The sequence below is a fragment of the Flavobacterium beibuense genome, from assembly GCF_004151245.1.
Lineage (GTDB): Bacteria > Bacteroidota > Bacteroidia > Flavobacteriales > Flavobacteriaceae > Flavobacterium > Flavobacterium beibuense_A.
On record NZ_JUIW01000004.1, the window covers coordinates 230,687 to 288,357 of the forward strand.

Here is a 57,671-nt window from a genome sequence, read left to right on the forward strand (position 1 = left end):
TGTTTTTGCTTCCTCATGCTTGCTTGTAAGTCCGGCATCAAGATACAGGTTCTTATAAAAATATTTATAGGTAGCAATCCACAATCCAACTACTATAAATACCGGAATAACAAAAGCATATCCTGTTGTATACAGTGCATGAAAAACAGGCCCCGTATAATCGGTTAAATCAAATATGCCGAAGTACTGAAGGCCTCCAAATGCCAGTATCAATCCTATAAAGATGGCAAACAGGCCGTCTTTATTGTTAAGCAATAAATTAAGGAAATTATTACTGTATATAATAGCCAGCATACTTATGTGCCAAAACACAACATGAAGAGGATCATAACCTTCAACCAGAAGTTTTATTGAAAAAGGCACAAAGAAGAAAGCATGCATTATATTGAAGAAAGAAACCATGGTTTTTCCCAATGCAAAATTCACGATAGTGCTTCGCTTTACTGGAAGCGGTAATAATGGCCTTATGTTTATTACAGGTATTTTTTGGAAAAAAAGCCTTATAACCAAATCAAAAACAATATAGTAAATAAGGTATTTACTTATAAGCTCTAAAGGATCTGAAGCCAAGCCGCTATCTTTAATCATATTAAAGCTAAAAAAGCCAAGTGCAAGAAATACAAGTGTAAAATATATTGCCCCAATAGCCATAAATACTTTTATAGCTACGTTTCCGGCAAAGGACTTAGACCTTAAGAATGCTTTCCATTCCAGGCTCAGTAATTTTCTAAACATCATTATGTTATTTTGGTTTGTTATTTATATGTAGTAAAACTAACCGAAATGTTACACTTTTTAATTATGCTTTAATACAGCATACTCCGGATAGGTATCATTAAGGAGCTTTTCTGCCTTAGAAATAATTACATAAAGTATGATATACTCATAAAGCGCAAACAATACTATTGCTGTTGCCATAATCCATTGTGCTGTTACAGTATATTCATCTTTAAATAAAGACTGAATAAAATTATAGGGTATAAAAACAATAAACGAGATACCTCCGCAACGGAAAATAGTTTCTTCAAGCATCCAGCGGCGGCCTGTTTTCTTTACTTTTTTATTATACTGCCTGTTAAGCACAAAAAAACGTACAATACTAAACAACAGTATTGCTAAAGCCAAAACACCTCCTGTTATCGGGTGTATATACTGCATTGCTTTTACCAGAAAGAGTATTAGTGCCAGGGTAAGCATTATTTTAGGCAGTTTGAAAAACTCCTTAAAATATCCCCATAAAATCTTATTGTATTTTTTTTGAAGCGCCAGTTGTCTTTTTTCAACTATACCTGTAAAACCAAATATGCCAAACTTCTTAAACTCGGCTTTTAATACATCATCAAAAGAAAGTTGTGGCTGTTCTCCCCACTTTTCTTCTATGGCATTTGCCAAGTGGTCTACCAGTTCAACCTGCAGGTCATAGTAGTATACAAAATGTTTTTTTGTAAAGTCATACAGTTTCTCAACCTCTTCATCAGAAATTTTTTTTATCTCATCATCCTTCATATCTCAGTTTGTATTTTTTCATCAATTGCCTTGACGTAATTAGTGTCATAATAACAATAGACACTATAACACATTTATAAAAAATAAAATAAAAATTATTTTCTGGCTGTTTAGGAGTTTTAAAGATATGCATCCCCGAATATATTCCACAATACATTATAAAACTCACCGCCTCCATTAACTTATGAGTACCCGACCAAAGTTTCTCCTTTTTTACCAGTTTATGATAAATATGAAATCCTGTTATTCCCAGTATTAAAACAAGATATATTAAATTAAAAACATAAGTGATTTTTTCAAAATTCATATGATTAAACACTAAAAAATGATAGTCCAAATAAAGTTCCTGTAATAAGCAAACCCTTAACGCTTAGTAAATTATCAAACAGTAGTTTAAAGGCTTTGTTTCTGGCAATTCTTGAAAATTTATTGTTAGACTCCAAAAGCTCTTTTTTATGTAAAACCATATAGCCCTTAAACTCATCATAAAAATCTCCTTCCTTTTCTTCAAGAGCTGTCGCAACATGGTCAGTCATTTCATAACGTATATCCAAATACTCCACACCAGAGGTTTTTAGATAATTATCTATAAATTTTATTTCTGAATCAGTTAGTTTCATAATTAAAATTGTACTTCGGGATTAATTTTTGAATTAACCAGACTTTGCATATTCTTTATAAATTCCTCGAGTTCTGCCAGGCGGTTAACGGTCTCTTTCTGGCCGTTTTCGGTAAGCTTGTAATACTTGCGTAACCTGTTGCCTGCTTTCTCCACTTCCACATCAAGAAAACCTTCTCCTTCAAGCTTATGCAATGCCGGATATAATGCACCTTCGGTTATATTCAGCTCGCCATTAGTGAGTGCCTTTACCTTTTGGGTAATTTCATAGCCGTACATCCTGCCGTTTTCTTCCAGCAGTTTCATAATTATAGTCGTAAGGCTGCCCTTATATAGTTGGGAGTTTTTCATTGTGCAGATTTATAGCGCAAATATAATACATAAATATCTTATGCATAAAATTTTTATGTATGTTTATTTTAAAGCTATTGCTTTATTTCCTTTACAGGATTCCTTATTTTTGCAGGTAAAATACAAAGTATGTCAACATTTCACTCACTTACAATAAAAGACATAAGGAGAGAAACTCCTAACGCGGTTTCAATTGCATTTGAAATTCCTGCTAATCTAAAAGACGAATACAAATTTATTGCAGGCCAGTATATTAACATCAAAACACACTATAACGGCGAAGAAGTAAGAAAAGCATATTCAATTTGCTCTTCTCCAAACGGAAATGAGCTGAGAGTAGCCATTAAAGCGGTTAAAAATGGTGGTTTTTCTGTTTTTGCAAACGAAAAACTATCTGTTGGGGATACAATGGAAGTAGGCGTGCCTGAAGGCAAATTTACTTTTGAACCCAAAAGCGACCGCCAACGTAACTATGCTGCTTTTGCAGCGGGTAGTGGTATTACTCCTATACTTTCCATTATCCATTCGGTATTGGAAAATGAGCCTGAAAGTACGTTTGTACTGGTGTACGGTAACAAAACTCCCGATGAAACCATTTTCCACGACTACTTACACGAGCTAGAGCAAAAACATGTGGGCCGTTTCTTTATCCAGTTTGTTTACAGCCAGGCAAGAGCAGAGGATTCCCTTTTTGGAAGAATAGACCGTGCTGCCGTAAACTTTGTAGTGAAGAACAAGCATAAGGAAAAGGAGTTTGCTAAGTTTTACCTGTGCGGACCGGAAGAGATGATTAAAACGGTAAGCGAAGTGCTTAAAGAAAATAATGTTCCTGAAAAGAGCATTAAGTTTGAGCTTTTCTCTACCCCTATTGCAGAAAAGAAAATTGACGATAATCTTGACGGACAAACTAAAATAACTATCCTTGTTGATGATGAGGAAACCACATTTGTTATGTCTCAAAAGATGACCATTCTTGATGCTGCACTTAAACAGGGTATAGATGCTCCTTACTCTTGTCAGGGCGGTATATGCAGCAGCTGTATGGGAAGAATTACTAATGGTACTGCCGAAATGAAAAAGAATGCTATTCTTACCGATGGCGAAATAGCGGAAGGATTAACACTTACCTGCCAGGCACACCCAACATCTTCTGAAATTTATATTGATTTTGACGACGTTTAATCGTCTCATTATAGAAACAAAAAAGGATGCTAAAAGCATCCTTTTTTTATTTATTAAGTATTTCGTTTATTCTCTTTACCACGCCTTCAGGTGCTATAGTTCTCATAACGTCTTCATATCCTTCAACCTTTTTATTCCCGTAAATTGAAGTAGGAAGTAACGGATATTTTTCCCTGTCGGATACCAACAGATTTTCCTCAGGTTGATTAAACGGTGCAAAACCAGCATAAGGATGTGTGGCCCCCCAAAGTGTAACCGTATTTACTCCTAACATGGCAGCCATGTGGGCATTACCACTATCCATACTTAACATCACATCAAGGTTGCTTATAAGCTGTAATTCCTGTGTTAGCTTTAGTTTTCCTGCCACTACCACAACATTGCTAATAGTATTAGCAAACCGGTTAAGCACTTCGATTTCTTTGGTCCCTCCTCCAAAAAGGAATATCTTATTGGCTTTATTTTGAGCTAACAGGTTAATAACCTCCTGCATTAAATCTTCAGGATATACTTTCCCTTCATGCTGTGCAAAAGGAGCAATACCTATCCATTTTTCCGTTTTAGCACCTGTAACAGCTAATACATCCTGTGTAAGGCTCTGCTTTTCCGGAAATACAGGAACACTCATGTCAATAGTAAAACCCAGTTGACGAAATGTTTCGGCATGCCTTTGTACTATAGGGGTAAGCGGTTTAAATATTTTATTTTCCGCACGGGTAAGCGCTTTTTTCTCTTTGCGTGCCTTATCTGTAGTTGCTGTCTTTTTGCCGGAAAGGGCAAATAGCCTGGTTACTATTTTAGAGCGCAGTACATTATGCAAATCGGCTACGGCATCTATATCCAGTTTTTTAAGTTCTCGGTACAGTTTAAACAGTCCGCCAAAGCCTTTGTGTTTTCCGTTTACATCGGCCTCATAAAAAGAAATATTAGGGATGCCCTCAAAAAAAGGCTTAAAAAAGCCTCTTGAAAGTACGGTTAGCTTTACCTCAGGGTGTTGTAAAGCTAAGGCTCTCAGCACTGGTACAGTCATAGCGACATCACCCATTGCAGAGAGCCTTATTACAAGTATATGCTTTATACCCGCCATGTGCAGGTTTTATTTTTTGTTTTGGTATAAAACAGGATTTAATTCTTCGTCGTTGTACATTTTCATCTGTTTGTACACCTTCATGAATTTGTCACCGTTTTCAATATCAGTTAAAAGATCATCTATAGAAGTAGATAAGTCTTTTTTCTGCTCTAAAAGTACGTTTAGTTTTTCCTGACATTTAGCCCTGTGCTCAGGAGATGCTCCTTCACGGGTAGCCTCTTCCTGCATGTGGTAAATTTTAAGGGCAAGGATAGAAAGCCTGTCTATAGCCCAAGCCGGACTCTCAGAGTTTATTTTTGCATTTTCCTTAGGCGTAACATCCTGATATTTCTGTAAAAAATAGCTGTCTATATATTCCACCATATCAGTTCTTTCCTGGTTAGAAGCATCAATTCTTCTTTTTAGGGCAAGTGCCTCAACAGGATCAATTTCAGGATTACGGATAATATCTTCAAAGTGCCACTGTACTGTATCAATCCAGTTTTTGGCATATAGTAAATGTTCTATTTTATCCTTGCTGAAAGGATTATTTATCGGCTGATCTACATTATCAAACTGATGGTAATCGTTGATACTCTGTTCAAAAACCGGGAATGCTATTTTAGAAAACATAGGGTTAAATTTTATTTTACAAATATAGTTTTAATACTTTTAACCTGCTAATACTAATTGAAAAGCCATGCATATTCATAATTTATCAGAAAATAACAGTGTGCTTAACCATTTTCTGGCACAAATTCGTGATGTAAATATCCAGAAGGATAACATGCGTTTCAGGAAAAACATTGAACGGATAGGGGAGATAATGGCTTTTGAAATAAGCAAAACTTTGGAATATATCCCTATGGAAATTACTACACCTTTAAGTACAAAGAGCACTTCACTTATTAAAAACGGTATAGTAGTTTGCTCAATATTACGGGCCGGGCTTACCCTGCATAACGGATTGCTTAATTTTTTTGATGCTGCAGAGAGTGGCTTTATTTCGGCATATCGCTATCACCCTAACAATGATGATTACTTTATTATACAAACAAAGTATCAGGCTGTACCGGACTTAAATGGAAAAACCCTGATATTGGCCGACCCTATGCTGGCGACCGGCCTATCGCTTGAAGCCGTGTTTAAAAACCTTATGGTAAACCAAACTCCTAAAGAAATTCATATCGCTGTAGTTATTGCTGCTCCCGAAGGGATTGAACATCTAAAAACTACACTTCCCGATAATTGCCATTTATGGATTGCCGATACTGACGAACGCCTTAACGAACACAAATATATTGTTCCCGGACTTGGAGATGCCGGAGACCTGGCTTACGGTAACCGATTATAATTGTGAGAAAAACAGGAACATTGTAATTATCACTATTAATGCCATTATACTTTCCTTTACCCACTTAACTTTTTGACTTTCCATAAAGTTTGCTCCCATAATTGCAAGCGGTGCAAAAGTAAAGGCAAGGAAACTGTTGTTCTTATCGGCAGAAAGTACATAAATACCCACACCTATAAGAAAAGAGAATACTACCTTTTTATAAGACGAATGCAGGTTAAGGGGTTTTGACGACAGCATACCTATCTGCGCCACCGCAAATAAAATTGCAATGGATGAAAATACTGCCAGTGCAATATTTTGATATACATTTTCAAAATAAGTAAAGTCAAAACTAATTCTCATTTCGGCATACAGGTCATAAAACAATTCGTTACCAAAAAGTAAAACGACCATGGCATACATAGAGACCATAGCAAAAAAGGCGATAAAAGGTATGATCCAATTGCGATAATCTCTCGAAACGTGGAAAATAATGGATATAAATACCAGTATAATATAAATAATACACCAAAAATGAAATAGTGCCGCAGCAAATATCCAGAAAGAGGCATCAAATATTTTTTCCTTTGGAGTAATAAGTGATTGTAACGAAATCAGTCGCCTTAAAGCAAGCAATAAAAAGAAGTTTGATATAATGATTTTAGTGTTTACCAATATAGTAGGAAACAACACTAAAAACATCATAAACAGGAACATAGCATACGTATTGTCCTTACTTAGGGTATTTCTTCGCGTAATAAAATTTACAAGGAAAACCGAAAAAGCCAATAGCAGAAAAAGACCTACTTTTTCGAATATCATATAGTAATATTCTGTCCAGTAAGTGTCCTTAAAAAGGTATGCGAAATAGAAAAAAACTAACAGCACACCAATTAAAGCATAATTTATCGGCCTCGATTTATTAAAAACACTTGCCAGCATGTGAATATTTTATACTTTTGTGATTGTAAATATAATACTTGTTTAAAAATGAGAGCATTTTTTGAAGGAATAGATTACCTATTTGTACACATACTATTTGCACCACTTGACTTTTTTAGAGCTCTAGAGCTTAAGAACTGGTGGACAGCTAATATAATTACATGGATTTTTATCATTATATGCTGCGCGGCAACCTGGTACTGGATTAAGCAATTGAAAGTTTTCAAAGCTAATAACGACGATAACCAGGATACCACAGCACACTCTTTCTTATCCTAGATCGAAACCGATATCTTTTCTAAAATACATCTTATCAAAATTTAGCTTGTCTATGTTTTGATAAGATTTTTTTATGGCCTCTTTGTAATCTACACCATATGAGGTTACAGCCAGTACACGGCCACCATTTGTTACCACAGATCCGTTATCATCTTTAGTCCCGGCATGGAAAACAATAGAACCCTCTACTTTATCAAGGCCTGTTATTACTTTACCTTTTTCATAATCCTCAGGATATCCTCCCGAAACCATCATAATAGTTGCTGCACTTCTTTCGTCTATTTCAAAAGCAGTTTGTGCCAGCGTACCATTAGATAATGCTTTAAAGGCCTCAACAAGGTCTGACTTGATTCTTGGTATAACAACCTCTGTTTCCGGGTCGCCCATCCTTACATTATACTCAATAACAAACGGATCGTTACCTACTTTTATAAGACCGATAAATACAAATCCTTTGTATTCTATATTGTCGTTTTTAAGTCCCTGTATTGTGGGTTTAACGATTCTAGTTTCTATTTTCTCTAAAAACCCGGCATCAGCAAAAGGAACCGGAGAAACTGCTCCCATACCGCCCGTATTAAGACCTGTATCGCCTTCTCCAATACGTTTGTAGTCTTTAGCCATAGGTAATAGCTTATAGCTCTCTCCATCGGTTAAAACAAAGCAGCTAAGCTCTATGCCGTCTAAAAATTCTTCAATTACAACTTTAGTACTCGCCTGCCCGAATTTAGCATCAACAAGCATATTTCTAAGCTCCTGTTGTGCTTCGGCAAGATCGTTTAATATAAGCACCCCTTTACCGGCTGCAAGTCCGTCTGCTTTTAATACATAAGGAGCCTTTAGCGTAGTAAGGAATTCACATCCCTGCTCAACGGTCTCTTTTGTAAAGCTCTCATAAGCAGCTGTAGGTATATTATTCTTAACTAAGAATTTTTTAGCAAACTCTTTACTTCCCTCTAGTTCGGCACCATGCTTAGAAGGTCCTATAACCGGAATATTTTTTAAAGCCTCGTCGTTCTTAAAATAATCATATATTCCTTTTACCAACGGGTCTTCGGGACCAACTACTACCATCCCTATGCTTTCCTGCTGCACTAATTTTTTTACAGCTTCAAAATCAGTTGGGCTTATGTTTACATTGTTTGCAATAGCCGATGTTCCTGCGTTACCAGGTGCAACAAATAATTTAGAACACTGCGGGCTTTGCAGCATTTTCCAGGCCAGTGCGTGCTCTCTTCCTCCAGATCCCAGTAATAAAATATTCATATGAATTGATAATTATTGCGGTAAATGCTAATAGGCTTTTTCCTCGCCCTTAAAGATATTTACCACCGTTTGTACTATAATTTTTAAATCCAGTAAAAGTGACCAGTTCTCAATATAAAAAACATCATACTTAATTCTGTTTATCATATCTTCATCGGTACTTATCTCTCCCCTGTATCCCTTAACCTGTGCAAGTCCGGTAATACCCGGCTTTACATACAGTCTTACAAGATATTTTTTAATGCTTTTACTATACAGGTTATTTTGTGCCCATAAATGAGGCCTTGGCCCCACAACACTCATTTCGCCCTTAAGTACATTAAGGAATTGTGGCATTTCGTCAAGACTTGTTTTTCTTATAAAACGACCTATCCTTGTTACCCTTGGGTCATTCTTAATAACCGATTCTTCTGTTGTTTTGTTAAGTCGCATGGACCTGAACTTATAACAAAAAAATTCCTTTTCATCTATACCCGGCCTTCCCTGCTTAAAAAATACAGGCCCCGGCGATTCCAGTTTTATCAGTATAGCCAGTAATGGTGTTAACCACGACAATACAAACACAAATACAAACACGGAGAAAACTATATCAAACAATCTTTTAAAAATCTTTGCCACAGGTTCATGTAACGGTGTCTTTCTTAAGGAAAGTACCGGGAAAAACTCATAGTAATCTATTTTAAGATTCTTTGCAAATATCTCCTTTGTGTCGGGTATAAATTTTAATGTCTTATCATTAATGTCGGCAAACTCAACCAGCCTTTTTAACTGCAGGTTCGTTATTTCAGTAAGCGAACAGTATATCTCGTCAATATTATTATCCAGCGTAAAAGCCTCAATTTCCGAAATCTTTCCTGTTATGTTTTCGTTTTGCTTCTTATCGGAAAAAAAGCCCTTGAACTTGTATCCATATTCCGTTTTATCCTCAAAAAGGGTTTTAAGCCTTAAGGCATCAGGAGTGTATCCCACAATTACAGCATTCCTGTAATTGCTGCCTGTCATTATTCTGTACTTCCTAAGGTAGTAAAACAAAAGGAATTTAAACAGGGTAATAAGTGAAAAAGCCGTTACAAGATATTTTGCTATTGCCTGCCCGCTAAATATTGCCTGCTTAGAGAATGGAAAGAAAGCAATTACCACCAAAAGAAATATAATGCCCTGCCTAACCAGCTTTGCTATTATTTCGGTAGGTTTTGTAAAACGGTAAACCTCATAAAATCCAAAAAAATAGGATATTACTGCCCACGCCCCTATTTGATATAAGCCAAAATAAAATTCGTTAATACCCAGTTCCCAAAAAAAACAAGGAAACAGTAATGTTAGTACCAATACGTCAAAAAATATGCTTATTGGCCTTAGGTATTTAGAATATCTTCCCTTTCCGGACATAATTGTTTTTTAGTAGATATATCCTGAAAAATCTTTGTGTTCTTCTTTTAATAATTCTTCGTGGCTAAGCGACTTAAAGTAGTCGTAGGTTATTTTCATACCTTCTGCACGTCCTACTTTAGGTTCCCATCCTAAAAGTTCTTTTGCCTTTGTAATATCAGGTTGCCTTTGTAACGGGTCGTTTACAGGCAATGGTTTGTATATAATTTTTTGGGTAGTGCCTGTAAGCTTTATAATTTCTTCGGCAAAGTCTTTAATAGTAATCTCATCGGGATTACCAATATTAACAGGATAAGTATAGTCAGAATGCAATAGCCTGAAAATACCTTCTACCTGATCGTCTACATAACAAAACGACCTGGTTTGCATACCGTCACCAAAAACAGTAAGGTCTTCACCCCTTAACGCCTGGCCTATAAAGGCAGGTATTACCCTTCCGTCATTAAGTCTCATTCTTGGGCCATAGGTATTAAATATCCTTACGATTCTTGTTTCCACACCATGAAAAGTGTGGTAAGCCATAGTTATAGATTCCTGAAAACGTTTTGCTTCATCATAAACTCCCCTTGGACCAATAGTATTTACGTTTCCGTAGTAATCTTCATTTTGAGGATGTACCAATGGGTCTCCGTATACTTCTGAAGTAGAAGCTATAAGTATCCTTGCTTTTTTTACCCTTGCCAAACCTAACAGGTTATGTGTACCTAACGAACCCACCTTAAGTGTTTGAATAGGAATCTTTAAATAATCTATAGGGCTTGCAGGAGAAGCAAAATGTAATATATAGTCCAGATTGCCCGGAATGTTTACAAACTTAGTTACATCATGATGATAAAACTCAAAATTAGGAAGCTTGAAAAGATGCTCTATGTTTTTAAGGTCGCCCGTAATCAGGTTATCCATACCTATTACAAAATAGCCTTCCTTAATAAACCTGTCGCAAAGATGAGATCCTAAAAAACCTGCAGCTCCCGTAATAAGTATTTTTTTCATCTTTTCTCTTTTTCTATAACGCTGGAATACAATTCTTTATTAAAAAGGCAATACAGTACTGTAAAGAAAACAACACCCCTTTGCCTCCATAAAAAAGATTCGGTCAAAAATAAGGCTATCATTAGAATTGCGAAAGCAATATGAACAAAATCTTTATTGCTTAAACCGTTTTTAAGGTTAAGCAACATCATGGCAATTAAAATTAAAAAACCAAACAGACCTAAATCGGCAAAAACCTCAACATACTGATTGTGAAAATTAAGTCCGTTATATCCCCTGTGGGTTTCGTTTCCTTTAAAAACATTATGTTCATCACCCTTTTCTTTCACTTTAACCAATGATGCATTAAGACCGTAACCCTGAAAGAAAACAGGATCTTCCTGCATCATTTCGGTAAAAATTCTAATTTGATAAACCCTGAAAGAAGTTCCGTTAAAATAGTCGTTTTGTGAAAAGGTTTCGTTGTTCCATGCCTGAGCTATGGTAACAGCCCTTGTTCCCATATCCTGAACTGCCTGCTCTGTATCCGGTTTAAGCTCTACCTCAACCCTTTCTTTTATTTTACCGAAATACCCTGCTATTACTATAGCTACTGCAAATACTGCTGCAAATATCCATTTAGTCTTTTTAGAAGCCGGAGACCAAAACAGGAAATAGAGGATAATCAGAAAAATATCTGTAAGGAGTATGTTTTTAGAAGACAACAGAAAAATGAAACCGAAAAGAAATACCAGTGACAGGTAATCGAATTTTCGTTTTGCTCTTTTGGCTACAAAATAAAACAGTGCAACCGACATGAAAACCGATACATAAATGGCATTTACATCTTTTGTTACCAGTTCATGATAAAAGAAAACATTAGTATCTCCCGTTTCAAAATATTTTATAAATGCCCTAACAATATAAAAAAGGGCATATGTAAACATTCCCCAACTGTAATATTTAAGTATGTCTTTCTGTTGTTTAGGCCAAAGCCTTATTACAAAAAAAACAACAGGAATAATAAGCAGCGGAATCTCTTTAGAAAGTGCCTTTAATGTACTTTTAAAATCTATAGACCAAAGAAGGGAAGCCACCATAAGCAAAAACAGGGCTACAGGCGTTAATAAGGCTATATTAAAACTAAAATCCTCTTTTTTTGCCGTAAACAAAGCATAAAGGGTAAAAAGTATAACTGCTATACTGCTAAATGCATAGTTTAACGGAATGGTAAGCAATACTGCTACTGCTAAAAAAACCAGCGTTTTAGGGTTTGTTACAGGCCTCTTACTTTTTGGCAAGGCATTTTTCGAAGAATTGAAGATAGTCTCCATTAATTTTTTCCCAGTTAAAGTCTTCTATAATTGCTTTATAATTATTCTCTACGAGCTGCAAATTATCACTTTTTTTTAAGGTATTGAGAATATTTGCGACTTCTTCAGGATTTGAGAAATAATAGGCATTGTTTTTAAGAACTCCTTTATTAAAATCGTTATTATGAGCAACAATAAACGCTTTTGATGCCATTGCCTCCAATAAAGAAGGGTTGGTACCTCCTACCGAATGTCCGTGGAAATAAATATTAGAAAAATATCTTAGGTTGTCCAGGTGTTCAATATTATAAATGCCTCCCATAAAACGAATGTGCGTGTATGCCCCAAATTTATTTTTAAGATAAGCGCCATATTTGGTTTCATGATTTCCTATTACAAGAATAGGGGTTTTATCTCCGCTTTTAACAACACCCTCAAGCACCATGTCAAGATTGTTTTCCGGTTCAAAACGGGCCATTACCATATTGTAATTCCCTTTCTCAACAAAGTAATCTTTTATAAGGTCTTCATTTGGGTTTTCAAACGGGTAAGCACCATAGGCAATATATTCTGATTCTTTACCGTATCGTTTTTTAAGTGATTTTTGTATTCCAAGTGAGTCGGCAATAAGATAATCACTGCTTATTGCTGCCAGCCTTTCGGCAAACTTTAAGAACTGTCTTACCGGAGCCGAATATTTAGAGCGTTTCCATTCTAAACCATCCATATTACTTATAATGAGTGGCTTTTTTGGTAAAAGGAAAAACCATATCGAACTACTGGTATAACCCAACTGAAGTATAATGTCAAATTTCCTCTTTCGGGAATCCATTATACAATTATAGTCATATATAAACTGGCCGAAAGTACCCATCTTATATTCCGGATCGTATTGATGGATAATATGAGCCCCTTTGAAAAATTTTTCCTGATAAGGGTGATTATGCGAATTATATACATACACTTCATGCCCCTTATCAGCCAGATAAGCCGAAAAGTATTCTGCAAACTGTTCAAAACCACCGTAGTAATTGGGAACCCCTCTTGTACCTAATATGGCTATTTTCATTGTGTGTTTTTAGGTGTGCAAATATAGGCCTTTTTAAAAACTTATGTTAAAAGGTAATAATGTCGCAACTACCTCTCGAGTATACTGGATATATTCGCAATATATTTTTCAGGAGAAAATTCTGCCATTGCCCTTTCATATCCCTTTTCTCCAAATTCTTTTCTAAGATCTGCATTATTAATAAGCTTGAGTAAAGCATCAGCAAAATCGCCTTCGTTTGATGGCTCTATAAGATAGCCTGTTTCATTGTTTACCACTATCTCGATCACTCCGCCATGATTAGAGGCTACAACCGGCTTTTTTGCCAGCATTGCTTCTAAGGCTACCAACCCGAAAGACTCTGCCTCTGTAGATGGCATAACAGCAATATCAGTAGCATCCCAAACCTGTTTAAGGCTTTTAGTAAACGGTAAAACAGTTACTTTGTTTTCCAATCCTTCCGTTTGCACTATTTCATATACCTCATCCTCATAAAACTCCTGTCCCGGCACCGGAGAGCCAACCAAAAGTAGTTTTGCTTTGGTTTTTTGCAGGTAATTAGTAAATGTGTTTAAAAGCCATTTGTGTCCTTTAAGCCTGCTTATCCTGCCTACGAGGGTAATGATAATATCTTCCTGGGAAAACCCGAAATCTTCTTTTGTTGCAGCTTCCCGCTGTGATTTTGATACAGCAGGGCCGTTATGCACCACAACCGTTTTTTTACTTAAAGACGGCTGCCTTTTTATAAGATTGTTTTCCGTTGCCTGCGAATTACATATCACAACATCTGCTCTTTTGGCAAGTAGCTTTGGATAAGCTTCAGCAAATATTTTAGGGTGTACAATTATTTCATGCACATGCCAAACATGTTTTATTTTTCTTTTCCGGGCATACATCATTCCTAACAATACCGCAAGAGTATTAGAATAAACAATATCAAATTTATATTGCTCGTTAAGCTTATCAAGAATCGCTATCCCTTTTTTTATGTCCTTTGAAAAACTTAACAGGTTTTTTGGGGTAAACATATTTCTGTAAACCTTAACTACCGGAGCAACAACTACCTTTATCCCTTGTTTTTCAAGCTCAGTTTTAAGCGGGCCTTCCTGTGGCAATACCACTACCGGAAAGAATTTAGATTTATCCAGTCCGGTAACAGTGAGGTACAGCATTCTGTCTGACCCATACATTTCTGCAGCCTGATGTATTACAAGGATATTTTTCATTGCATGCGGTTTGTTACAGCCCTGGCTATATTTTCTCTGTATCGCACTAAAAAACCAAAGATTACGGCCTTAGTATCTACTATAAAATAAAAGCCTAAAAACACCCAGTAAGAAACAAACAGATAAACACCTGTACCTACTATTATAAGATTGATATTAGTTATTACAGAATTATCAAAAGGCTTATTTTTAAAAAGCAGTAATATAGAAACAAGCAATAAAATTACCCCTGCTAATCCTGATTTTAAGAAAACAGTCGTAAAGCCATTATGTAAAAACGGAATAAATCGCATAAAACTGGTTTGCAGCCACATTTTTGTTCGTAAATCAGTCTTTGACCCTAATCCTTTACCAAAAGCAATAGTAGCAGGCCCTTCATCTGTTACCTGCTTATAAGTCATTATTGTTTCATAAGAGCGGTAGTTATCATTAAGATCTTTCCAGTTATATTTATTAACATGAGTTTTAAATGCTTCCTTAGGCGCATTTTTAATCTTATAGAAAAATGCTTCAGCGCCTCTGGTCCTGCTTGGATTAGAATAATATATAGCCGTATACCCACCCCCTAAAATAATTACAGATAAAGCAAGTATTGTAAGTGATCGCCTGTCTGCAACAAAATATCCTTTCATTGCCACATATAGAATAGCAAACTGAATAAAGTTACTTCTAGCCAGATAAAGCGCCGTAGAAAATATTAGTAAAGGCAAAAACAGTTTTACTTTTTTATATGATATTTCAAGACCTAACTGTTTTCTGAAAATTAATATTATAATCGCATAAACCTCAAAATCACTAAAATAACCGGTATGCATACGTAAAGTAGGCATATCTCTTATATGTAAAAAAGTAAAAGCATAGGCAATGTTTAACATATGAAAAACAGCTAATACAATACCTGTTCTTAATATAATAATAAACGGATTATCAAAATATTCTTTACAGAGTTGATATCCTATTAATAAACCTAAAATAGGTTTGAGCATATAGGCTATATCTTTTGCAAAATCAAAAGGTTTGGGAAAATCGAAAAGACAAACTATAAAAGCTATAAGTAATATTGCCGAAAAACATGCCAGTTGTTTCACAATGGTTAAGCTATATTTTTTTCGCAACGTGATTAGAACAACAACACTCCAAGTAAAAAATGTAGCTTCATATATATTAAAGTATGGCACTAAAATACAGGCCATAAATAATAGTTCGTATACTCTTTGTTTTTTTATCCTAAAACCCATCTATGGTTAACCGGCTAATATCTTTTATTAATAATTAAAGTACATACTGATCAAAAATACAATAGTTTTTCTAATCTGACTGAAGCAACTTTTTTTTGATGATTTTTAAAAACAAAATTGCTGTTATAAGTTCTGTAAAAACAAAAACCATTAAAACACCCTGTAACTTTAAAAAGGGCAGTGTAATTACAATTGCTGCAAGAGTAAACATAGCCATAAGCATGGTTACATTTGTGTATTGCTTATTAAAATTCCAACCTAATACCAGTTGCTTTAATGGTATTGATATGGCAAATGCTACCGGTACTAAAGCACCCCATTTTAAAAGGGCAGAAATTTCTGTTAATGACTGTGGTTTAAAATAAGCCACAACATAATCAGAAAAAACAAACAACACAGCCATAAGCAAAGTTATAAACACAAAGTTGCTTATATTAAACTGTTTCCAGAAACGTAATCCCTGCTTTGTTTGTGTTTCTAAAAGGTAACATACTTTTGGAAAAACATAGCTGAAAAATAGTAGTATATACGTCCTGAATACAAATATTATTCTCTCTACTACAGCATAAATACCTGCCGCAGCATCTCCCATAAAGATTTTTATAAGAATAACAGGTGCATACATTTGCTGAGATAATACGGCTTGTGAAGCAAAGAACCTGAAATGATCTTTTAAATGGTTTTTTACATCATTAAACGATGTTTTGTAAGGACTGATATAAAAATATTTTCCTAACCATAAAAAAGCACATGTGTTAGCTATTATCATTCCTAAGCCCCACCATAAATTAGCATAAATGTAATCGGCCGGCTTTTTAATAACGTAAAACACTCCGGCTACATAAATAAGTTTAGAAACAATATTTAGAAATGTAATCTGTTTAAAATATTCTAGTCCCTGGAATACCCATGTAGGGTTTATAAACTGACCGATAAGTATAGGTAAAGCTAAGAGATACAATTCTTTTTCTTCTCTAAAATAAGGAACCAACAGGTATATTGTAATAGTTAAAAAAAGTACTACCAATAACAATACTACTTTTGTTATATAAACAGTACTTACTATTTTTTCAAGATTTTCTTTATTTTCCCTGTTTATGGCAACCTCTTTAACCCCTATTATATCACTACCGTAATCAATAATAACAATTAATAAAAAACAAATAGCAAGTGAAGTACTTATCTTACCAAAACCATCTTCTCCACAAGTATATATAAGATAAGGAGCTACTAACAATGGTGTTACAAGGTTAAAACCCTGACCAATACCATAAACCAAAAGATTGGTTATAGATTTTTCTCTAAGCACTTTAAGTACTCTCATTTTACTCCTTTTTTTCTATCTGAACCGAATATATTATAAGATTTCTGTCTTTTCCGTCTGCAAAAGTATCATTATCAAAAATAAACTGAGCTTTAGTTTTGGTGTCTGCCTTTATTTCAAAAGGCAGTTTTTTTTCATTGGTGTTTTCATCACCACCCAAATAGTAATCCCCTATTTTTTCATCTCCCATTTTTACCTGTAGGTGTGCGTGCTCTCCGTTTATAGGTTCTTTAGGCAGGCTGTTTGCTTTTATAACAAGATTATACTGTCCTTTCTGCAGTTTAACTTTTCCTGATGTAAGGCTACCGTTTTCAAAAATATAAAGGTTCCCCTTATCATCAATATTTTTTGGGATAAACCTGTCGGAAGACAATCGTAGAGGAAATTCCGGGCTTTTTTTTGACTTATAATGCCTTGCCCACGCATCATACATTTGTATATTTTTACTTAGTGTGAAATTTTCATTCAAAAATGCCTCTTGTTCCGTAGTAAGGTTATACATATTGAAATTGCCATCAAGAAACCAGAAAGATTCAATTTCTATTTTTCCGTTTTTCATGGCCTCAATATAATCGCCAAGCTTCATTTCCAAAACCGGTTCACCAGTTGATTTAAAAAAATAACTCATAAGCCACCCCCAGGAAGATACCACTTTATCTCCCTGTTGGTTATTGTTTTGTATTTCTATAGTAAGTTCCCTGTATTGCGATTTATAGACCTTGTTATAATAGTCCTTCACTATAAAGATATCTGTTAAAGAAAGTATTGTTATAATCAGTATTATAATCCCTTTACCTATACTGTTGCGAATAAAGCTCACAGCAAGGGCAAATAATACTATTAATGCAGGTAATAAATGTATATAATATCTTGAAAGAATCATCGGTTCATCAAGATAAGATTTGATAATAGTAATGGGAATGGAGAAAAATATCCAACAGAACAGAAACAGAGAGGAAAAAATAATTTTATCAGATAAAAGGTTTTCTGCTGTAGCTATTTTCTGCTTTTGTGTAAATAGGGTCACAAAATAAAAAATGGCCAATAAAAGAAACGGAAACCAAAGCAACTCTGTATTGCCTGTAAATCCTCTTACAATTTCAGAAAAGCCATTAGGCCCTGGCAGTGTAAGCCAGCCTGAATGGTATTGGGTCATTTTAAGGAAAATTTCATATGTGGGTAATATTACTATAAGAGTTACAATTCCAGATAATACTGAGAATTTAAAAAAAGATCCCTTTTCCTTTTTAGGAATAAGAACTAACATAAAAAGTATAAGTAACGCCTGCCCTACCACAGTAATAAGAGAGACAAAATGGGCATTAACCATAAGTCCTGTAAAGATACCGTACCAAATAGCATTTTTAGAGGATGGTTCCCTTAGAAAAAGAAGAAGCCTGTAAAATGAAAGTACACAAAAAAGTACCAACAAAGCATATGGTCTGGCTTCCTGCGAATAACTGATATGGTATAGGTTAATAGTTAATAATAGTGCCGCAATAAGCCCGGTATTTTTATTATATAATGACTTCCCTAAAAGATATATAGCATATATTGTGGCAATCCCGGTTAGGACAGAAAAAATTCTTGCAGTTAGGGCAGAATATCCAAACAGGATGTGAAAAATTCTTACTATAAAGAAATACAAATGCCCCATACCTTCCCTTGCAAGAATAACCTCATGAAATTCTTTAAGAGACAGAGAAGGGTCCGACTCAATCATTGTATGTATCTCATCTAACCATATACTTTGAAAGTCAGCATGAAAAATGCGTAAGAATGATGCCAGAAGCAATATGCCCAGCAGTATATAATTTTGTTTTATAAAAGTTACTGTTTTTTTCATAGCTATTCAGTAATGTGCCTTATAACATGAGAAGAATCAAGTTCAAAAAAAAGCGGAAGGCGCAACAGTCTGTCAGAATATTTCTTGGTTTGTATCAAATCCCTTCCATCGTGGCTGTCTTTATAAAAAGGGCTTTCATGAAGGCTTATATAATGAAAAACAGATAATATATCCTTTGCCTTAAGTTTATTTATAATATCTGTACGCTGCTTGAGACTATTGCATACAATATAGAACATATGAGCATTATTGGTAGCATAAAATGGTATATTAGGAAGTTGTATGGCGTTTTGTCCTGCCCATTCTCTAAGCCCTCCATAGTAATGTTCCCACAACTGTTTCCTTTTTTCCTGTATGGTTTCAAGATTTTCCAACTGAGCCCATAAAAAAGCCGCTATAATTTCTGAAGGCAGGAAAGAACTACCCACATCAACCCAACCATACTTATCTACCTCTCCCCTAAAAAAAGCCGAACGGTTTGTTCCTTTTTCCCATATTATTTCCGCGCGGTCTGCAAACTGTAAATCATTTATAGCCAACATACCGCCTTCTCCTGAAATAATATTTTTAGTTTCATGAAAAGAAAACGCTGCCATATGTCCAATTGTACCTAAGGCTTTCTTAACGCCGTCTGTGCCTGTATAATAGCTATCTATCGCCTGTGCGGCATCTTCAATAACGAAGAGGCTGTACTTTTTTGCAATATCCATTATTTTATCCATATTACAGGCCATCCCCGCATAATGAACTGGTACTATAGCTTTTGTTCTCGGTGTTATAAGATCTTCAATCTTATCTGCGTCGATATTGGGATTGTCTTCACATGAATCTGTAAAAACAATTTTTGCACCGCGAAGTACAAATGCATTTGCAGTGCTTACAAAAGTATATGATGGCATTATAACCTCATCGCCTTCCTTAATATTTATAAGTATAGCTGCCATTTCCAAAGCATCTGTACAAGATGTGGTTAACAGGCACTTTTTAAATCCATAGCGCTTTTCAAAAAAAGAGTGGCACATTTGGGTATACTTACCATTACCCGATATTTTTCCCGTATTGACAGCGTCATATATATAATCTGTCTCTTTCCCTGTTAAATATGGTTTATTAAATGGTATCATCTTTCCAAAAATGTGAAATATAGCTGGTTTCTGTAATTACGTACCCATTCTTTTCATAAAATTCACAAGCACCATTATTAGCAAGCTGGGTAGGAATAGTTAATTCGTTTATATTAGTTTCTATTAGTTCTTTTTCCACATACTCAAGTAAACCACGGCCTATGCCTTTACCCTGATATCCAGGCAAAATACCTATAAGACCTATTACTGCCTTATGTTCCAGTACTTTATAGGTTACCATTCCTCTTAATTCTCCTCCTTCTGTATCGATAAGGATATTATTGGCAAACTTACCCGTTACAGAATTATCAACCCACGCAGTATAAAGTTTTTTAAAGCTTTCCTCTCCAAATTTTACATCCAGTTTAAAACGGCTGTATTTACCACTTTCAAAAGCTACAGGATATAAATCTTCTTTACTGAAACCTGAACCCGCAAAAGGCAATATTGTATTTCTAACCTTCCGGGCATTCTGTAACTTTTTTGTGAAAACAACCCTTGTCTCATCATGGCTTTTTTCAAAGCCTTCTAATGGCTTTAATATTGGTTTGCTACTCTTTGCATATACAACCTCAAATCCTTCATTAGCATCAGGAGGGGTATCTGTTTGCCACTCCCCTATTCTTTTACCAAAAAAATCTGAATCCCAGGCGAGCTTATTTATCATACTATCTCATCAATTATATAAACCGGCCTGCTTTTTACCTGGTCAAAAACTTTACCCAAATAAATACCACAAACTCCAATAGTAGTTATAATTACACCTGACAAAAACCAAATTGAAACAATGATGGAGGTAAATCCAAGAACCTCTATTCTTCCGGAAAAGGCCTCATAAAGATAATAGGCGCCCACTAAAAAAGAAAGTAGTGATATGGAAAGCCCAAATTTTACAAAAAGCTTGAGCGGTTTGTTTGAAAAAGAAATAATGGTATTAAAAGCCAGACTTAAAAGTTTAGAAAAACTATATGTTGTTTTTCCTTCAAAACGATTGGCATGCTCTACGGGTATTGAAACAGAATTAAAACCGGAAAACTGTACAAAAAGTGGAAAAAACTTAATATAATCCTGAACCTTGAGTACTGAATCAATAACTTTTTTATTGTAGATACCAAAGTTAGCAACCTCATTATCATAATTCATATCCGTAAGGTAACTATATACTTTAGAAAAAAGTTTTGATGACAGCTTTTTAAGAAACGTGTCTTTCCTTATATAGCGTTTTGCCAATACGGTTTCATATCCTTCCATGGCTTTATTATATAACCGAACTATTTCTTTAGGCTGATCCTGCAAATCGCAGTCCATAACCACAATCCATTCTCCCTGTGTGTTAGCCAGGCCTGCCATTATAGCCGGGTGCTGACCGAAATTCCTGCTAAGTCTTATACACTTTACATCAGGGTCATGAGAGAATTTTTTCATTACTTCCCATGAATTATCAGGACTTCTGTCATCTACAAGTATTATTTCATAAGGCACACCTACGACCTTCATGGCCTTTCTTATTTCAGTAACCAGCTCTTCTACTATATTCTCTGCCCTGTAAACGGGACTAACTATAGATATAACGGGGTTGGTGTCCATATGCTAGAATACATATTAGTTATATACGGGAATTGCTTCTTTCCATTCCCTTATGTCGATACCAAATGTAGATTTTATTTTTTTCTTATCCAAAACACTGTATTTAGGCCTTTTAGCCGGAGTTGGATATGCTGTAGTAGGTATTGGTTTTAAATCGATAACTACTTTATTTATTTTAAAAATCTGCTTTGCAAAACCATACCAGCTTGTTTCCCCTTCATTACTGTAATGGTAAATACCGTAGGCTTTTTTACCGCTTATAATAATCTTTAAAACTGCATCTGCAAGATCAACAGCATTGGTTGGCGTACCTCTTTGGTCATCTATTACCCCTAACGAATCCCTTTCTGAAGCCAGCCTGAGCATTGTCTTCATAAAGTTATTGGCAAACTGTGAATACAGCCAGGAAGTTCTTATTATAAAATGTTCGGGAAGTATTCTTTCTATCTCTTCCTCTCCCTGTCTTTTTGTAAGGCCATACACTCCCTGCGGATTGGTAGCATCAATTTCCGTATACGGTGTTGTCTTTTCTCCGTCAAATACAAAATCGGTAGAGATATGTACAAGCGTAACTTTATTTGCAGCACAAACTTCCGCAAGATTTTTGGAGCCTGTAACATTAATGGCAAATGCATTTTCCTTATCGCTTTCTGCCTTATCAACTGCAGTATAGGCCGCTGCATTTATACAAAAATCAGGCTTTATTTTAGCAAAAACTGATTCCAGCGAAGCCTTATCCGTAACATTTGCCTCTTTACTATCGGCATAATAAAACGTAAGGTTATCATACCTGTGTGCAACATGTTTAATACACTGCCCTAACTGTCCCGATGCTCCTGTAACTAATACTACCATATTGCTCTGGCATTTTTAAAAACAGGTAATACTTTATCCTTTTCAGAAATAATAAGGCTTTCCTGTGGCAGTTTCCAGTCTATATTCAGTTCAGGATCATTAAAAAGTATTCCTCCTTCCGATTCCTTATTATAAAAATTATCACATTTATAGAAAAAAGAAGCTGTATCGCTTAAAACAATAAAGCCATGAGCAAATCCTCTTGGCACGAACAACTGATGTTTATTTTCTGCAGTAAGTAACACTGCCACGTGTTCTCCGTAAGTAGAAGATCGCGGCCTTACATCTACAGCAACATCCAGTACTTCGCCTTCAAGCACCCTTACAAGCTTTGCCTGTGCATGCTCTCCTGTCTGGTAATGCAGTCCTCTTAAAACCCCTTTTGAGGAATATGACTGATTGTCCTGTACAAAATGAACTTTTTGTCCGGTTTCCTGTTCAAAACGCTCCTCATTATAACTCTCCATAAAATAGCCCCTCTCGTCGTTAAAAACTTTAGGTTCTATTATAAAACATCCTTCCAGTTTTGTTGGTATTGCCGTCATTTAATCCAATATGCTTAATAAGTGTTTGCCGTACCCGCTCTTTAAAAGGGGTTCGGCAAGTTTTGTTAACTGTTCTTTATCTATAAAGCCCATTTTATAGGCAGCTTCTTCAATTGCCCCTATTTTTAATCCCTGGCGCTCTTCTATTACCTGTACAAACTGTCCTGCCTGCATCAGCGAATTAAATGTCCCGGTATCAAGCCACGCAGTACCCCTATCCAGTATACTTACTTTTAGCTTGCCTCTTTTAAGATATTCTTTATTCACATCGGTAATTTCAAGCTCTCCTCGGGCACTTGGCTGTATGTTTGCCGCTATCTGTACCACATCATTATCATAAAAATAAATTCCGGGTACAGCATAATGCGATTTCGGGTTTTGCGGTTTCTCTTCTATTGATAATACGTTTCCGCTTGTATCAAAATCCACCACTCCATAACGTTCAGGGTCATGTACATGATAAGCATAAATAATACCTCCGTCCGGATCATTATTTGCCTGTAACAGGTCTGAAAGGCCCGTACCGTAGAATATATTATCACCTAGTATAAGGGCTACCTTATCCTTACCTATAAATTCCTTGCCAATGATAAAAGCTTCGGCAAGACCATTAGGATGCTCCTGAACCGCATAATCAAATTTACAGCCCAATTTAGAGCCATCACCCAAAAGCTGCCTGAATAACGGTAAGTCGTGTGGTGTGGAAATAATAAGTATCTCTCTTATACCAGACCATAACAGTGTTGATAAGGGATAGTATATCATCGGCTTATCATAAATTGGCATCAATTGCTTGCTTACCGCTAAAGTAAGCGGATGCAGTCTGGTTCCCGATCCTCCGGCTAATATTATTCCTTTCATATCAGTTTATTTTGTTAGTTTTTGCAAATACCAATCTATGGTCTTTACAATACCTGTCTCAAAATTCTCATCGGCTTTCCAGCCCAGTTCATTCTCTATCTTAGAAGCATCTATGGCATAGCGAAGATCATGTCCCGGCCTGTCTTTCACAAAAGTTATAAGCTCATTGTACCTGCCCTCTTTTCTCGGGTGCATGGTGTCCAGCAAATCGCATATCTTGTTTGCTATATATAAGTTATTCCTTTCGTTCCTTCCGCCTATATTATAGGTTTCGCCAGCCCTTCCGTTTTTATAAACCAGGTCTATACCTTTACAATGATCCAGTACATATAACCAGTCTCTTACATTATCTCCTTTACCGTAAATAGGAATATTTTCTCCCGAAACGGCCTTTTTTATAATAGTAGGAATAAGTTTTTCCTGATGCTGCTTTGGTCCGTAATTATTAGAACAGTTGGTAGTTACCACATTCATTCCATAAGTATGAAAATAACTTCTTACCACCATATCGCTGGATGCTTTTGAAGCACTGTATGGGCTATTAGGCGCATAAGGTGTTTCTTCCGTAAACAATCCTTCAGCCCCTAAAGTACCATATACCTCATCGGTAGAAATATGGTGGAAACGGCAATCTTTATATTCTTCTTTATACTGGTTAGGAGCATCCATCCAGTAATTGCGGGCAGCATCCAAAAGATTGAATGTTCCTACTACATTGGTTTTAATAAATGCTTCCGGTCCCGAAATGGAATTATCCACATGCGATTCAGCAGCAAAATGTATTACACCTCTAAAGTCATATTCCTTAAAAAGTTTATTTACCAGTTCCCTGTCGCAAATATCTCCCTGTACAAATTTATAATTAGGATTGCCCTCGGCTTCCTTAAGGTTAGCCAAATCTCCGGCATAAGTAAGTTTGTCAAGGTTTACTAACAGAATATCCTTATTTTCTTCTAAAAAATATTCTACAAAGTTAGCTCCTATAAATCCGGCTCCTCCCGTTACTAATATCGCTTTATTCATTCTCTGTTATTACAATCTTTCTTTTATTTACCTGTCTTTTATAAAACGATACAAACCATGCTAAAAGCACAAATATCCCTATAAATACTACAGGATAAATCATTTTCATCTTTCCTCTTAAAAGTGTTGGCTCATTAATATTAAGCACGGCACTTCCGTCTTTAATTATCTTAGAATAGTTAACAAGGTCAACACGGTTTCTTGCCTGTTCATCTACCAGTTTCTGTTTTTCTTTTAAAACCTCATCAAGAGCTTTTTCCTCATTGAACACAACAGAATTACCCGACATTTTTTTAGAATAGCTGTTCAAAATCCCATCTATCTGTTTTAATAATGTATCGTTTGCAGCAATCTTTATTTCCATGTTCTTAGTCCATTCTTTTTGCATGGATTCTAAAAACGGATCGCTGTTTAAATATTTCATTATTCCTTCAACAGTCTGTTGGTTAGACCACTCAGAAGAATAATAGTTTATAACATGAAACTTATAGTTTTTGCTGGTAACATCTTCTTCCATTATCTTATTAATATCGCCATTATCGGCCATAAGTTTAAGAACCTGAAATTTAAGATTATCATCTTCCCTAACAAAATCATAAATATCAACAACCGGTTCTACCTCAACTTTTCTAACCTGTTTAGTACTATTAATTCCCAAATTGCTGAAAAAAGCAGAATCACCAACTCTTGAATTAAGAAAATCAGCCTGAGAGTACAGGTAATCCACACTCTTAAAGTTTGGAATAACAAAAATCTGATTTTTAAAATAAGGGCCTTTTTTATAGTCTTTATAATAACCAAGGCCGGCTCCTGCAATAAACAATATTACAAGAACAATAATGTTACGCTTTACAAACTGTACAGCATTAAAAAAAGAATCGCCGGTTTTAGTAAAATATCCTTTTACTTTTCCCGAAACATATTTAAAGTCTAATTCCTTGTCATAAGGACTGTTAGTATTTTCTGCCATAGTTAGGTGACATTAAAAATTTGTTCTAAAATCTTGATTGTTATTAAATAGGTTGGTTTTACACCCGATGTTCCAAGCCCTCCCGAAGCCAGTGTACTACCGGTTTCCAACGGATTGTCTGAAGCATAATAGGCATATCTTACCTTTACCTCAGGATTAATACTCTTTCTTATTTTTGAAGCCGACTGGATTGCTTTCTGATAATAGGCTCCTTCCATTTCAAGACCAATGACGCCCCAGGTAGACTCATTAAAAAATTTAAGCAAGTCCCTGTTTTGTAATGAGGTACCTAAAACGGTTACCATGGGTCCTGAATATACAGGTATGCCCTGTCCTTCCAGCAATTCAGGTTTTAATTCGTTTTCAAACGGATAATTATCTCCTGTCCCTTCGTTTATATGTGCCGAAGGTATCATTATATCTCCCTTGTTTCCTTCCAGGATTCCGGCCTTACCCATTATGGAAACCGATTCTATATCAAGAAAAGTTTTTATCTTATGTTCCTTAAACGGTTTTAAAAGCTCATCTATGGTTTCGTAAGCCTGTTCACCAAAAGCATAATCCATTACAATTATTACCGGTTTATCCGAAGTGGTTTGTTTAGACTTAAACGGCGTTTTGGAAAAATCTATGGCTGCCGTATCAAAAACCTGTACATCTATATTAGTGCCGGAAGCATCGGGTATAAATATCATCCCGTTTTTAAGTGCTTCTTCCTCTACCCTTTCCCTAAGCTCCCCGTTTCCGGCTTTGCTCAGTTCCTCAAAAATAAAGAAATCGCTTTTCCCCTTAAATTCCTTTCCAAGCACATAATTGGCAAAAAAAGAATTCTTTACACTGTGCATATTTGCACTTATAATATGTATAGGCCTTTCTAAAAGCCCGTTTTGCTTTAATATGGTTTTTATATTATTTGCCCATATTTCTCCGTGTATATGGTGGCCAAGCCTTTCCCTTAATATAGGGCTAAACGTTATGGTTCTTTTTGCCCCTCCCATTGCCTCATCAATAGCCAGTTTCCCTAACCAGTATACAATCTGCAGGAACCTGTCCGGCGCTTCGGCAGAACCAAAAGCATCGTAGATATCGAGTACTTCAGAGAACGTCCTTCCCAATACACCAGAAACGTGCGATATCGCTTTTTCTCGCTCTACCGGATTAAGCTTTTTAGTCTTTTGGAGTACTACCTGTTCCAGTTTGTACCAGTCATGGGTAATTTCCCCGTTATCATCTATAAGTACCCTGCTCTTTATTTTATGCGATTCTATAAAAATAAAGGTGAGGTGGGTTAATATGTCATAAATATCCGAACGCCCGCGGGTAATCTCCACATTCATCTGCTCCTCATCTATGCGGTAGCAATTTCTTCTTCGCTTAGGCGGTACTATTGCCTTAAAATGGGATTTGGAATAACCTTCGTCAGAAGTTAAATTGATAAAACGGCATTCCTCTATTCCTATAGGTAAGCGTTCTATTACATAAAGTAATCCGTTAAGCTCTGCTTTTTCCTCGGCTATAGATCCGTATATTTCGGGCCTTAACAGTAAAAGTGCTTCCCTAAGGGTATCGCCCGAAACTCCCATTGGCTTATAAAAGCCCCGGTTTAAAAGGTGACGCATGGTTATATACAAACGTTCTATGGCAGCAGATGATTCCTGTGCTTTAGATCGAGATGTATTTTTAAGTCCCTGCATACTCTTTTGTGTTTATTGGCAAATGTAGGATTTTTATTTTGACTGAAGTTTTTATGTATTTAACGAAATTATGACTGTTTTTTATGCTTTTAAGGCATCGGCTATTTTTCTGTCGTTAGATAACCTAGGTAGTTTGTTTTGCCCTCCAAGTTTACCTATAGATTTCATGTATTGCTGAAAACCATTCTTAGCCACTTTTGTAATAACTACGGTACGCAGTATATTACCCGATATTAAATCGTCATAATACACATTTTGTTTTCTCATCGCCTTGTCTACAGCAAGTCCAAAAGACTCTATATCAGTTGGTTCTTTTTCAAACTCTATAAACCACTCGTGGTACGGCAGTCCGCTTTCCGGATTTATCTGAGGGGCAACCGTAAACTCGTTTACGCTAATATCTGTCCCTTCCATTGCTTCTTTAAGTGCGCTTTCCACCTCTTTTCCAATAACATGTTCCCCAAAGGCCGATATAAAATGCTTAATCCTGCCACTTACCACTATCCTGTACGGACTTAATGAAGTAAACTGTATGGTATCTCCTATATTGTAAGCCCACAATCCGGCATTGGTAGAAATAATCATAGCATAATTAATGCCCAGCTCAACCTCGCCTATGGTGTAACGCTTAGGATGTTCGTTAAAAAACTCATCCGCTTTTATAAACTCATAAAAGATACCGGAATTAAGCAACAATAGCATTCCCTTTTTGGTTTGGGTATCCTGATAAGCAAAGAAACCTTCGGATGCAGGAAACAGTTCAATACTGTCTACTTTGCGCCCGATAAGATTTTCAAATTTGGCGCGGTAAGGTTCATAGTTAACGCCCCCATATATAAACAGGCTAAAGTTTTTAAATATCTCGCCTACCTTTTTGTTTCCTTTTTTCTCAAGCCTTTCAAAATACATTTGTACCCACGACGGTATGCCCGATATTACAGTCATATTCTCGTTGTATGTCTCCTCTACTATCGCGTCTACTTTCTGTTCCCAATCGTCTATACAATTGGTTTCCCAGCTTGGCATACGATTCCGTTGCAGATAAGCCGGTACAAAATGGGCAACAATGCCCGAAAGTCGTCCAAACTTAATACCGTGTTTTTCCTCAAGTTCGGGGCTTCCCTGCAGGAATATCATTTTACCGTCTACAAAAACGGATTTCCCTGTCTCATGGATGTAGTGTAATATGGCATCCCTTGCGGCCTGAATATGATACGGCATCGATGCTTTGGTAAGGGGAATATATTTTGCCCCCGAAGTGGTTCCTGATGTTTTGGCAAAATATAACGGCTTGCCTGGCCATACTATGTCTTCCTCTCCTTTTACAACCTTTTCTATATAAGGTTTTAAATCTTCATAATCCCTTACAGGTACATGCTTTACAAAATCTGAATGCTTTTTTATACCCTCAAAATGATGGTCTTTGCCAAACTGCGTTCCTGCGGCCTTTTCAATCAGCATTTTTAAAACCTGCTGTTGTGTTTCCACAGGGTGCTTTGCCCATTTTTGGGTATCATTGTATACCTTTTTGGCAAATAATTTAGCTGCAAACGATTTTATAGACATAGGCTGTTATTCAAAATCAATAAATTGTGTTGGGTTAATAGGATATCCGTCTTTCCATAATTCAAACTCAAAGTTTGCACCCCCGCCGTTTGTAGGTGGTGTGCCGGCAGTGGCAATAGCCTCACCCGACTTAACAACGTCACCCTGTGTTTTACTTAGTGATGCTACTCTTTTATATATAGAGATAATACCATCGTTATGTCTCACAATAATCACATTTCCTTTTGTTGGAGTCCAGTCGGCAAACAATACCGTACCTGCTGCTATCGATTTTACCGGAGTATCGTTAACCAATGTTATATCTACCGAGAAGTGTTTTTCCTTAGCATTGTAATTTTCGGTTATATGCCCTTTTGCCGGCGGAAAAAGTACCAGGTTTACCTTAGGCTGCGATTTTTCAAACAGGTTGTATTTATCTTCAAGCGCAACTTCTTCCCTTAGCTTAAGCTCTGCCTCTTTAGGGGCTAAATCTGCCACAGCATCGTTATGTTCTGCCGCGATAATGGAATCCCTGTCCAGTTTGGTATGTTCCAGGTCGCCCGTAAGTACCTTTTTAATAGAGTTTAGATAGGCCGTATTGGCATTAAGCACTTTTTGAAGCGAATCTGATTTTATAGCGTTGTCGGTAGCTTCCTTTTTCAGCTTAGCCGACGAATATCCCGGTATGTATTCTCTTAAAGGGGTAAATGCGATTATATAGGTTGTTAGGGCAATCATCACGATACTTATAACCGTTATCCCCACAAAAACATTCATAAGGTTAAGCTTTAAGGAGAATATCTCCTCAAAGGAATCTTCATTTAAAATTACAAGGCGGTTTTTTGTAAAAAGCTTTTTCTTTATTAACTGCCTTTTTCGTCTTTTGCCCGACATACTTTTTGTTTAATTTGACAAATATAATAATACGCCAGCTCTTATTATAGCTAATGTTTTGGTATTATACATCAATTTTTTTGTTAATTAACGAAAACCAATACCAAATAATTGCCGTAAATAGTTATTGTAAATTATTTTATATTTAACTTTGTCGCAAATAATCATTTTATTTATTATAATCATGAACATGTTAGCAATTTTTTTAGGAGCAGTTGGCCCATGGCAGATAGCCATTGTTGTAGTCTTAATTGTACTGCTTTTTGGCGGAAAGAAAATTCCTGAATTAATGAGAGGGCTGGGGTCTGGTATTAAGGAATTTAAAGATGCAGCAAGAGAAGACCAGCCTGCAAACTCGAGAAACGAACAGTCTCAAAAAGAAGAAAATAAATTATAATATCCCTTTTATTATAATAAAAAACCTCTAAGCGATGCTTAGAGGTTTTTTTGTTGATATCATTACATATTAGTAGTTATCCTGTCCTATCTGATCTACTTCATTGGTGTTGTTGTAGATGTACTGGATAGACTTGTCAAAAGCCATTATAGGATAGAAAATAATCGATAGAAATATAAGACCTATAGTAAAGCCTTCGTTTTTTCCAAAGCTTTTTGATAATAAATTTGTTGCCCAAATACCAAATATGAAGTTAACCCCTGGTATTATAAGAAGGAAAAACCACCACCATGGTTTTCTTATAATTTCAAGAAAAACAAGTGTTCCATAAATAGGCACAATGCTGGCCCATCCCGGTTTTCCCGCCTTTTGATAAATTTTCCATTTGCAAACTATCATAAATATTACAATAGCTAAAATAAAGAAAAAGTAAGCCCCTAAAAAGGCAAATAGTGTTGAATCGTCCATAATAATAAGGTTGTTAAAATTTGTTAAATGCTAATTTATAGATTTTTACAATATCATGGTAAGTTGTATTCTTTTTCTTGCATCATCAATCTCAAGAACCTTTACCTCAACATGCTGATGCAGCTTTACCACTTCATTCACATCGCTCACAAAGCCTTCCTTAAGCTGTGAGATATGTACCAGTCCGCTTTCTTTGATGCCTATATCCACAAAGCATCCAAAGTTGGTAATGTTGTTTACAATTCCCGGTAATATCATCCCTGTACGCAGGTCGTTTATTGTCCTTACGTTAGGGTCGAACTCAAATACCTTCGCCGATTTCCTCGGGTCAAGCCCCGGTTTTTCAAGTTCCTTTAAAATATCTTTAAGTGCCAGTACCCCTACATCTTCGGTAGCATAACTGGTAACCGAAATTTTTGCAATAGCTTCTTTATTCGAAACAAGGTCGGCTGTTTTAAGCTTCATGTCCTTCGCCATTTTCTCCACTATGCTGTAGGCCTCAGGGTGTACCGCCGAATTGTCCAGCGGGTTTTTGGCATTCGGTATCCTTACGAAAGCAGCCGCCTGCTGGTAGGCCTTATCACCCAGTCTTGGTACTTTTTTAAGCTGTTTCCTGTCTTCAAACGGACCGTTTTCACTACGGTAGTTTACAATGTTCTCGGCCAGCTTTTCGCCTATACCCGAAACATATCCTAACAGTGATTTACTGGCCGTATTGATATTAACCCCTACTGAGTTCACACAGCGCATTACCACAGTATCCAGTTCCTCTTTCAGTTTGCCTTGGTCTACATCGTGCTGGTACTGACCCACACCAATAGCCTTTGGCTCGATTTTTACCAACTCGGCAAGCGGATCGCTTAACCTGCGGCCTATGGATACGGCTCCCCTTACGGTTACATCATAATTAGGGAATTCGTCCCTGGCTATTTTTGATGCCGAATATACCGATGCTCCTGCCTCGCTTACTACAAATACCTGTATAGGCTTGTCAAAGGCGATTTTCTTGATAAAATGTTCGGTTTCGCGCGATGCGGTTCCGTTACCTATGGATATGGCATCTATTTTATATGCATTTACCATAGAACGTATTTTTTTCATGGCAATGGCAGTCTCATTTTGCGGCGGATGCGGGAAAATGGTCTCATTGTACAGCAGGTCTCCTTTTTCGTCAAGGCAAACCACCTTACAACCTGTACGGTAACCCGGGTCTAATGCTAATATCCTCTTTTCTCCCAGTGGCGGAGCCAGTAATAACTGCCCTAAGTTTCCGGCAAAAACACCAATAGCGGTAGCATCAGCCTTTGATTTAGCCTCCTGCAATACCTCGTTAGAAATGGCAGGTGCCAGCAGCCTCTTGTAACTGTCCTTAATGGCCAGCTTTAGCTGGCCCGCGGTTTCGCGGTTATTTTTTATAACCGCCTGCTCCATAAAATCAAGCGCTTCGTCGCTGTCTATCTCTACCTTAAACTTGATAACGCCTTCGTTTTCGGCCCTAAGCATTGCCAGTACCCTGTGTGAAGGGGCTTTTGCCAGGTTTTCGCTCCAGTCTAAATACTGCTCAAACTTTTTGGCTTTCTCCTCATCGGCATCCTTAACCTTTTTAGTGGTTATCTCTGCCTTGCGGCCGTACATCCTTCTCAGGTTTTTACGCACATAAAGGTTCTCGTTTATCCATTCGGCAATAATGTCGCGGGCACCCTGCAGCGCCTCGTCTTCATTTGCCACTTTATCGTTAAGGTATTTTGATGCTATAAAATCGATATCATCGCTGTTTTGAGCCATGATAATTTTTGCCAGTGGCTCCAGTCCGTTTTCGCGGGCGGTATCGGCTTTGGTCTTTTTGCGCTTTTTAAACGGAAGGTAAAAATCCTCCAGTTCTGTCATATCAAAGCTTGCATCAATTTTCTGCTTTAAATCGGGCGTTAACCCGTTTTGCTCCTCAATACTCTTTAAAATCGCTTCTTTGCGCTTTACAATGGCCTCATAAGCCTGGCTAAGCTTTGCAATCTGCTCTATAACCACCTCATCAAGGTTGCCCGTCCTGTCTTTACGGTAACGAGCAATAAAGGGAATAGTACAGTCTTCGCTTAGCAGCTGTAAGGTGTTTTCAATGCTTTTTACAGGGGCGGTAACCTGCCCCGAAATGAATTGGATGTTTGTCATTATTATAGAATAAGGACTACAAACATAGTGTTCTTATTTTATAAATTTAATGGGTGCCGGCCAGAAGTTTTTAACGGATCCTCTACTTACCCTTACCGCAGCATATACCGGATACAGGAAGTTAAAAGTACCCACACCAATCAATAAACCTACAAACAGAAACGGGTTAAACGGATAGTGCATAATCTTACAAAAAGCGAAAGCAAATATCAATAAGTAAAAACACACTGTCCAGAATATCTGGAAGTTTAATATGTTCTTACCCTGCCCTGCTACCGAAACTATCCTGTCTCTTTTGTTAAGCCATAATATAAGCGGAAGGATAATATTACCCAGCGGTATCACTACCGAACTCATTACCGAAAGGTGCATGTATACCAAATAGGTTCTGTCTTCGGTTTTACCGTAATCTACCAAGTCCTCTATATTAATTTCAAGGGCTTCGCATATCCCTTTAAGGCTGTTGCCACGGGGTTCGGTTTCTTCCTTTTCTATACGCTGTAATGTGCGTAAATTTATCTTAGCAATTTCGGCTACTTCTTCCTGAGTTAACCCTTTTTGCTTTCTTATTTCGGCAATTCTTTTTCCAATGGTTTCCATAATTTTTTGATTTAAAGTTATGGGACAAAATTATTGACCAAGGTAGGCATTTGATAGCGGTTTTACTACGGCATTTTTACGGCATTTGTGTCAAAGTACTGGAAAATAGGGGTTTTTATATTATTATATATATTTATGAATTTTGTAAGTTTATAAAAATTTATTCTTTAGTTATGCCAAATCAAACTGAATATAAAGAATACTTTGCTGATTGTTATGTATTATCTGAAAATAGATCTAAAAAATTTATCCAATTGTTTCTTGATAAATTTATACCTAATCGTAAAGAACTTTCTAATGAATACGAAATACCTCAATATTCTGATAATCCCATAATAACATTTAATAATGCAACCTGCTTAATCGATTATCTTACTGCTTATAAAAATGTAAAACATACTATATATTGGAAAAATAATGACAAATCAAAACTTAAAGGCGCTATGTGTTTTTTTACAGAAGATAATCAGGTAATTTTTGGAATATATTGCAATACTGCCTTTCCTGATAAATCCATAGAAAGTGATTATCTTAATAAATTAAAAGAATTTTGTAATAGTAATATTGGTTATTTTACTTACGAAGAACCAGCTACCGATAATGTCTCTGATTTTTTAAAAAGAGCATATTATTTTCAATCTAATCCTGAACAATAAAATCCTTAGGATCTTCCTTTTTAAACTCGGGTTGTATGTTTACGTGGTTAATACCAAATTTTTCATACAGCACATCCTCAATATGCTGTAAGAGTACATTAAACTGCGATAGTGTAATATCGTGCGTACAGTCTAAATGTGCTTCCAGGTGCAGTTCTTCTTCGTTTAGGTGCCAAACGTGTATGTGATGCAGCTTATTAACACCCTCTATTTTATGTACTTCCCTAACTATGGCTTTAATATCTATAAATTCCGGTGTGAACAGCATCAGCATTTTGGTGGACTTTAATAACAGGTCTGCCCCTACCACTACCAGATAAATGGCAATAATAAGTGTCATAACCCCGTCTACCCAATACAGTTCAAAATACTTCATCATTATCCCGCCTACCAATACGGCTACCGATGCCATCATGTCTGTTAATAAGTGCAGGTAAGCCGATTTCATGTTCAGATTATGGTCGGCATCCTTTTTAAGCAACAGTACCGAAAGTCCGTTTACTACGATACCTAAAACCGACAACCATATAACCAGCCCCGGCTTAATAATAACCGGTTCAAAAAAACGGGTAATTGCCTCATAAATAAGGTAAATGGCTACCAGTACAAGAGTAAGGGAGTTTATAAAAGCAGCAATAAGCTCTGATCGCTTAAGCCCGAAGGTTTGGGAAATGGTGGCTTTTTTTCGGGAGAGTTTATGGGCCACATAACTTATTACCAGCGAAAGTACATCGCTAAAATTATGCAGCGCATCAGACAATAAGGCCAGGCTGCCGGAAATTATCCCTCCCACAACCTGGGCTATTGTTATTAGTGTATTGAGCAGTATGGAAAAAAGCAGGTTTTTTCCCTCAACCTCATGTTTATGTATACGATGATGATGGTGCCCGCTCACTACAGTTTATATTTTTAACAAGGTATTTTGTTTACTCTGTTTTGGTGTCTTCCGCCTTCAAAATCAGTGTTTAAAAACGTATCTACCATTTCTATTGCCTGTTGTATGGAAGTGTAACGGGCAGGTATGCTGATAATGTTAGAATCATTGTGTTGGCGCGCCAGCGCCGCGATTTCTTTTATCCAGCATAGTGCAGCCCTAATTTTCTGGTGTTTGTTAACACTCATGGCAACACCGTTACCGCTACCACATATAATAATACCAAAATCGGCAACACCGTTTTCAACATCATTAGCAACCGGGTGTACAAAGTCTGGATAGTCTACACTGTCAAAAGTATCTGTACCGTGGTTAATAACTTCTATACCTTTGTCTTCCAGGTATTTTACAATGGCTTTTTTATAGTCAGGACCTGCGTGGTCGTTACCAATTGAAATTTTCATACGTTTCTGCTGTAATTAAATATTAAATTTACCCTGCAAAGTTACCAAGAATTAAGCATCCTTAATAGTATAGGGAATTAAATTTATCTTTCCTACCTGATTTTCAGCACCTTGACTTTCTGTAAAAATGTTAAAATTTTGAATTGTTAACAGAATATGTAAATGTACTGAAAACTAACTAGTTAAATTTTAACAGTTATTGTTCATAACTTTGAATAGAAAAAAGTAAAATTTTTGAGAACCTATTGGAAATTTTCGTAATCCAAAACCTAACATTCCTATCCAAATTTATTTCTTACTTTTTCTTTGAAAGTTATGAAAAGGTTAACAAGGGTTATTAACAGCAATTAACAGGGTAAGTTTTCAAACAAAACAATTAAAAAACACTAATTAACCATTGTTAATAACCTGTACCCCTTTTTACAAAAAACCTTTATTTTGAATTGTTTACAATTTCTTAACTTTGTTAATACCTTTGTATAAAATTGTATAACTCACTTAAAAAACAAATCGGAAGAAAGTTATACCCGTTATTAACACGCAATAATCATCATCATAAAGATTTCAAATTTTAAAAAAAGCTTTTTTTGTTTTTAATGAATGTTGAAAACCTTTATAACTTTTGATCAAACGATTTTTAAATTGGATTGATCTTCAAAGTTGCTGAGTATCTCTTTTACGGTTTCCAGATCGTTAGGATGTACTTTGAGTTTGATTCCTCCCAGTGCGTGCGAATAGAAAGGAGCGAGGCCCGTGATGGTTTCGTTTTCGAAATAAAAGCTTATACCGGCCTCTGTTAATAAGTGCTTCAGTATGGTAATTTCATGCGGGTAGCTGTATACAGCTGCTACTATAAAATTTGTCATATGTAAATGAGGTTCAGTATTATCCCTATAAATTTAGTAAGTAAAAGTTATTATTTCATTAATTGTGGTAACTATTCTGTAAGTAATTTGTAATTTTCAGCATTATTAAAATATATATGAGTAAAAAAAGAAACGGAAAACCAACCGTAAAGAAGGAAAAAGACTTTTCCAGAAAGATTTTTAAAATACTCTCTAAAGATCCCAATAAGCTATTTAACTACAAGCAGATAGCAGCTGCTCTTGAACTTAACGATACAAAAAGCAGAAACGAGATTATAAAAGAGTTAAAATACCTTGCCTCTAAAGAGAAGATTGAAGAAGTGGAAAGAGGTAAATACAGGGTTATATCTAAAGCCGATTATATTGAAGGAACCATAGATATGACCAGCAGGAAAACTGCTTATTTTGTATCTACAGAACTTGAAGATGATGTTTTTATACCTACCGGTAACCTTAATAAAGCTTTAGACGGCGATAAGGTGAAGGTTTATATCTATAACCGAAGAAGGGGGAGAAGGCCCGAAGGTGAAGTGGTTGAAATTATTGAAAGGGCAAGAACCGAATTTGTAGGCGTTATTGATATACAAAAGAACTTTGCTTTTGTAAGTACTGCCAATGCAAAAATGTACACTGATATTTTTATCCCTAAAAATAAACTGGGCAATGCTCAGGACGGGGATGTGGTACTGGTAAAGATAGAAGACTGGCCTGAAAAGGCAGACAGCCCTTTTGGAGAGGTTTTAAGGGTACTTGGACGCCCTGGTGAGCATAATACCGAGATACACGCTATTTTGGCCGAGTACGGGCTTCCTTACGACTTCCCTGTGGATGTCGAGGCCTATGCACAAAAGATAGATACATCAATTAAAGAAGAAGAGATTGTAAACAGGAGGGATATGCGTAAGGTACTTACCTTTACCATAGACCCTAAAGATGCAAAAGATTTTGATGATGCCTTATCGTTCCAAAAGCTTGAAAACGGTAATTATGAAGTAGGTATCCATATTGCGGATGTATCGTATTATCTACAAGAAGGTACTATACTGGATGAAGAAGCTTACAGCAGGGCAACCTCTGTTTACCTTGTAGACAGGGTAGTACCTATGCTTCCGGAAGTACTGTCAAACTTTGCCTGTTCGCTAAGGCCTAACGAAGAGAAATATACTTTCTCTGCCGTATTTGAACTTAATGAAAAAGCAGAAGTGGTAAACCAGTGGTTTGGTCGCACTGCTATTTATTCCGATCAGCGTTTTGCTTATGAGGAAGCACAAAGTGTTATTGAAACAAAAGGAAATACCATTCCTGCAGATGTTTCATTAACAGGGGAGGAGTACCAGATAAGCAATGATATACAGGAAGCTATATTAAAACTTGATGACCTGGCTAAGATTATGCGTAGGAAACGTATGCAGCACGGTGCCATTTCTTTTGATAAGGTTGAAGTTAAGTTCAATTTAAATGAAGAGGCAGAACCAATTGGGGTATACTTTAAAGTAGCTAAAGATGCCAACCATCTTATTGAAGAGTTTATGCTTTTGGCTAACCGTAAGGTGGCAGAATTTATAGGGAAGCAAAAACCTCAAAAGACATTTGTATACCGTATTCACGATGAACCCGATCAGGATAAGCTTATTAACCTGCAAACGGTAATCTCTAAGTTTGGTTACAGTATCAATTTCAAATCAAAAGATGCTATATCTAAATCGCTTAATAATTTATTGGCTGAAGTACAGGGAAGAAAAGAACAGAATCTTGTAGATACGTTAGCAATAAGAACTATGAGTAAGGCTAAGTATTCTACCGAAAACATAGGGCATTACGGACTTGCATTTGATTATTATTCGCATTTTACATCTCCCATAAGACGTTATCCTGATGTTATGGCACACAGATTGCTGCAACACTATCTGGATGGAGGCAAATCGGTTGATGAAGAAGCTTATGAGGAAAAATGCAACCATTCGTCTAACATGGAAAACCTGGCTGCCAATGCAGAGCGTGACAGTATTAAATACATGCAGGTTAAGTACATGCTGGATCATAAGGACGAGGAATTCTTAGGTGTGATATCAGGCGTTACCGAATGGGGTATTTATGTGGAGATAGTTTCTAACAAATGTGAAGGTATGTGCCGCATTCGTGAAATTAAAGATGATTATTACACTTTTGATGAAAAGCAATATGCTTTAGTAGGGGAGGTAACCCATAATTTATTACAGCTGGGCGACGAGGTTTATGTAAAAGTAAAGAACGCCGACCTGGTTAAAAAGCAACTTGATTTTCAGTTCCTTGGTAAGAAGGAGTAATCAATCAAAATCAATAAATTATGAAAAAATTCATTGTAGCTTTACTACTTGTTTCGGGTAGCATTTTTGCTCAGGAAACAAGAAACCTTGGAGATTTTTCTACCGTAAAGGTGTTTGACCAGATTCATGTTTTAATGGTTCAGTCTGATGAAAATAAGATTCTTATTTCAGGACATGACTCTAAAGATGTGGAAGTTGTAAATAAAAATGGTGAGGTAAAAATCCGTATGAAGTTTTCCAAACTGCTTCAGGGCGATGATATTTCAGTTACTTTATATTACAAAAATGTAGATCAGATTGAAGCCAGTGAAGGTGCTTATGTTTCTTCTCAGGATACTTTTAAAAGCATTGCTTTTGAACTTAATGTAAAAGAAGGGGCAGAGGTAAAGCTTAATCTTGATGTGCAAAAGCTTAAAAGTAAAATTAAATCGGGCGGTATAGTTACAATTACAGGTACTGCTGATAACCATGATGTTAGTATTAATTCCGGAGGTATTTTAAACTCAAAGAATTTTACCACTAAACAAACATCTGTAAAGATTACAGCAGGAGGTGAGGCAGATGTTTATGCTACTGATTTTGTAGATGCAGAAACTACTGCCGGTGGTGATATAGATGTTTATGGTAATCCAAAACAGATTAATCAAAAAAATACCGCAGGTGGCGATATTAATATCATGTAATAACTTCAATATTATAAAATACAGGATCCCGAAAGTGTAAAGCTTTCGGGATTTTTTTATTATAACTGTAACAATCAGTATATCAATACTGTCTTTAGTGGTATCAATCATAATTATTATACCATGAAAACATTATTTGTATGTGCTGCAATAGCAGTATTTCAGTTTGCGGGAGCACAAACTACTAAAAGTATAAAAGGCTTCTCTAATCTTGCTATTAGCGGAAGTATGGAAGTAACTCTTGTAAAATCTTCAGAAAATAAAGTGGTTATTACAGAGGGTGATGAAGATGATATTAAAATAAGTACTGTAGAGGGTAACCTGGCCATTAGTAATGAGTCTGATGGGGTAGAACTTACCATTTATTACAACAGTACTATTGAAGTTATTGCTATTGCAGGTGGGGCTGAAGTAAATGTAAAAGATAATATTAAATCTAAAAACCTGAACGTTAGTGTTGCCGATGGTTCAGAGGTTAACCTTAAGGCAGATGCTGATAATGTGAGTATTGCAGCAGCTTCAGGATCTGAAATTCATCTTAGTGGGAAGGCAAAAAACTTTGAGGTTCATGTAGCATCGGGTGCAGAACTTAATGCAGACAAGTTTAAAACAGAAAACAGTTCTGCAGTTGTAGCATCAGGAGCAGAGGTATCTATTTATGCTACGGAAATGGTTAATGCAACGGTTGCTTCAGGTGCGGAATTAAATGTTTATGGTAATCCTAAAAAAGTAAATGATAATACCGCTCCTGATGGTGAGTTAAATATCATCAGATAAACATTGTTTTAAGCTTTTTGATGGTTTTATTTAAAAATTTAAAGTAGTAACTTGCATCAATTAAATTTAATTGATGTTACAAGATATTTTAAGCGCCGTATCTTTAGGTTTTTTCTTGAGTGTAATGCCCGGAGCAGTTTTTTTTGTTTTGCTTGAAACGAGTGTTGTTAAAGGTTTTAGAGCCGCATTAGCGTTTGATTTAGGAGCTATATTTTCCGATATAATATTTATTCTTATTGCTTATTTCAGTAGTTATAAACTGCTTCAGAATATTAAAGATGAGCCTGCCTTATTTACTTTTGGCGGGCTCATTATGGTTACATACGGTATTATTTCTTTTATAAAGATTAATAAATCGGCTAAAAATGAGATAATAGACGACGCCTCACGTGATATTATCAAAAAGAACTACTTCAGCCTGTTTGCTAAAGGTTTCCTTCTTAATTTCATTAATATTGGTGTATTAGGGTTTTGGCTTGCCATTATCATTACCTGGGGGCCTCAGCTTGATCTGGATCCTACCAGGATATTCATTTTCTTTACTGCGGTTATATGTACTTATCTGATTATTGATATAGGTAAAATAATGCTGGCTAAGCAGTTAAGAAGCAAACTAACCATGAATAATATAAACAAGATTAAAAAAGCAATCAGTGTTATACTTATAATTTTTGGTATAGCATTACTTGTACAGGGCTGGTTTCCGGCAGAAAGAAAGATAATGGATTCTGCTATAGACAGGTTAGAAAACAACAATTAAGAAACATATATAAATAGAACTGCCTAAAAATAATTTATAACTTTTAGGCAGTTCTTTATTCGTCTTTATTTTATTCTTAAATAATTTTATTAATCACAGTAAGAATCCAGATAGTTCATTCTTTCTATATGTAAATCTATCATAGCTTGAGCGGACGGACTTGGATTATTTTCAATATACCACATTAATTGCTCATTATACGTTGCATTAATTTCAGCTTTTAATAAAGTACAAGAGTCGCAGTTAGTATTATCTCCTGTTTCTTCACAGTAAGAATCCAGATAGTTCATTCTTTCTATATGTAAATCTATCATAGCTTGAGCAGACGGACTTGGATTATTTTCAATATACCACATTAATTGCTCATTATACGTTGCATTAATTTCAGCTTTTAATAAAGTACAAGGATCACAATCACTTTCCATATTCTGATTAGATTTGAGTATTGTTTGATCTTGAATAATTTTATTTGTTTCCTCAGTAGTGCAGCCAAATAATAGTAGTAATACTGCAAAAAAGTAAATGTTTTTCATTGTAAATTTTTTAATAAATATTGGTTAGAATTATTAGAAGGAATAAAAATATAAAAACAATAAACACTTTATGTTAAAAAATGTTAATTTATTATAAAATATTTAATAAATAAATAATAACAGTATTTTTTAAATAATAAAAAGCAATATTTTAAATATTAATAATAAAAGTATTGTATAATGTTTTTTTAGTATTAATCTTTCAGTATTTAAATAAGCTACCTATTAGATATAAGCTTGTACTAAAAAAACTTATTTTTAGGAAAGAAGAATGAATAAAAAAAGCTATCATGAAAATGATAGCTTTTTTTTGTGGAGGCATCGAGCGGATTCGAACCGCTGTAGCAGGTTTTGCAGACCTGTGCCTAAGCCCCTCGGCCACGATGCCATTAGGTTTATGGTTGGCAAATTTACATATATTTTGCAGTATCGCAAGAAATTTTGAAGGTAAATTTATTTTTCCGTAAACTTCCTGCAAGATAGAATGTTTTATCTTTTTTTAATCATTTATTAATGAAAACTTTAGGTTCTGTATTCCTCTAACTCAATTGTTACAGCTTCTACATCACCGCCAATAGGAGGATTTATTTTAGAAACACCTACAATTATTCTTGATACGGCCGGAATTTCATCAAAAATCCTCTTTACTATCCTTTTTGCAACGTGTTCTAACAGTTTAGAACGTATAGCCATTTCCTCTATAACTATCTTATTAAGATGCACATAATCAACAGTATCTTCAAGGTCATCTGTTTCCATAGATTTTCTAAGGTCTGCCTTTATTTCAAGATCAACCCTGTAATCAGATCCTATTTTACTTTCCTCAACTAAACAGCCGTGGTAAGAAAAGGTGCGTATATTTTTAAGTTTTATGGTTCCCATAGCAATAAATTATTGTGACGTAAAAATACAATTTATTAGCCTTTTATGCTGTTTTAAATATTCTTTAAAGTCGGGTTTTTTAAATACCTTTGCAATCTTATTATTTTATAGTATATGTCTACAAAAGAAAAATCACTGAATTTTATTGAAGAGATAATCGAAGATGATTTGGCGAAAGGAATGCCAAAAGATGAACTTCGTTTTCGTTTTCCTCCGGAACCTAATGGTTACCTGCATGTTGGGCATGCCAGTTCTATATGCCTTAATTTTGGTTTAGGATTACGTTATAATGCACCTGTTAACCTTCGTTTTGACGATACAAACCCTGCAAAAGAAGAGCAGGAGTATGTAGATGCCATTAAGAAAGATGTAGAATGGTTAGGTTATCAATGGGCAGAAGAGCGTTATGCTTCAGATTATTTCCAGCAGTTATATGACTGGGCTGTTGATTTTATTAAGAGAGGATTGGCTTATGTAGACAGCCAGTCATCAGAAGAAATGGCCAAGCAAAAAGGAACACCGTCACAACCGGGAACAGAGAGTCCTTACAGGAATCGTTCGGTAGAGGAGAACCTGGATCTGTTTGAGAAAATGAAGAATGGTGAATTTCCCGAAGGTACTCATGTTTTAAGGGCTAAAATAAATATGTCATCTTCTAATATGCTTATGCGTGATCCTATTATGTACAGGATACTTCATAAACATCATCACAGAACCGGTGACAACTGGAAAATATACCCAATGTATGACTGGGCTCATGGAGAAAGTGATTATGTAGAAGCTATTTCCCATTCACTTTGTACCCTTGAGTTCCTTATGCACAGGGAGTTATACGACTGGTTCCTTGATCAGATTTATGATAACAAATCAATGCGTCCAAAACAACGTGAATTTGCGCGCAGAAATCTTAGCCATACAGTAGTAAGTAAGCGTAAGTTATTACAACTTGTACAGGAAGGTCATGTTACCGGTTGGGATGACCCAAGAATGTCTACCATATCGGGTATGAGAAGAAGAGGTTATACTCCAATGGCTATCAGGAATTTTGCAGATACTATTGGTATTGCTAAGCGTACAAACCTTGTAGATGTTTCTGTATTAGAGTTTTGCGTAAGGGAAGATCTTAACAAAACAGCTCCAAGGGTAATGGCAGTACTTGATCCGGTAAAACTTGTTATAACTAACTATCCTGAAGGACAGGAAGAATGGCTGGATGCAGAAAACAATCCTGAAGATGAAACTGCAGGATTTAGAAAAGTACCTTTTTCAAGAGAATTATATATTGAAAGAGAAGACTTTATGGAAGAAGCTAACCGTAAATACTTCCGTTTATCTTTAGGTAAAGAGGTACGTCTTAAAAATGCCTATATCATTAAGGGTGAAAGCGTTGTTAAGGATGCCGATGGTAACATAACCGAAATTCACTGTACTTATGATACTGACAGTAAGAGTGGTAGTGGCACAGAAGCCAGTTTAAGAAAAATAAAAGGAACTATTCACTGGGTATCTATCAAACATGCGGTAAAGGCTGAAATAAGGATTTATGACAGATTATTTACTCACGAAAACCCAGATGGTGATAAGGAAATTGACTTTAAGAGCTATTTAAATCCAAATTCACTGGAAGTAATTACAGGTTATTTGGAACCAAGCCTTAAGGAAGCAAATTCCGGAGACAGATTCCAGTTCCAACGTTTAGGATATTTTTGTGTGGATCCAGATTCAACATCTGAAAATTTAGTTTTCAACAAAACGGTTGGATTAAGAGATACATGGGCAAAAATTGAAAGTAAGGAATAGATTACAATATATAAATTTTTTCTATCAAAACTCCGGTTATCAGCCGGAGTTTTATATTATATATAAATACTATTATTAAATTATTTATTATAATCAGTTACTATTAAAACTGACCTTTATAAATGCGTTATAAGAGATAATTTTTTGTAAGAAATGCATTTGTATGATACACCCTTCAAAACCTCTTTATATGTCGTTATTTTAATTTTTTGTTTTATTTAGCCTTCAATTAACTACACATTAACATCCTACAAATGTTAAAGTCTTTACCTTTATAATTATTAACTGAAAAATTCATAAATTATGGCTGGTAAGACAGAAACAGTACTTGCAGTTTTGGCAGGTGCGGCGATAGGGGCTGCTGTAGGAATTTTATTTGCTCCGGACGAAGGATCTAAAACCCGAAAGAAAATTAAAGATGGTTACGATCACAAAAAAGATGAGATAAAAGATAAGCTTCATGAATTATCTGAACAGGTAAAAAGCAAGTTTGGATATTCTAAAGCAGATATCGAATCCGGATTAGATCATCTTGTTTCTACAGTAGAACAAAAAAAAGAAGACATTATAGCTACTCTTGAAAAAAAGCTTGAGGAACTAAAAGGAACAGCAAAAGCTGCTGCAGGCAAATAAACTAATTTGTTTTATTTATGGCATTTGAAGAAATAAAAGAAAATGCAGAGGATCTTAAAAACCAAGCCAAAGAACTTATTGATGCTAACTTAAAGTATTATAAGCTTTGGGGTTTTAAGATTCTTATGAAATCAACCTCCATAATGCTGAAAGTGTTTCTTTTAGCTATTATGTTACTGATTGTTACCCTGTTTTTTTCAATTGCCTTAGCTATCGGTATTGGGTATGCCCTGGATAATATGGCCTATGGTTTTCTTATTGTAGGTGGTATTTATTTAATACTGGCCATTATAGTATATAAGTATCAGGATAAACTTACCGAAGGACCGTTACTGGCTAACTTTTCACGAATATTCTTTAAAGATTACGATTAGCCATGAAATCAAAGATTTACACCAGTTACGAGGAAATCAACAAAGATCTTAGAATACTAAAGGTTGAAAAAGATCTTGCTTATCATAAACTTCTTAAGGAAGTTGAGGAAACTAAGGAAAGTCTTCAGCTTAAAAATATGATAGGTGATACTCCTAAAAAAATATTAAACATATTGGGCCTTTTTGCCGGACCTTTAAAAAGCTTGGCGATGACCTTCCTGTTTAAAAAGATATTTAAATAAAAAAAGCGGCTCTTAAAAAAGCCGCTTTTTTTATTATTATTCGTTGTCATTATTATCTTCATGCTCAGGATTAGGAGCTATATACCTTGAATCGTCATCTTTGGTATTCTTTTTCTTATTCTGCTTTTTCATAGCTTCTCCTATCTGATTTGAAGCCGAAAAAGAAGCCACCATATTATTAAGCATGTCTGTACCTGCTTGTGGTGAGTTAGGTAACAGTATCAGGTTAGAATTTGTATCGCTACCTATAGACTGTAGCGTATCATAATGCTGAGTAACAACAATAAGTGCTGATGCTTCCTGAGAGTTGATACCTACTTTGTTAAGAACATCAACACTTTCTACAAGTCCTCTTGCAATTTCCCTTCTCTGGTCTGCAATACCCTGACCCTGTAATCTTTTACTTTCTGCCTCAGCTTTAGCTTTAGCAACGATACGAATCCTTTGTGCCTCTGCTTCATATTCCGCAGCCGATTTTTCCCTGTCAGCAGCATTAATACGGTTCATGGCATTTTTAACCTGAATGTCCGGATCGATATCTGTTATCAGTGTGTTGATGATATCGTAACCATAAGTGGTCATGGCATCATTAAGCTCTCTTTTTACAGCAATTGCAATATCATCTTTACGTTCAAAAACGTCATCAAGCCTTAGTTTTGGTACCTCTGCACGAACAACGTCAAATACATAAGATGTTATCTGGTCATGAGGATATTCCAGTTTATAGAATGCCTCATATACTTTTTCCTGAATTACCTTAAACTGAACTGAAACCTTCATTTTAACGAATACGTTCTCTTTTGTTTTGGTTTCTATAATTACATCCAGCTGTTGTATTTTCAGGTTTATCCTTCCCGCTATTTTATCTATGATAGGCACCTTCCAGTGAAGACCGGCATGCCTTATACTGCCGAATTTACCAAATCGTTCTATAATGGCAGCTGTTTGCTGCTTAACTGTAAAGAATGATGAAAGAAATAGTATGAATGCAAAAAACAGCACTACATACAAAAAAATGTTTCCCATGATTAGTTGATTTTTTTATTGATTGTTAAGATACGACTATTAGTACAATAAAAAAGCCTCTTGTTACAGAGGCTTTTTAAATTTTATAATGTTTCAACAGCTTTTTTAATTCTGTTTACTGTTTCTTCTTTTCCTATTAGGGCCATAATATCAAATAAATGAGGGCCTTTTAGCGAGCCTACAAGGCTTAAACGGAGTGGTTGCATAACTTTACCCATTCCTACACCTTTTTCGTTAATCCAGGCTTTTATTACATCTTCCAGATTTTGAGAAGAAAAATCTAAGGTATTATTAATAACCTCACTAACTTCGATCATTAAAGCACCGGTATCTTCTTTCCAGTTTTTAACTGCTTTTTCATCATATTGAGATGGGGCAGTAAAGAAAAAGTCACTCAGATCCCAAAGTTCATTTGTAAAAGTAGCACGCTCTTTTACTAAACCTACAACCTGTTCAACATATTCTGCAGGTTTATTAATACCTCTTTCTATTAGAGAATGGTTAAATTCTTTTGCAATAGTCTGGTTATCCTGTCTTGTATAATACTGGTGGTTAAACCATTTGTTTTTTTCAGGGTCAAATTTTGCTCCGGCCTTATGTACTCTTTCTAAATCAAACAGTTTTACTAATTCATCTAATGTGAATAACTCCTGGTCTGTTCCCGGATTCCAGCCTAATAACGAAAGGAAGTTAACAACTGCCTCCGGTAAAAAGCCTTCCTCTCTGTACCCTGATGATTTGGTACCATCAGCATTTTTCCATTCCAGAGGAAATACAGGGAATCCCATTTTATCACCATCCCTTTTTGATAACTTACCATTACCTACAGGTTTTAATATTAACGGCAGGTGGGCAAATTCCGGAGCTTCCCATTTAAAAGCCCTGTAAAGTAATACGTGAAGGGGTAGGGAAGGTAACCATTCTTCACCACGTATAACATGGCTTGTTTCCATCAAATGGTCATCCACTATATTGGCCAGGTGATAAGTAGGCATACCATCGCTTTTAAACAATACCTTATCATCTAAAAGATTGGTTTCAAACTTAATGTCACCTCTTATTATATCTTTTAAGAATAGTGTTTCACCTACAGGAATTTTAAAACGGATAACATACTCTTCTCCGTTAGCTATTCTTTTTTCTGTTTCTTCTTTACTTATGCGTAAAGAGTTATCCAGTTTATCCCTGTTGGTATGATTGTATATAAAGGTTTTTCCTTGAGCTTCTTCTTCTTTTCTTAAAGCATCAAGAGCTTCAGCTGTATCAAATGCATAATATGCCCAACCGGAATCTATCAATTGTTGTGCATATTGATTGTACATTGCTTTACGTTCGCTCTGGCGGTAAGGACCAAATTTTCCTTCTTTCCCCACACCTTCGTCAAAAGGAATTCCTAACCAGTTTAATGCTTCTATAATATATTCTTCTGCTCCCGGAACAAAACGGTTTTGATCGGTATCTTCAATTCTAAGGTAAAATACTCCGTTATGCTTTTTAGCAAACAGATAATTAAAAAGGGCAGTTCTTACCCCGCCTATATGTAAAGGCCCGGTTGGGCTGGGTGCAAAACGCACGCGAACTTGTTTTGACATTGTTGATAAAATTTTGCTGCAAAGATACAATTATGATATTTTGCTTTTGGCCAATTTATGTCAGATATTTTTTAATGTATTGTAAATATTTAATAATCAGTATTTAAAGTATGGTTTTTAAAATTTCGGAAAATAGGATTTAACTGTTATTTATTCGGAAGAAATTGTAATTTTATCAGTTATTAACAATTGACTGTAATTTTGGAAGCAAAAAACATAATTTTCAACAAGCTGGAAGGCTTTATTAAGAAGTACTATACCAACGAATTAATAAGGGGTAGTATCTTTTTTATAGGGCTTGGACTTTTATATTTTATATTCACTTTACTGGTAGAATATTTTTTATGGTTGTCTTCAACCTGGCGAAGTATTTTGTTTTGGCTGTTTGTTGCTGTTGAGATTTTTTTGCTTCTGCGATTTATATTATTTCCTGTTTTTAAATTATTCAAATTACAAAAGGGTATAGATTACAAACAGGCGTCTTCCATTATAGGGAATCACTTTACAGAGGTTAGTGATAAACTTACCAATTTCCTTCAGCTTTCAGCAGAGTCTGCTAAGTCAGAATTGTTATTGGCTTCCATAGATCAAAAAGCTAAAAATTTACAGCCTGTTCCGTTTACCAATGCTATTAATTTTAAGAGGAATATTAAATACCTGCCTTATGCTGCTATACCTGTATTATTAATTTTGGTATTTGCATTAAGCGGAAATTCTTCAATATTTACTCAAAGTTTTGACAGGGTAGTGCATTATGATAAGCATTATGCTCCGCCGGCTCCTTTTGAATTTGTTATTGTAAACGATTCTCTTACAGCTCAGCAGGATACAGATTTCTTATTAAAGGTTAAAACTGTTGGTAATATTGTTCCTGAAAATGCCATGATTACCATTAGAGATGAAAATTATTATTTAGAAAATACAGAGCCTGGTATTTTTGAATATAGATTTGAAAAACCATCAAAACCTATTGATTTTCAGTTATCTGCAAACAATGTAACATCTCAGCCGTACAAACTTAACGTTGTTGCTGTACCTACCATCTCTAATTTTGAAATGGTACTTACTTTTCCCGGATATCTTCATAAAAAGGCTAATGTTATTCGTGGAACAGGAAATGCAGTAGTGCCTGAAGGTACTAAAGTAACCTGGAAAATTAATGCGCTTGCTACCGGTAGTATCGAATGGGTAGGCAAGGAGGGAAGCTCTTTATTTACGAATACTGATGGGTTGTTTTCAACTTCTAAAACGATACTTAACAATACCGAGTATCAGATATTCACATCTAACGATAAGGTGGAACATCATGAAAAGCTTCAATATTCCATTACCACAATAAAAGACCAACATCCTACAATTGAAGTTTCATCTGCACCGGATAGTCTGAATCTTAAAAAAGAGATTATGCTTGGTCAGGTTTCTGATGATTACGGATTAACCAAATTACAAATAGTTTACTATCCTCAGGGTAACGAAAATGAAGCTAAAAAATTTGTGTTGCCGGTTAAAAAAGAAGTTTTCGATCGTTTTTATTACAGTTTCCCACAGGGATTAAATGTAAGAAAAGGTGTAAACTATGAATACTATTTTGAAGTGTTTGATAATGATGCAGTACATAATTTTAAAAGTTCTAAATCATCAGTATTCTCTCATAGAGAACTTACCGACGATGAGAAACAGGAGAAATCTTTACAGGAACAAAACAGTAATATAAACAGTTTAGAGAAGTCTCTTAAAAATCAGGATAAGCAGTTAAGTGAGCTTGATAAGCTTCAAAAAATGAACAAGGAGAAATCTGCACTGGAATATAAAGACCTTAAAAAGGTTGAGGATTTTATTAATCGTCAAAAAATGGTTGAGGAGCGTATGAAAGAATTCTCTAAAAAACTAAACGATAATCTTGAAGAATTCAATCCTGAGAAGAAGGATGAGCGTAAGGAAGAGCTGATGAAGCGTCTGGAACAACAGGAAAAAGAAGCTCAGAAAAATGAAAAACTTTTAGAAGAACTGCAAAAGCTTACAGATAAAATTGAGAAGGAAGAACTGTTTGATAAAATGGAAAAGTTCAAACAGAAATCCAAAAGCCAAACAAAAAGCTTAGAGCAATTGGTTGAACTTACCAAGCGTTTTTATGTAGAGAAGAAAGCTGAACAGATTGCTGATGAACTTGAAAAGCTTGGTGAAAAACAAGAACAGTTGGCAGATAATAAAGAGAATTCTGCCGAGAAACAAGAGGCAATAAATAAGGAATTTGACAAGCTTCAGAAAGAAATGCGTGATCTTGAAAAGCAAAATGAGGAGCTTAAAAAACCAATGGATATTCCTACTGATAAAGCTGAAGAGGAAAACATTGAGCAGGATATGGAAAAAGCAACTGAAGATTTAAAACAAGATAACAAGCAAAAAGCATCACCTAAACAAAAATCTGCCGGACAAAAAATGAAGCAGATGAGCGGTAAAATGATGCAGTCTATGATGATGGGGGGTATGGAGCAAATGGAAGAAGATGTTAAGATGCTTCGTCAGATCCTTGATAACCTTTTGGCCTATTCCTTTTCTCAGGAAAGTGTTATGGAACAGTTCAGGAAATCATCTTCAGGATCGCCATCATTCAGTAAATATCTTATAAAACAACAGGACTTAAAACAACAATTCCGTCATGTTGACGATAGCCTTTTTGCTATGTCTTTACGTAATCCAAAAATTACTGAACAGATAACTCAAGAGGTAGGAAATGTTCACTATTATGTTGATAAGGCTCTAAGCGATTTGGCCGAAAATATTATTCCCCGTGGTGTTTCTAACCAGCAATATGCAGTTACTTCTGCCAATAAATTGGCTGATTATTTAAGCGATGTTCTTAATAACATGCAGATGCAAATGCAGGGGTCAGGCATGGGTCAGTCTAAACCAGGGCAGGGTCAAAGTGGGATGCAGCTTAAAGATATTATCCAGAAACAACAGGGACTTTCTGAAGAGATGCAGAAAGGAATGCAAAAAAACGGCAAGCAGGAAGGCGAGCAACCGGGTGATAGTAAAGACGGGAAAAAACCCGGACAATCTGGTGAGAGTGGACAGGACGGTGAAGGTAATGCCGGAGATCTTTTAGAGATATATAAAGAACAGCAACAACTTCGTGAAGCCTTAGAAAAAGCACTGGAAAAAGAGGGTATGGGAGGTAATGGCCAGCGTGCCTTACAGCAGATGAAAGATATTGAGAAGCAGTTATTGAATAAAGGTTTTAAGAACGAAACCCTTCAAAAAATGCTTAATCTTAAGTACGAACTTTTAAAGCTTGATAAGGCAATGCAACAGCAGGGTGAAGAAAATAAACGCCAGTCGCAAACCAATACAAAAGAGTTTGATAATAATGCCAATACCATTCCTGATGAGCTTAAAGATTATCTTAATAGTATAGAGATATTAAACAGACAAAGTTTACCTTTGCGCCCAAATTTTAACCAAAGGGTACAAACCTATTTTAAGAACAATGATTAGCTTTAATTACGAAACCGATTTTGAACTTGAAAATGAATCTCAATATGAAGATTGGGTTTCAGAGATTATAGTGTCTGAGAATAAAACGGAAGGAGAAATCAATTACATTTTTTGTGATGATGAATATCTTTTACAAAAGAATATTGAGTTTTTAAACCACGATACCTTAACCGACATTATCAGTTTTGACTATACTATGGGTAATCTTATCAGTGGAGATATTTTTATTTCTGTAGAAAGGGTAAAGGATAATGCCAATGATTTTAATGTTGGTTTTGAAGAAGAATTGCGCAGGGTAATGGCTCATGGCATACTACACTATTGCGGATATAAAGATAAAACCGAAGAAGATTCTGCTTTAATGCGTTCAAAGGAAAACGAAAAAATGAAGTTGTTTTAAGGCAACAGGCAGAGATGTTAATTGATATTCAACAGGCGCCCATTACAAAATAATAGTATACTTTTGTACCGCTTAAGAATGTGTCTTAGGGTTAATTAGCTATTGAATGTTTCACGTGAAACATTTTAAACATCAAACTAAGAGCGTTCCACGTGGAACATTTTTAGTTTGAAAAGAAAATATATAAACGTTCCACGTGGAACGTTTGAGTGAGCAGAAAATTTTTAGGCGTTCCACGTGGAACAGTAAAGGAGAATATAAAGAAATGTTTCAGGATGTTTATGATGTAGTTGTGGTAGGTGCAGGGCATGCCGGGAGTGAGGCTGCTGCTGCTGCTGCTAATATGGGTTCAAAAACGCTTTTGGTTACCATGAGTTTGCAAAACATTGCACAAATGTCTTGCAATCCCGCTATGGGTGGTATAGCAAAAGGTCAAATTGTACGTGAAATTGATGCTTTGGGCGGGTATTCGGGAATTGTGTCAGACAAGACAGCAATCCAGTTCAAGATGCTCAATAAATCAAAAGGGCCTGCTATGTGGAGTCCGAGGGTACAGAGTGACCGTATGCGTTTTGCTGAAGAGTGGAGAACGATGTTGGAACAAACTCCAAATCTTGATTTTTACCAGGAAATGATTTCCGGAATTCTTATCGAGAATGGAAAAGTTACAGGAGTGAAAACTTCTCTTGGAATTGAAATCAAAGCTAAGTCGGTTGTGTTGACAAACGGAACCTTTTTGAATGGATTGATTCATATTGGGGAAAAACAGTTTGGTGGAGGTAGAGCAGGAGAGGGAGCTTCGTATGGCATAACAGAGGATTTAATCAAGGCAGGTTTTGATGCCGGAAGAATGAAAACGGGAACCCCGCCTCGTGTAGATGGTCGTTCTCTTGATTATTCTAAAATGATAGAACAACCGGGAGATGAAAGCCCTGATAAGTTTTCATATTCTGATGTAACAAGACCATTAACGCATCAGCGTTCTTGTCATATGACATATACTTCAGAATTGGTTCACGATTTACTTCGTGAAGGTTTTGACCGTTCGCCAATGTTTAACGGAAGGATTAAAAGTTTAGGTCCGCGCTACTGTCCTTCTATAGAAGACAAGATTAACCGTTTTGCAGACAAAGATCGTCACCAACTTTTTGTCGAACCGGAAGGCTGGAATACGGTAGAGGTTTATGTAAACGGATTTTCTACCTCTTTACCAGAAGATGTTCAGTTTAAAGCATTGCGTTCTGTTGCCGGATTTGAGAATGTAAAATTCTTCCGTCCGGGTTACGCTATAGAATATGATTATTTTCCACCCACGCAGTTAAAGCATACGCTTGAAACCAAGTTGGTGGAGAATTTATATTTTGCAGGGCAGATTAACGGTACAACCGGATATGAGGAAGCAGCTTCTCAAGGCTTAATGGCGGGTATTAATGCCCACCTTAAAGTGCATGATAAAGCGCCGTTTATTTTAAAACGTAACGAAGCTTATATAGGTGTACTTATTGATGATCTTATTACTAAAGGAACTGAAGAACCTTATAGAATGTTTACCTCAAGAGCTGAATACAGAACATTACTTCGTCAGGATAATGCCGATTTCAGATTAACACCATTGTCATATGAAATTGGTCTTGCTAAAGAGGACCGTTTACGCAGAATGGAAAAGAAACGAGACGAATCTGATGCGTTTGTAAATTTCTTTAAAGAAACGAGTGTTAAGGTTGCTGAGGCTAATCCAATTTTAGAAGCTAAAGGATCTGCTCCGATTGTTCAGCCTGATAAAATGTTCAAAGTTTTTTCACGTCCGCAATTAGAGCTTGAGGATATTCTTAAATTTGAAAAAGTTCAGGAATATATAAACGAAAATAATTTGGATAAGGAAGTAATTGAACAGGCCGAAATCCAGGTTAAATATTCCGGCTATATAGAAAAGGAAAAAAATAATGCCGACAAACTAAACAGATTGGAGGATTTAAAAATTCCTGATAATTTTGATTATGATAAAATAAAGTCTCTTTCTTTTGAAGCGAGAGAGAAAATGAAAAAAATAAGACCGGTAACAATTTCACAGGCATCTCGTATTAGTGGTGTATCTCCTAGTGATGTTTCGGTATTATTAATACACATGGGAAGATAATATGAAAAATATGTTTCACGTGGAACGTTACAATAAAACCCTTTTTTATAAAGGGTTTTTTCTGTTTTTACTAAGTACTGTGATTTTATCCTGTAGTGCGCCAAGATATGCTGTTGATGTTTCTGATTATGTTTTGCTGGAGGACGGAAAGCATGTAATGGGAACTGAGAAAGGATTAACCGCTTTTCTTTTTCAAAATCAGCCTACAAAAATAACTTTTAACCAGTTTTTAGTTGAAAAGTATGATTTAGGCAAATTCACTGAAATTGAATACTGGACAACAGTAGAAGGAACGAAGTTTAAAATGATGTTGTACACACAGGATGAATTAAATAAATATTTTGATACAACAGATTTTATAGCTTCTAACAGAGTGCCTGAAAATGCAGTTGTAGGATCTCAGGTTAAATTTTTGGCTATCTCTGTCATTAATGAATTTAATGAAGACTGTCTGGCAGATGATTCCCTTTTTAAAAACACAGTGATAAAATATTTAAAGGACCTTAAAGACCAATACAACAATTTATAATGAACTTTTCTCAAAACAAGGTTTATCTTACTGTAAAAGATTATTCTGTATCGGGTGAAGAATTTCAACTTCTAATGGATGAGGATTTAGAATTGCTTAAAACACATCCACATCCGTCTCTTGAAAATTTAGGGAGTTATTATGAAAGTGAAGATTATATTTCTCATACTGACGGAAAACGTTCTCTTTTTGAAAAATTATACCATGCTGTAAAACAAAAGGCGCTTAGAGATAAGATTAATATAGTTAATACTAATCAAACGCAAAAAGGTAAACTTTTAGATATAGGCGCCGGAACCGGAGATTTTTTAGTAACTGCAAAAAATAGTGGTTGGGAGACTTTAGGTATCGAACCAAGCGAAAAAGCTAAAAAAATTTCTCTTTCTAAAGGAATTTCATTCAAAAATGATATAAAAGAGATTGAAAATGCCTCTTTTGATGTGGTTACGATGTGGCATGTATTGGAACATGTTCCTGATATTCAGCAACATATATCCGAATTAAAGCGTATTTTAAAGCCTAATGGACTAATAATCATCGCGGTTCCTAATTATAAAAGTTATGATGCAGGGTATTATGGTAAGTTTTGGGCTGCTTATGATGCGCCAAGACACCTTTGGCATTTTTCTAAAAAGGCAATAGCACATCTTTTTGCAAAAGAAGATTTAGAGGTGAAAAAAATCCTGCCAATGAAATTTGACAGTTTTTATGTAAGCCTGCTTTCTGAAAAATACAAAACCGGAAAAATGAATTTTGTGAAAGGGTTTTTTATTGGTTTGCGTTCTAATATAAAAGCAGCACGTAATTTTGAGTACTCGTCGCATATTTATGTCATAAGACGGGCTAAAAATTAAATAAAAGCCGTTTAAGGCCGTTTTAAGGCGTTTAACATGGAAATACCTTTCCTTTTTTTAAAACGTTTTTACAGCTGATTTATATAAGCCAACTTTAATATAAAGCTTTTATAGCAAAGCCTTTTTTATATAAAGAATATTTATAGCTTAAAAACTGGCAATAATTTTAATAAAAACTTGTTTTTGGAACTTTAGAACGAATTATTACTTTTACCGAAATTTTAAAAATTAAAATACCGCAAATGAAAAAATCATTATTAATACTTGGCCTGGCTGTTACACTTTTTTCGTGCAACAAAAATGAAGGAACTGTAACAGAATTTAAAACTGCTTATGTTGACACGCAAAAGCTGATGGAAGAATCGAAAGAATTAAAAGATCTTGAGTCCAGAAGTAAAGTTAAGCAGGAGGAAATGGGCAGGGAGCTTGATGATAAAGTTCAAAAACTTAAACTTGATTATGCAAGTGCACAAAATGAAGCACAGCGTAAAGGTCCTCAATGGGCTCAGCTTAAAGCTCAGGAGTTTCAGAGAAGAGAGCAGGAGATTGGTATGATGCAGGAAACGATGATCAAACAGTTTCAGGAAGAGTTTGGTTCTCAAAGTGATACTATCCGTAAAGCGATGAGAGAATACATTAAAGATTACGGTAAAAAGAACGGTTATGATTATATTTATGGTACTGGTGATGCAGTATCTATTATTTATGCAAAAGATGCATATGATATCACTGAAGATATAATCAAAGCTCTTAATGAAAAGTATAGCGGCAATAAAACTACTGTTGAACCAACAGAAGAAAAAGCAGCAACTACTGAGAAAGAAGAGCCTGTTAAAAAATAATAAGATTTTATCTTAGTTAAAAGCTCCCTTAATGGGAGCTTTTTTTATTGTCATAATTTTTAGAATATGTATTTTCGGGAACGAATAATTACACGCCAAATGGAAAGCTTATCTACAGCAGCAGAATATACCTTACGCTTTATAAATCAAACAAATAGGTCAATTTTCTTAACCGGTAAAGCCGGCACGGGTAAAACAACCCTGTTAAAGGAAATTATACGCACCACACACAAAAATGTTGTTGTTGTGGCACCTACAGGTATTGCAGCACTTAATGCGGGCGGTGTAACTATCCATTCCATGTTTCAGTTGCCTTTTGCAGGCTTTATACCCGACAATAGCTTACCACAGATAACCGATTCTGTACGCTTTGAAAATAAAGACAGTCTTAGAAGACACTTTAAAATGCGAGGAGACAAGCAGGCCGTAATTAAAAACATGGAACTTCTTGTTATAGACGAGGTTAGTATGTTGCGTGCCGATTTACTTGACGCTATGGATTTTATGCTTCGTAGCGTGCGTCATAAAGACATTCCTTTTGGGGGTGTGCAGGTATTGTTTATTGGAGACTTATTACAGCTTCCTCCAGTAGTGAAAAATGAGGAATGGGAAGTGTTAAGCCAGTACTATAGAGGTAAGTATTTCTTTCATTCTCATGTAGTTAGCCAAAATCCGCCATTGTATATTGAGCTTTCAAAAATATACAGGCAAACTGACGAGGACTTTATTTCCATACTTAATAATCTGAGAAACAATGTAATAACACGTGATGACATTGCTGTTTTAAACAATTATGTTGATCCGGCGTTTGATTTGGAAAAAAATCCGGGTTTTATTACGCTTACTACACACAATGCCAAAGCAGACAGCATTAATGCCAAGGCACTGGATAAGCTTGATGAAAAGGAATATGTTTTTGAACCTGAAATAGTGGGCGACTTTCCGGAGAAAATATATCCGGTGGAGGAAGAACTTAAGCTTAAGAAAGGGGCTCAGGTAATGTTCATTAAAAACGACCTTTCTCCGGATAAGAATTACTTTAACGGAAAGATAGGGGTTATCAAATCATTATCGGACGAGGAGATATTGGTACATTTTCCGGAAGAGGACCTTACCATTGAAGCTGATAAGTACGAGTGGAAGAATGTTCGCTATTACGTTAACGAAAACACGAAGGAAATAGAGGAGGAAATATTAGGTACTTTTGTGCATTATCCGTTAAAACTGGCATGGGCCATAACCGTACACAAAAGCCAGGGATTAACCTTTGACAAAGCCGCGCTTGATGTGTCGGGTGTTTTCCTGCCT

General features: G+C 35.7%; 57 protein-coding genes and 1 tRNA gene (2 of these 58 running past the window's edge). 20 read left to right on the forward strand and 38 right to left on the reverse strand.

The annotated features are described in order from the left end of the window. The 4 genes from NU09_RS06965 to NU09_RS06980 all read right to left on the reverse strand — a co-directional run. Positions 1-735, reverse strand: the 5' portion of a protein-coding gene (locus NU09_RS06965) for a DUF5687 family protein (RefSeq protein WP_129750651.1). The gene continues 741 nt to the left of window position 1, outside the view; the window shows 735 of its 1,476 coding nt (coding positions 1-735); its start codon is at positions 733-735; the stop codon falls past the left edge of the window. Between the two features lie 60 nt (positions 736-795). After that, entirely contained in the window at positions 796-1,506 is a 711-nt protein-coding gene (locus NU09_RS06970) for a hypothetical protein (protein ID WP_129750553.1), read from the reverse strand. Positions 1,507-1,817: 311 nt separating this feature from the next. Next, entirely contained in the window at positions 1,818-2,126 is a 309-nt protein-coding gene (locus NU09_RS06975) for a hypothetical protein (protein ID WP_129750554.1), read from the reverse strand. 2 nt (positions 2,127-2,128) lie between these two features. After that, on the reverse strand, positions 2,129-2,476 hold the full coding sequence (locus NU09_RS06980; RefSeq protein WP_129750555.1) for a PadR family transcriptional regulator: 348 nt from the start codon (positions 2,474-2,476) through the stop codon (positions 2,129-2,131). Between the two features lie 129 nt (positions 2,477-2,605). On the opposite strand from NU09_RS06980, the gene NU09_RS06985 reads away from it, so the two are divergent. Beyond that, positions 2,606-3,658 carry a ferredoxin--NADP reductase gene (locus NU09_RS06985; RefSeq protein WP_129750556.1) on the forward strand — a complete coding sequence of 351 codons (1,053 nt, stop codon included), beginning with the start codon at positions 2,606-2,608 and terminating at the stop codon, positions 3,656-3,658. A 46-nt stretch (positions 3,659-3,704) separates the two neighbouring features. Here NU09_RS06985 and NU09_RS06990 read toward each other — a convergent pair whose 3' ends face one another. Then, positions 3,705-4,745: a glycosyltransferase family 9 protein gene (locus NU09_RS06990; protein ID WP_129750557.1), complete on the reverse strand. Its 1,041-nt coding sequence runs from the start codon at positions 4,743-4,745 to the stop codon at positions 3,705-3,707. A gap of 9 nt (positions 4,746-4,754) precedes the next feature. Beyond that, entirely contained in the window at positions 4,755-5,360 is a 606-nt protein-coding gene (locus NU09_RS06995) for a DUF4254 domain-containing protein (RefSeq protein ID WP_129750558.1), read from the reverse strand. Between the two features lie 67 nt (positions 5,361-5,427). On the opposite strand from NU09_RS06995, the gene upp reads away from it, so the two are divergent. Continuing rightward, on the forward strand, positions 5,428-6,081 hold the full coding sequence (upp, locus tag NU09_RS07000; protein ID WP_129750559.1) for a uracil phosphoribosyltransferase: 654 nt from the start codon (positions 5,428-5,430) through the stop codon (positions 6,079-6,081). Here upp and NU09_RS07005 read toward each other — a convergent pair. After that, on the reverse strand, positions 6,076-6,885 hold the full coding sequence (locus NU09_RS07005; RefSeq protein ID WP_410501053.1) for a DUF6427 family protein: 810 nt from the start codon (positions 6,883-6,885) through the stop codon (positions 6,076-6,078). The genes upp and NU09_RS07005 overlap by 6 nt on opposite strands. 168 nt (positions 6,886-7,053) lie before the next feature. On the opposite strand from NU09_RS07005, the gene NU09_RS07010 reads away from it, so the two are divergent. Further along, positions 7,054-7,284, forward strand: coding sequence for a DUF6341 family protein (locus NU09_RS07010; RefSeq protein ID WP_129750561.1), 231 nt, complete (start codon positions 7,054-7,056; stop codon positions 7,282-7,284). Here the strand turns inward: NU09_RS07010 and purD are convergent. From purD to NU09_RS07110, 20 genes are all read right to left on the reverse strand, one after another. Then, a complete protein-coding gene (gene purD, locus NU09_RS07015; RefSeq protein WP_129750562.1) occupies positions 7,276-8,550 on the reverse strand; it encodes a phosphoribosylamine--glycine ligase in 1,275 nt (424 codons plus the stop codon). The genes NU09_RS07010 and purD overlap by 9 nt on opposite strands. 27 nt (positions 8,551-8,577) lie before the next feature. Continuing rightward, entirely contained in the window at positions 8,578-9,939 is a 1,362-nt protein-coding gene (locus NU09_RS07020) for an undecaprenyl-phosphate glucose phosphotransferase (protein ID WP_129750563.1), read from the reverse strand. A 9-nt stretch (positions 9,940-9,948) separates the two neighbouring features. Further along, a complete protein-coding gene (locus NU09_RS07025) occupies positions 9,949-10,932 on the reverse strand; it encodes a UDP-glucuronic acid decarboxylase family protein (protein WP_129750564.1) in 984 nt (327 codons plus the stop codon). Further along, the gene (locus NU09_RS07030) at positions 10,929-12,245 is read right to left on the reverse strand and encodes an O-antigen ligase family protein (RefSeq protein WP_129750565.1); all 1,317 of its coding nucleotides are present in this window, start codon (positions 12,243-12,245) and stop codon (positions 10,929-10,931) included. Before NU09_RS07030 ends, NU09_RS07025 begins: the two co-directional genes overlap by 4 nt. Then, on the reverse strand, positions 12,199-13,293 hold the full coding sequence (locus NU09_RS07035; protein ID WP_129750566.1) for a DUF1972 domain-containing protein: 1,095 nt from the start codon (positions 13,291-13,293) through the stop codon (positions 12,199-12,201). The genes NU09_RS07030 and NU09_RS07035 overlap by 47 nt, the downstream gene beginning before the upstream one ends. Positions 13,294-13,361: 68 nt before the next feature. Next, positions 13,362-14,498: a glycosyltransferase family 4 protein gene (locus tag NU09_RS07040; RefSeq protein WP_129750567.1), complete on the reverse strand. Its 1,137-nt coding sequence runs from the start codon at positions 14,496-14,498 to the stop codon at positions 13,362-13,364. Next, positions 14,495-15,586: a hypothetical protein gene (locus NU09_RS07045; protein WP_129750568.1), complete on the reverse strand. Its 1,092-nt coding sequence runs from the start codon at positions 15,584-15,586 to the stop codon at positions 14,495-14,497. Before NU09_RS07045 ends, NU09_RS07040 begins: the two co-directional genes overlap by 4 nt. A gap of 220 nt (positions 15,587-15,806) precedes the next feature. After that, complete coding sequence (locus NU09_RS07050) at positions 15,807-17,060, reverse strand: oligosaccharide flippase family protein (protein ID WP_129750569.1); 1,254 nt, start codon at positions 17,058-17,060, stop codon at positions 15,807-15,809. A gap of 1 nt (position 17,061) precedes the next feature. Next, positions 17,062-18,906 (reverse strand): glycosyltransferase family 39 protein, encoded by a 1,845-nt coding sequence (locus NU09_RS07055; RefSeq protein ID WP_129750570.1) that lies wholly within the window; start codon positions 18,904-18,906, stop codon positions 17,062-17,064. A 2-nt stretch (positions 18,907-18,908) separates the two neighbouring features. Next, entirely contained in the window at positions 18,909-20,030 is a 1,122-nt protein-coding gene (rffA, locus tag NU09_RS07060) for a dTDP-4-amino-4,6-dideoxygalactose transaminase (RefSeq protein ID WP_129750571.1), read from the reverse strand. Next, complete coding sequence (locus NU09_RS07065; protein WP_129750572.1) at positions 20,017-20,697, reverse strand: GNAT family N-acetyltransferase; 681 nt, start codon at positions 20,695-20,697, stop codon at positions 20,017-20,019. The genes rffA and NU09_RS07065 overlap by 14 nt, the downstream gene beginning before the upstream one ends. Continuing rightward, the gene (locus tag NU09_RS07070; RefSeq protein ID WP_129750573.1) at positions 20,694-21,617 is read right to left on the reverse strand and encodes a glycosyltransferase family 2 protein; all 924 of its coding nucleotides are present in this window, start codon (positions 21,615-21,617) and stop codon (positions 20,694-20,696) included. Before NU09_RS07070 ends, NU09_RS07065 begins: the two co-directional genes overlap by 4 nt. A 15-nt stretch (positions 21,618-21,632) precedes the next feature. Next, complete coding sequence (rfbD, locus tag NU09_RS07075) at positions 21,633-22,472, reverse strand: dTDP-4-dehydrorhamnose reductase (RefSeq protein WP_129750574.1); 840 nt, start codon at positions 22,470-22,472, stop codon at positions 21,633-21,635. Then, positions 22,466-23,017 (reverse strand): dTDP-4-dehydrorhamnose 3,5-epimerase, encoded by a 552-nt coding sequence (rfbC, locus tag NU09_RS07080; RefSeq protein WP_129750575.1) that lies wholly within the window; start codon positions 23,015-23,017, stop codon positions 22,466-22,468. Before rfbC ends, rfbD begins: the two co-directional genes overlap by 7 nt. Then, entirely contained in the window at positions 23,018-23,878 is an 861-nt protein-coding gene (rfbA, locus tag NU09_RS07085; protein WP_129750576.1) for a glucose-1-phosphate thymidylyltransferase RfbA, read from the reverse strand. It lies immediately after the preceding gene. A 6-nt stretch (positions 23,879-23,884) separates the two neighbouring features. Next, entirely contained in the window at positions 23,885-24,901 is a 1,017-nt protein-coding gene (gene rfbB / locus NU09_RS07090; RefSeq protein ID WP_129750577.1) for a dTDP-glucose 4,6-dehydratase, read from the reverse strand. After that, positions 24,894-25,871 carry a hypothetical protein gene (locus NU09_RS07095; protein ID WP_129750578.1) on the reverse strand — a complete coding sequence of 326 codons (978 nt, stop codon included), beginning with the start codon at positions 25,869-25,871 and terminating at the stop codon, positions 24,894-24,896. Before NU09_RS07095 ends, rfbB begins: the two co-directional genes overlap by 8 nt. 2 nt (positions 25,872-25,873) lie before the next feature. Beyond that, positions 25,874-27,565: a DUF6909 family protein gene (locus tag NU09_RS07100; RefSeq protein ID WP_129750579.1), complete on the reverse strand. Its 1,692-nt coding sequence runs from the start codon at positions 27,563-27,565 to the stop codon at positions 25,874-25,876. An 81-nt stretch (positions 27,566-27,646) separates the two neighbouring features. Next, positions 27,647-29,131, reverse strand: coding sequence for a GH3 auxin-responsive promoter family protein (locus NU09_RS07105; RefSeq protein ID WP_129750580.1), 1,485 nt, complete (start codon positions 29,129-29,131; stop codon positions 27,647-27,649). A 6-nt stretch (positions 29,132-29,137) separates the two neighbouring features. Then, positions 29,138-30,004, reverse strand: a complete 867-nt coding sequence (locus NU09_RS07110) for a murein hydrolase activator EnvC family protein (protein ID WP_129750581.1) — start codon at positions 30,002-30,004, stop codon at positions 29,138-29,140. A gap of 190 nt (positions 30,005-30,194) precedes the next feature. Here NU09_RS07110 and tatA point away from each other — a divergent pair, with 190 nt between their 5' ends. Continuing rightward, on the forward strand, positions 30,195-30,401 hold the full coding sequence (tatA, locus tag NU09_RS07115) for a twin-arginine translocase TatA/TatE family subunit (protein ID WP_205729442.1): 207 nt from the start codon (positions 30,195-30,197) through the stop codon (positions 30,399-30,401). Between the two features lie 69 nt (positions 30,402-30,470). Here the strand turns inward: tatA and NU09_RS07120 are convergent, their stop codons facing one another. From NU09_RS07120 to NU09_RS07130, 3 genes are read right to left on the reverse strand one after another with little or no spacing between them, the layout of a single operon-like run. Beyond that, entirely contained in the window at positions 30,471-30,869 is a 399-nt protein-coding gene (locus tag NU09_RS07120; protein ID WP_129750583.1) for a DUF5684 domain-containing protein, read from the reverse strand. A 45-nt stretch (positions 30,870-30,914) separates the two neighbouring features. Continuing rightward, a complete protein-coding gene (locus NU09_RS07125) occupies positions 30,915-33,035 on the reverse strand; it encodes a Tex family protein (protein WP_129750584.1) in 2,121 nt (706 codons plus the stop codon). 33 nt (positions 33,036-33,068) lie between these two features. Beyond that, complete coding sequence (locus NU09_RS07130; RefSeq protein WP_129750585.1) at positions 33,069-33,635, reverse strand: helix-turn-helix domain-containing protein; 567 nt, start codon at positions 33,633-33,635, stop codon at positions 33,069-33,071. 173 nt (positions 33,636-33,808) lie between these two features. On the opposite strand from NU09_RS07130, the gene NU09_RS07135 reads away from it, so the two are divergent. Continuing rightward, positions 33,809-34,291, forward strand: a complete 483-nt coding sequence (locus tag NU09_RS07135) for a hypothetical protein (protein ID WP_129750586.1) — start codon at positions 33,809-33,811, stop codon at positions 34,289-34,291. Here the strand turns inward: NU09_RS07135 and NU09_RS07140 are convergent. The 3 genes from NU09_RS07140 to NU09_RS07150 form a co-directional block, all read right to left on the reverse strand. Beyond that, positions 34,275-35,186 carry a cation diffusion facilitator family transporter gene (locus NU09_RS07140; protein ID WP_129750587.1) on the reverse strand — a complete coding sequence of 304 codons (912 nt, stop codon included), beginning with the start codon at positions 35,184-35,186 and terminating at the stop codon, positions 34,275-34,277. The two genes, NU09_RS07135 and NU09_RS07140, sit on opposite strands and share 17 nt — an antisense overlap. A gap of 14 nt (positions 35,187-35,200) precedes the next feature. Next, positions 35,201-35,629: a ribose 5-phosphate isomerase B gene (rpiB, locus tag NU09_RS07145; RefSeq protein WP_129750588.1), complete on the reverse strand. Its 429-nt coding sequence runs from the start codon at positions 35,627-35,629 to the stop codon at positions 35,201-35,203. Between the two features lie 626 nt (positions 35,630-36,255). Then, entirely contained in the window at positions 36,256-36,495 is a 240-nt protein-coding gene (locus NU09_RS07150; protein ID WP_129750589.1) for a DUF2007 domain-containing protein, read from the reverse strand. Between the two features lie 116 nt (positions 36,496-36,611). Here NU09_RS07150 and rnr point away from each other — a divergent pair, with 116 nt between their 5' ends. The 4 genes from rnr to NU09_RS07170 all read left to right on the forward strand — a co-directional run bounded on the left by rnr (position 36,612) and on the right by NU09_RS07170 (position 41,021). Further along, complete coding sequence (gene rnr / locus NU09_RS07155; protein ID WP_129750590.1) at positions 36,612-38,801, forward strand: ribonuclease R; 2,190 nt, start codon at positions 36,612-36,614, stop codon at positions 38,799-38,801. A gap of 20 nt (positions 38,802-38,821) precedes the next feature. After that, positions 38,822-39,484 (forward strand): head GIN domain-containing protein, encoded by a 663-nt coding sequence (locus NU09_RS07160; protein WP_129750591.1) that lies wholly within the window; start codon positions 38,822-38,824, stop codon positions 39,482-39,484. Positions 39,485-39,607: 123 nt separating this feature from the next. Continuing rightward, on the forward strand, positions 39,608-40,261 hold the full coding sequence (locus NU09_RS07165; protein WP_129750592.1) for a head GIN domain-containing protein: 654 nt from the start codon (positions 39,608-39,610) through the stop codon (positions 40,259-40,261). A 73-nt stretch (positions 40,262-40,334) separates the two neighbouring features. Then, positions 40,335-41,021 (forward strand): LysE family translocator, encoded by a 687-nt coding sequence (locus NU09_RS07170; protein WP_129750593.1) that lies wholly within the window; start codon positions 40,335-40,337, stop codon positions 41,019-41,021. A gap of 89 nt (positions 41,022-41,110) precedes the next feature. Here NU09_RS07170 and NU09_RS07175 read toward each other — a convergent pair whose 3' ends face one another. The 3 genes from NU09_RS07175 to folB form a co-directional block, all read right to left on the reverse strand. Beyond that, a complete protein-coding gene (locus tag NU09_RS07175) occupies positions 41,111-41,554 on the reverse strand; it encodes a hypothetical protein (RefSeq protein ID WP_129750594.1) in 444 nt (147 codons plus the stop codon). 313 nt (positions 41,555-41,867) lie between these two features. After that, positions 41,868-41,942: transfer RNA gene (locus tag NU09_RS07180), tRNA-Cys, on the reverse strand. 134 nt (positions 41,943-42,076) lie between these two features. Next, the gene (gene folB, locus NU09_RS07185) at positions 42,077-42,436 is read right to left on the reverse strand and encodes a dihydroneopterin aldolase (protein WP_129750595.1); all 360 of its coding nucleotides are present in this window, start codon (positions 42,434-42,436) and stop codon (positions 42,077-42,079) included. Positions 42,437-42,550: 114 nt separating this feature from the next. Between folB and NU09_RS07190 the strand changes: the two genes are divergently transcribed. The 4 genes from NU09_RS07190 to NU09_RS07205 all read left to right on the forward strand — a co-directional run bounded on the left by NU09_RS07190 (position 42,551) and on the right by NU09_RS07205 (position 45,485). After that, entirely contained in the window at positions 42,551-44,236 is a 1,686-nt protein-coding gene (locus NU09_RS07190; RefSeq protein ID WP_129750596.1) for a glutamine--tRNA ligase/YqeY domain fusion protein, read from the forward strand. 303 nt (positions 44,237-44,539) lie between these two features. Continuing rightward, a complete protein-coding gene (locus tag NU09_RS07195) occupies positions 44,540-44,869 on the forward strand; it encodes a YtxH domain-containing protein (RefSeq protein WP_129750597.1) in 330 nt (109 codons plus the stop codon). Between the two features lie 17 nt (positions 44,870-44,886). Next, positions 44,887-45,243, forward strand: a complete 357-nt coding sequence (locus NU09_RS07200; RefSeq protein ID WP_129750598.1) for a competence protein — start codon at positions 44,887-44,889, stop codon at positions 45,241-45,243. A gap of 2 nt (positions 45,244-45,245) precedes the next feature. Further along, the gene (locus NU09_RS07205; protein WP_129750599.1) at positions 45,246-45,485 is read left to right on the forward strand and encodes a DUF6327 family protein; all 240 of its coding nucleotides are present in this window, start codon (positions 45,246-45,248) and stop codon (positions 45,483-45,485) included. Positions 45,486-45,521: 36 nt separating this feature from the next. Here the strand turns inward: NU09_RS07205 and NU09_RS07210 are convergent, their stop codons facing one another. Next, positions 45,522-46,511, reverse strand: coding sequence for an SPFH domain-containing protein (locus NU09_RS07210; RefSeq protein ID WP_242501839.1), 990 nt, complete (start codon positions 46,509-46,511; stop codon positions 45,522-45,524). Positions 46,512-46,594: 83 nt separating this feature from the next. After that, positions 46,595-48,103 (reverse strand): glutamate--tRNA ligase, encoded by a 1,509-nt coding sequence (gene gltX, locus NU09_RS07215; protein ID WP_129750600.1) that lies wholly within the window; start codon positions 48,101-48,103, stop codon positions 46,595-46,597. A gap of 201 nt (positions 48,104-48,304) precedes the next feature. Here gltX and NU09_RS07220 point away from each other — a divergent pair, with 201 nt between their 5' ends. The 7 genes from NU09_RS07220 to NU09_RS07250 all read left to right on the forward strand — a co-directional run. Then, entirely contained in the window at positions 48,305-51,601 is a 3,297-nt protein-coding gene (locus NU09_RS07220) for a DUF4175 family protein (RefSeq protein WP_129750601.1), read from the forward strand. Further along, complete coding sequence (ybeY, locus tag NU09_RS07225; protein WP_129750602.1) at positions 51,594-52,001, forward strand: rRNA maturation RNase YbeY; 408 nt, start codon at positions 51,594-51,596, stop codon at positions 51,999-52,001. The genes NU09_RS07220 and ybeY overlap by 8 nt, the downstream gene beginning before the upstream one ends. Positions 52,002-52,266: 265 nt before the next feature. Beyond that, positions 52,267-54,138, forward strand: a complete 1,872-nt coding sequence (mnmG, locus tag NU09_RS07230; protein WP_129750652.1) for a tRNA uridine-5-carboxymethylaminomethyl(34) synthesis enzyme MnmG — start codon at positions 52,267-52,269, stop codon at positions 54,136-54,138. A gap of 1 nt (position 54,139) precedes the next feature. Further along, positions 54,140-54,667 (forward strand): hypothetical protein, encoded by a 528-nt coding sequence (locus NU09_RS07235; protein WP_129750603.1) that lies wholly within the window; start codon positions 54,140-54,142, stop codon positions 54,665-54,667. Beyond that, the gene (locus NU09_RS07240) at positions 54,667-55,521 is read left to right on the forward strand and encodes a class I SAM-dependent methyltransferase (protein ID WP_129750604.1); all 855 of its coding nucleotides are present in this window, start codon (positions 54,667-54,669) and stop codon (positions 55,519-55,521) included. The genes NU09_RS07235 and NU09_RS07240 overlap by 1 nt, the downstream gene beginning before the upstream one ends. A 242-nt stretch (positions 55,522-55,763) precedes the next feature. Beyond that, positions 55,764-56,363, forward strand: coding sequence for an OmpH family outer membrane protein (locus tag NU09_RS07245; protein WP_129750605.1), 600 nt, complete (start codon positions 55,764-55,766; stop codon positions 56,361-56,363). 99 nt (positions 56,364-56,462) lie between these two features. Next, positions 56,463-57,671, forward strand: the 5' portion of a protein-coding gene (locus NU09_RS07250) for a helix-turn-helix domain-containing protein (protein WP_129750606.1). 1,068 nt of this gene lie beyond the right edge of the window; only the first 1,209 of its 2,277 coding nucleotides appear in the window; its start codon is at positions 56,463-56,465; the stop codon falls past the right edge of the window.

What these genes read in the sequence shown, in the direction of transcription:
- NU09_RS06970 (WP_129750553.1), bottom strand. Translation starts at nt 1,506, where the DNA reads ATGAAGGATGATGAGATAAAAAAAATTTCTGATGAAGAGGTTGAGAAA.
- NU09_RS06975 (WP_129750554.1), bottom strand. Translation starts at nt 2,126, where the DNA reads ATGAAACTAACTGATTCAGAAATAAAATTTATAGATAATTATCTAAAA.
- NU09_RS06980 (WP_129750555.1), bottom strand. Translation starts at nt 2,476, where the DNA reads ATGAAAAACTCCCAACTATATAAGGGCAGCCTTACGACTATAATTATG.
- NU09_RS06985 (WP_129750556.1), top strand. Translation starts at nt 2,606, where the DNA reads ATGTCAACATTTCACTCACTTACAATAAAAGACATAAGGAGAGAAACT.
- NU09_RS06990 (WP_129750557.1), bottom strand. Translation starts at nt 4,745, where the DNA reads ATGGCGGGTATAAAGCATATACTTGTAATAAGGCTCTCTGCAATGGGT.
- NU09_RS06995 (WP_129750558.1), bottom strand. Translation starts at nt 5,360, where the DNA reads ATGTTTTCTAAAATAGCATTCCCGGTTTTTGAACAGAGTATCAACGAT.
- upp (WP_129750559.1), top strand. Translation starts at nt 5,428, where the DNA reads ATGCATATTCATAATTTATCAGAAAATAACAGTGTGCTTAACCATTTT.
- NU09_RS07005 (WP_410501053.1), bottom strand. Translation starts at nt 6,885, where the DNA reads ATGATATTCGAAAAAGTAGGTCTTTTTCTGCTATTGGCTTTTTCGGTT.
- NU09_RS07010 (WP_129750561.1), top strand. Translation starts at nt 7,054, where the DNA reads ATGAGAGCATTTTTTGAAGGAATAGATTACCTATTTGTACACATACTA.
- purD (WP_129750562.1), bottom strand. Translation starts at nt 8,550, where the DNA reads ATGAATATTTTATTACTGGGATCTGGAGGAAGAGAGCACGCACTGGCC.
- NU09_RS07020 (WP_129750563.1), bottom strand. Translation starts at nt 9,939, where the DNA reads ATGTCCGGAAAGGGAAGATATTCTAAATACCTAAGGCCAATAAGCATA.
- NU09_RS07025 (WP_129750564.1), bottom strand. Translation starts at nt 10,932, where the DNA reads ATGAAAAAAATACTTATTACGGGAGCTGCAGGTTTTTTAGGATCTCAT.
- NU09_RS07030 (WP_129750565.1), bottom strand. Translation starts at nt 12,245, where the DNA reads ATGGAGACTATCTTCAATTCTTCGAAAAATGCCTTGCCAAAAAGTAAG.
- NU09_RS07035 (WP_129750566.1), bottom strand. Translation starts at nt 13,293, where the DNA reads ATGAAAATAGCCATATTAGGTACAAGAGGGGTTCCCAATTACTACGGT.
- NU09_RS07040 (WP_129750567.1), bottom strand. Translation starts at nt 14,498, where the DNA reads ATGAAAAATATCCTTGTAATACATCAGGCTGCAGAAATGTATGGGTCA.
- NU09_RS07050 (WP_129750569.1), bottom strand. Translation starts at nt 17,060, where the DNA reads ATGAGAGTACTTAAAGTGCTTAGAGAAAAATCTATAACCAATCTTTTG.
- NU09_RS07055 (WP_129750570.1), bottom strand. Translation starts at nt 18,906, where the DNA reads ATGAAAAAAACAGTAACTTTTATAAAACAAAATTATATACTGCTGGGC.
- rffA (WP_129750571.1), bottom strand. Translation starts at nt 20,030, where the DNA reads ATGATACCATTTAATAAACCATATTTAACAGGGAAAGAGACAGATTAT.
- NU09_RS07065 (WP_129750572.1), bottom strand. Translation starts at nt 20,697, where the DNA reads ATGATAAATAAGCTCGCCTGGGATTCAGATTTTTTTGGTAAAAGAATA.
- NU09_RS07070 (WP_129750573.1), bottom strand. Translation starts at nt 21,617, where the DNA reads ATGGACACCAACCCCGTTATATCTATAGTTAGTCCCGTTTACAGGGCA.
- rfbD (WP_129750574.1), bottom strand. Translation starts at nt 22,472, where the DNA reads ATGGTAGTATTAGTTACAGGAGCATCGGGACAGTTAGGGCAGTGTATT.
- rfbC (WP_129750575.1), bottom strand. Translation starts at nt 23,017, where the DNA reads ATGACGGCAATACCAACAAAACTGGAAGGATGTTTTATAATAGAACCT.
- rfbA (WP_129750576.1), bottom strand. Translation starts at nt 23,878, where the DNA reads ATGAAAGGAATAATATTAGCCGGAGGATCGGGAACCAGACTGCATCCG.
- rfbB (WP_129750577.1), bottom strand. Translation starts at nt 24,901, where the DNA reads ATGAATAAAGCGATATTAGTAACGGGAGGAGCCGGATTTATAGGAGCT.
- NU09_RS07095 (WP_129750578.1), bottom strand. Translation starts at nt 25,871, where the DNA reads ATGGCAGAAAATACTAACAGTCCTTATGACAAGGAATTAGACTTTAAA.
- NU09_RS07100 (WP_129750579.1), bottom strand. Translation starts at nt 27,565, where the DNA reads ATGCAGGGACTTAAAAATACATCTCGATCTAAAGCACAGGAATCATCT.
- NU09_RS07105 (WP_129750580.1), bottom strand. Translation starts at nt 29,131, where the DNA reads ATGTCTATAAAATCGTTTGCAGCTAAATTATTTGCCAAAAAGGTATAC.
- NU09_RS07110 (WP_129750581.1), bottom strand. Translation starts at nt 30,004, where the DNA reads ATGTCGGGCAAAAGACGAAAAAGGCAGTTAATAAAGAAAAAGCTTTTT.
- tatA (WP_205729442.1), top strand. Translation starts at nt 30,195, where the DNA reads ATGTTAGCAATTTTTTTAGGAGCAGTTGGCCCATGGCAGATAGCCATT.
- NU09_RS07120 (WP_129750583.1), bottom strand. Translation starts at nt 30,869, where the DNA reads ATGGACGATTCAACACTATTTGCCTTTTTAGGGGCTTACTTTTTCTTT.
- NU09_RS07125 (WP_129750584.1), bottom strand. Translation starts at nt 33,035, where the DNA reads ATGACAAACATCCAATTCATTTCGGGGCAGGTTACCGCCCCTGTAAAA.
- NU09_RS07130 (WP_129750585.1), bottom strand. Translation starts at nt 33,635, where the DNA reads ATGGAAACCATTGGAAAAAGAATTGCCGAAATAAGAAAGCAAAAAGGG.
- NU09_RS07135 (WP_129750586.1), top strand. Translation starts at nt 33,809, where the DNA reads ATGCCAAATCAAACTGAATATAAAGAATACTTTGCTGATTGTTATGTA.
- rpiB (WP_129750588.1), bottom strand. Translation starts at nt 35,629, where the DNA reads ATGAAAATTTCAATTGGTAACGACCACGCAGGTCCTGACTATAAAAAA.
- NU09_RS07150 (WP_129750589.1), bottom strand. Translation starts at nt 36,495, where the DNA reads ATGACAAATTTTATAGTAGCAGCTGTATACAGCTACCCGCATGAAATT.
- rnr (WP_129750590.1), top strand. Translation starts at nt 36,612, where the DNA reads ATGAGTAAAAAAAGAAACGGAAAACCAACCGTAAAGAAGGAAAAAGAC.
- NU09_RS07160 (WP_129750591.1), top strand. Translation starts at nt 38,822, where the DNA reads ATGAAAAAATTCATTGTAGCTTTACTACTTGTTTCGGGTAGCATTTTT.
- NU09_RS07165 (WP_129750592.1), top strand. Translation starts at nt 39,608, where the DNA reads ATGAAAACATTATTTGTATGTGCTGCAATAGCAGTATTTCAGTTTGCG.
- NU09_RS07170 (WP_129750593.1), top strand. Translation starts at nt 40,335, where the DNA reads ATGTTACAAGATATTTTAAGCGCCGTATCTTTAGGTTTTTTCTTGAGT.
- NU09_RS07175 (WP_129750594.1), bottom strand. Translation starts at nt 41,554, where the DNA reads ATGAAAAACATTTACTTTTTTGCAGTATTACTACTATTATTTGGCTGC.
- folB (WP_129750595.1), bottom strand. Translation starts at nt 42,436, where the DNA reads ATGGGAACCATAAAACTTAAAAATATACGCACCTTTTCTTACCACGGC.
- NU09_RS07190 (WP_129750596.1), top strand. Translation starts at nt 42,551, where the DNA reads ATGTCTACAAAAGAAAAATCACTGAATTTTATTGAAGAGATAATCGAA.
- NU09_RS07195 (WP_129750597.1), top strand. Translation starts at nt 44,540, where the DNA reads ATGGCTGGTAAGACAGAAACAGTACTTGCAGTTTTGGCAGGTGCGGCG.
- NU09_RS07200 (WP_129750598.1), top strand. Translation starts at nt 44,887, where the DNA reads ATGGCATTTGAAGAAATAAAAGAAAATGCAGAGGATCTTAAAAACCAA.
- NU09_RS07205 (WP_129750599.1), top strand. Translation starts at nt 45,246, where the DNA reads ATGAAATCAAAGATTTACACCAGTTACGAGGAAATCAACAAAGATCTT.
- NU09_RS07210 (WP_242501839.1), bottom strand. Translation starts at nt 46,511, where the DNA reads ATGGGAAACATTTTTTTGTATGTAGTGCTGTTTTTTGCATTCATACTA.
- gltX (WP_129750600.1), bottom strand. Translation starts at nt 48,103, where the DNA reads ATGTCAAAACAAGTTCGCGTGCGTTTTGCACCCAGCCCAACCGGGCCT.
- ybeY (WP_129750602.1), top strand. Translation starts at nt 51,594, where the DNA reads ATGATTAGCTTTAATTACGAAACCGATTTTGAACTTGAAAATGAATCT.
- mnmG (WP_129750652.1), top strand. Translation starts at nt 52,267, where the DNA reads ATGTTTCAGGATGTTTATGATGTAGTTGTGGTAGGTGCAGGGCATGCC.
- NU09_RS07235 (WP_129750603.1), top strand. Translation starts at nt 54,140, where the DNA reads ATGAAAAATATGTTTCACGTGGAACGTTACAATAAAACCCTTTTTTAT.
- NU09_RS07240 (WP_129750604.1), top strand. Translation starts at nt 54,667, where the DNA reads ATGAACTTTTCTCAAAACAAGGTTTATCTTACTGTAAAAGATTATTCT.
- NU09_RS07245 (WP_129750605.1), top strand. Translation starts at nt 55,764, where the DNA reads ATGAAAAAATCATTATTAATACTTGGCCTGGCTGTTACACTTTTTTCG.